At 65.9% G+C, this 46,912-nt stretch carries 42 protein-coding genes and 1 riboswitch (1 of these 43 running past the window's edge); of the genes, 16 read left to right on the forward strand and 26 right to left on the reverse strand.

Going from position 1 to position 46,912, the window contains the following annotated elements:
* The 8 genes from cobT to SPYCW_RS18405 all read right to left on the reverse strand — a co-directional run.
* Positions 1-173 carry the 5' portion of a nicotinate-nucleotide--dimethylbenzimidazole phosphoribosyltransferase gene (cobT, locus tag SPYCW_RS18370; protein WP_120217960.1) on the reverse strand. The gene continues 844 nt to the left of window position 1, outside the view, so the window shows 173 of its 1,017 coding nt (coding positions 1-173); its start codon is at positions 171-173; its stop codon lies beyond the left edge, outside the window.
* Entirely contained in the window at positions 170-577 is a 408-nt protein-coding gene (locus SPYCW_RS18375; RefSeq protein ID WP_120217961.1) for a DUF1636 domain-containing protein, read from the reverse strand. The genes cobT and SPYCW_RS18375 overlap by 4 nt, the downstream gene beginning before the upstream one ends.
* Positions 577-1,125, reverse strand: coding sequence for a hypothetical protein (locus SPYCW_RS18380; RefSeq protein ID WP_120217962.1), 549 nt, complete (start codon positions 1,123-1,125; stop codon positions 577-579). Before SPYCW_RS18380 ends, SPYCW_RS18375 begins: the two co-directional genes overlap by 1 nt.
* A complete protein-coding gene (locus tag SPYCW_RS18385; RefSeq protein ID WP_120217963.1) occupies positions 1,125-3,074 on the reverse strand; it encodes a TonB-dependent receptor plug domain-containing protein in 1,950 nt (649 codons plus the stop codon). Before SPYCW_RS18385 ends, SPYCW_RS18380 begins: the two co-directional genes overlap by 1 nt.
* A 143-nt stretch (positions 3,075-3,217) precedes the next feature.
* Positions 3,218-3,402, reverse strand: a riboswitch (cobalamin riboswitch).
* A 247-nt stretch (positions 3,403-3,649) separates the two neighbouring features.
* Positions 3,650-5,119, reverse strand: a complete 1,470-nt coding sequence (locus tag SPYCW_RS18390; protein WP_120217964.1) for a S41 family peptidase — start codon at positions 5,117-5,119, stop codon at positions 3,650-3,652.
* A 115-nt stretch (positions 5,120-5,234) separates the two neighbouring features.
* The gene (locus SPYCW_RS18395) at positions 5,235-5,960 is read right to left on the reverse strand and encodes an RlmE family RNA methyltransferase (RefSeq protein WP_120217965.1); all 726 of its coding nucleotides are present in this window, start codon (positions 5,958-5,960) and stop codon (positions 5,235-5,237) included.
* The gene (locus SPYCW_RS18400; RefSeq protein ID WP_120217966.1) at positions 5,957-7,060 is read right to left on the reverse strand and encodes a Ppx/GppA phosphatase family protein; all 1,104 of its coding nucleotides are present in this window, start codon (positions 7,058-7,060) and stop codon (positions 5,957-5,959) included. Before SPYCW_RS18400 ends, SPYCW_RS18395 begins: the two co-directional genes overlap by 4 nt.
* A gap of 190 nt (positions 7,061-7,250) precedes the next feature.
* The gene (locus tag SPYCW_RS18405; protein WP_120217967.1) at positions 7,251-7,658 is read right to left on the reverse strand and encodes a glycine zipper 2TM domain-containing protein; all 408 of its coding nucleotides are present in this window, start codon (positions 7,656-7,658) and stop codon (positions 7,251-7,253) included.
* Between the two features lie 162 nt (positions 7,659-7,820).
* Between SPYCW_RS18405 and SPYCW_RS18410 the strand changes: the two genes are divergently transcribed.
* On the forward strand, positions 7,821-8,819 hold the full coding sequence (locus tag SPYCW_RS18410) for an esterase-like activity of phytase family protein (RefSeq protein ID WP_120217968.1): 999 nt from the start codon (positions 7,821-7,823) through the stop codon (positions 8,817-8,819).
* Positions 8,820-8,856: 37 nt separating this feature from the next.
* On the opposite strand, the gene rpmB is transcribed toward SPYCW_RS18410, so the two are convergent.
* Positions 8,857-9,150, reverse strand: a complete 294-nt coding sequence (gene rpmB, locus SPYCW_RS18415; RefSeq protein ID WP_120217969.1) for a 50S ribosomal protein L28 — start codon at positions 9,148-9,150, stop codon at positions 8,857-8,859.
* Between the two features lie 141 nt (positions 9,151-9,291).
* Here rpmB and tadA point away from each other — a divergent pair, with 141 nt between their 5' ends.
* Positions 9,292-9,747: a tRNA adenosine(34) deaminase TadA gene (gene tadA / locus SPYCW_RS18420; RefSeq protein ID WP_120217970.1), complete on the forward strand. Its 456-nt coding sequence runs from the start codon at positions 9,292-9,294 to the stop codon at positions 9,745-9,747.
* A 160-nt stretch (positions 9,748-9,907) separates the two neighbouring features.
* Here tadA and SPYCW_RS18425 read toward each other — a convergent pair whose 3' ends face one another.
* A complete protein-coding gene (locus tag SPYCW_RS18425; RefSeq protein ID WP_120217971.1) occupies positions 9,908-10,612 on the reverse strand; it encodes an NAD-dependent deacylase in 705 nt (234 codons plus the stop codon).
* Positions 10,613-10,778: 166 nt separating this feature from the next.
* Here SPYCW_RS18425 and dapB point away from each other — a divergent pair, with 166 nt between their 5' ends.
* A complete protein-coding gene (gene dapB / locus SPYCW_RS18430; protein WP_120217972.1) occupies positions 10,779-11,504 on the forward strand; it encodes a 4-hydroxy-tetrahydrodipicolinate reductase in 726 nt (241 codons plus the stop codon).
* Positions 11,505-11,567: 63 nt separating this feature from the next.
* Here the strand turns inward: dapB and SPYCW_RS18435 are convergent, their stop codons facing one another.
* Complete coding sequence (locus tag SPYCW_RS18435) at positions 11,568-12,011, reverse strand: hypothetical protein (protein WP_120217973.1); 444 nt, start codon at positions 12,009-12,011, stop codon at positions 11,568-11,570.
* A 224-nt stretch (positions 12,012-12,235) separates the two neighbouring features.
* Between SPYCW_RS18435 and nth the strand changes: the two genes are divergently transcribed.
* Positions 12,236-12,892 carry an endonuclease III gene (gene nth / locus SPYCW_RS18440; protein WP_120217974.1) on the forward strand — a complete coding sequence of 219 codons (657 nt, stop codon included), beginning with the start codon at positions 12,236-12,238 and terminating at the stop codon, positions 12,890-12,892.
* Between the two features lie 172 nt (positions 12,893-13,064).
* The gene (locus SPYCW_RS18445) at positions 13,065-14,438 is read left to right on the forward strand and encodes a M20/M25/M40 family metallo-hydrolase (protein WP_120217975.1); all 1,374 of its coding nucleotides are present in this window, start codon (positions 13,065-13,067) and stop codon (positions 14,436-14,438) included.
* A gap of 107 nt (positions 14,439-14,545) precedes the next feature.
* On the opposite strand, the gene SPYCW_RS18450 is transcribed toward SPYCW_RS18445, so the two are convergent.
* The gene (locus tag SPYCW_RS18450; protein WP_120217976.1) at positions 14,546-15,136 is read right to left on the reverse strand and encodes a TetR/AcrR family transcriptional regulator; all 591 of its coding nucleotides are present in this window, start codon (positions 15,134-15,136) and stop codon (positions 14,546-14,548) included.
* Between the two features lie 33 nt (positions 15,137-15,169).
* Here SPYCW_RS18450 and SPYCW_RS18455 point away from each other — a divergent pair, with 33 nt between their 5' ends.
* Together SPYCW_RS18455 and SPYCW_RS18460 are read left to right on the forward strand one after the other, a co-directional pair.
* The gene (locus SPYCW_RS18455; RefSeq protein ID WP_120217977.1) at positions 15,170-16,336 is read left to right on the forward strand and encodes an aromatic ring-hydroxylating oxygenase subunit alpha; all 1,167 of its coding nucleotides are present in this window, start codon (positions 15,170-15,172) and stop codon (positions 16,334-16,336) included.
* Positions 16,333-17,937, forward strand: coding sequence for a phytoene desaturase family protein (locus SPYCW_RS18460; RefSeq protein ID WP_120218400.1), 1,605 nt, complete (start codon positions 16,333-16,335; stop codon positions 17,935-17,937). Before SPYCW_RS18455 ends, SPYCW_RS18460 begins: the two co-directional genes overlap by 4 nt.
* Here SPYCW_RS18460 and SPYCW_RS18465 read toward each other — a convergent pair.
* The 6 genes from SPYCW_RS18465 to SPYCW_RS18490 form a co-directional block, all read right to left on the reverse strand.
* Positions 17,899-19,245, reverse strand: coding sequence for an APC family permease (locus tag SPYCW_RS18465; protein WP_120217978.1), 1,347 nt, complete (start codon positions 19,243-19,245; stop codon positions 17,899-17,901). The two genes, SPYCW_RS18460 and SPYCW_RS18465, sit on opposite strands and share 39 nt — an antisense overlap.
* Positions 19,246-19,249: 4 nt before the next feature.
* Positions 19,250-21,634, reverse strand: a complete 2,385-nt coding sequence (locus tag SPYCW_RS18470; RefSeq protein WP_120217979.1) for a TonB-dependent receptor — start codon at positions 21,632-21,634, stop codon at positions 19,250-19,252.
* Between the two features lie 141 nt (positions 21,635-21,775).
* Positions 21,776-23,590 (reverse strand): tetratricopeptide repeat-containing sulfotransferase family protein, encoded by a 1,815-nt coding sequence (locus SPYCW_RS18475; protein WP_120217980.1) that lies wholly within the window; start codon positions 23,588-23,590, stop codon positions 21,776-21,778.
* Between the two features lie 11 nt (positions 23,591-23,601).
* Positions 23,602-25,206 carry a DsbA family protein gene (locus SPYCW_RS18480; protein WP_120217981.1) on the reverse strand — a complete coding sequence of 535 codons (1,605 nt, stop codon included), beginning with the start codon at positions 25,204-25,206 and terminating at the stop codon, positions 23,602-23,604.
* A gap of 55 nt (positions 25,207-25,261) precedes the next feature.
* A complete protein-coding gene (locus SPYCW_RS18485) occupies positions 25,262-26,665 on the reverse strand; it encodes a M48 family metalloprotease (protein ID WP_120217982.1) in 1,404 nt (467 codons plus the stop codon).
* Positions 26,666-26,814: 149 nt separating this feature from the next.
* Positions 26,815-29,463, reverse strand: coding sequence for an Rne/Rng family ribonuclease (locus SPYCW_RS18490; protein ID WP_172595553.1), 2,649 nt, complete (start codon positions 29,461-29,463; stop codon positions 26,815-26,817).
* Between the two features lie 607 nt (positions 29,464-30,070).
* Between SPYCW_RS18490 and SPYCW_RS18495 the strand changes: the two genes are divergently transcribed.
* From SPYCW_RS18495 to SPYCW_RS18525, 7 genes are all read left to right on the forward strand, one after another.
* Positions 30,071-31,333 (forward strand): N-acetylmuramoyl-L-alanine amidase, encoded by a 1,263-nt coding sequence (locus SPYCW_RS18495; RefSeq protein WP_120217983.1) that lies wholly within the window; start codon positions 30,071-30,073, stop codon positions 31,331-31,333.
* A 278-nt stretch (positions 31,334-31,611) separates the two neighbouring features.
* Positions 31,612-32,865, forward strand: coding sequence for a D-arabinono-1,4-lactone oxidase (locus tag SPYCW_RS18500; protein WP_120217984.1), 1,254 nt, complete (start codon positions 31,612-31,614; stop codon positions 32,863-32,865).
* Positions 32,862-34,010: a DSD1 family PLP-dependent enzyme gene (locus SPYCW_RS18505; RefSeq protein WP_120217985.1), complete on the forward strand. Its 1,149-nt coding sequence runs from the start codon at positions 32,862-32,864 to the stop codon at positions 34,008-34,010. Before SPYCW_RS18500 ends, SPYCW_RS18505 begins: the two co-directional genes overlap by 4 nt.
* Entirely contained in the window at positions 34,007-34,639 is a 633-nt protein-coding gene (locus tag SPYCW_RS18510; protein WP_120217986.1) for a TetR/AcrR family transcriptional regulator, read from the forward strand. Before SPYCW_RS18505 ends, SPYCW_RS18510 begins: the two co-directional genes overlap by 4 nt.
* Positions 34,640-34,831: 192 nt before the next feature.
* Positions 34,832-37,348 carry a penicillin-binding protein 1A gene (locus tag SPYCW_RS18515; protein ID WP_120217987.1) on the forward strand — a complete coding sequence of 839 codons (2,517 nt, stop codon included), beginning with the start codon at positions 34,832-34,834 and terminating at the stop codon, positions 37,346-37,348.
* Positions 37,349-37,420: 72 nt separating this feature from the next.
* A complete protein-coding gene (gene prfB, locus SPYCW_RS18520; protein ID WP_120217988.1) occupies positions 37,421-38,548 on the forward strand; it encodes a peptide chain release factor 2 in 1,128 nt (375 codons plus the stop codon).
* Positions 38,545-39,264 (forward strand): class I SAM-dependent methyltransferase, encoded by a 720-nt coding sequence (locus SPYCW_RS18525; protein WP_120217989.1) that lies wholly within the window; start codon positions 38,545-38,547, stop codon positions 39,262-39,264. The genes prfB and SPYCW_RS18525 overlap by 4 nt, the downstream gene beginning before the upstream one ends.
* A gap of 150 nt (positions 39,265-39,414) precedes the next feature.
* On the opposite strand, the gene SPYCW_RS18530 is transcribed toward SPYCW_RS18525, so the two are convergent.
* The 8 genes from SPYCW_RS18530 to SPYCW_RS18565 are packed head-to-tail and all read right to left on the reverse strand — an operon-like array spanning position 39,415 to position 45,249.
* Positions 39,415-39,780, reverse strand: a complete 366-nt coding sequence (locus SPYCW_RS18530) for a DsrE family protein (protein WP_120217990.1) — start codon at positions 39,778-39,780, stop codon at positions 39,415-39,417.
* The gene (locus SPYCW_RS18535; protein ID WP_120217991.1) at positions 39,768-40,517 is read right to left on the reverse strand and encodes a HesA/MoeB/ThiF family protein; all 750 of its coding nucleotides are present in this window, start codon (positions 40,515-40,517) and stop codon (positions 39,768-39,770) included. The genes SPYCW_RS18530 and SPYCW_RS18535 overlap by 13 nt, the downstream gene beginning before the upstream one ends.
* Positions 40,518-41,057 carry a dUTP diphosphatase gene (gene dut, locus SPYCW_RS18540; protein ID WP_120217992.1) on the reverse strand — a complete coding sequence of 180 codons (540 nt, stop codon included), beginning with the start codon at positions 41,055-41,057 and terminating at the stop codon, positions 40,518-40,520.
* Positions 41,029-42,393 (reverse strand): bifunctional phosphopantothenoylcysteine decarboxylase/phosphopantothenate synthase, encoded by a 1,365-nt coding sequence (locus SPYCW_RS18545; RefSeq protein WP_120217993.1) that lies wholly within the window; start codon positions 42,391-42,393, stop codon positions 41,029-41,031. Before SPYCW_RS18545 ends, dut begins: the two co-directional genes overlap by 29 nt.
* A gap of 4 nt (positions 42,394-42,397) precedes the next feature.
* Entirely contained in the window at positions 42,398-42,694 is a 297-nt protein-coding gene (locus SPYCW_RS18550) for a CcdB family protein (protein ID WP_120217994.1), read from the reverse strand.
* The gene (locus SPYCW_RS18555) at positions 42,682-42,939 is read right to left on the reverse strand and encodes a type II toxin-antitoxin system CcdA family antitoxin (RefSeq protein ID WP_120217995.1); all 258 of its coding nucleotides are present in this window, start codon (positions 42,937-42,939) and stop codon (positions 42,682-42,684) included. The genes SPYCW_RS18550 and SPYCW_RS18555 overlap by 13 nt, the downstream gene beginning before the upstream one ends.
* Positions 42,940-42,970: 31 nt before the next feature.
* Positions 42,971-44,515: a 2-polyprenylphenol 6-hydroxylase gene (gene ubiB, locus SPYCW_RS18560; RefSeq protein ID WP_120218402.1), complete on the reverse strand. Its 1,545-nt coding sequence runs from the start codon at positions 44,513-44,515 to the stop codon at positions 42,971-42,973.
* Positions 44,512-45,249 (reverse strand): class I SAM-dependent methyltransferase, encoded by a 738-nt coding sequence (locus SPYCW_RS18565; protein ID WP_120218403.1) that lies wholly within the window; start codon positions 45,247-45,249, stop codon positions 44,512-44,514. The genes ubiB and SPYCW_RS18565 overlap by 4 nt, the downstream gene beginning before the upstream one ends.
* A 94-nt stretch (positions 45,250-45,343) precedes the next feature.
* Between SPYCW_RS18565 and mutM the strand changes: the two genes are divergently transcribed.
* Together mutM and rpsT are read left to right on the forward strand one after the other, a co-directional pair.
* Positions 45,344-46,156 carry a bifunctional DNA-formamidopyrimidine glycosylase/DNA-(apurinic or apyrimidinic site) lyase gene (mutM, locus tag SPYCW_RS18570; RefSeq protein WP_120218404.1) on the forward strand — a complete coding sequence of 271 codons (813 nt, stop codon included), beginning with the start codon at positions 45,344-45,346 and terminating at the stop codon, positions 46,154-46,156.
* Between the two features lie 187 nt (positions 46,157-46,343).
* Entirely contained in the window at positions 46,344-46,607 is a 264-nt protein-coding gene (gene rpsT, locus SPYCW_RS18575) for a 30S ribosomal protein S20 (protein WP_120218405.1), read from the forward strand.
* Positions 46,608-46,912: the final 305 nt, after the last annotated feature.

Consider the following 46,912-nt stretch of genomic DNA (forward strand, 5'->3'; position numbering starts at 1 on the left):
TTGCGACGCCATCCGGCAAAAAAGATCGCCAGATCCTCAAGCTTCCCGAGCGAGCCCGCCGGCTTGGTGAGTTCGGCCTGCCGAATCCGCGCGTCAGCCGCGGCGTGTGGATCGGGTTCACTGAGATCGGCAAGCGCCGCGGCAAAGCCCTGGGACGAGGTAAAGCTGGTCATTCGGCGATATATCCTGGCGGCGGCGTGCGGGTGATGAAATGGCCTTTGACGCCCTCGGGCCACAGCGAATAGGGGACGCGGCCATGCTCGCTCGCGGCATAATGGACCGCATAGTCGAGGATCGCGCGCGCCGTATCCTCCCCCGCGGCGAAGCGGCCGAGCACATAGGCGATCTTTCCCGGCGCGCGCAGGTGGACGGTACAAAAGTCCTGACATGCGAACAGACACGCCATCTCCTGCACCGCAATTTCCGCGTAACGCGGGTCGGCGGCCTTCGCATCCCGCAGCGCTGCGACCAGCCGCGCGCCGCCGCGCATGCCGCCCGCGTCGACCTGCGCCCCGCGGCTGTGGCGACAGCTATTGCACACCACCACCGCGGGACCCGGATCGACGCGCGTCAGCATCAGGCCGCGCTCGCTACGGGCTGCGGCGGTGCCGGAACCCCCACCGCGACGAGCAGGCGATAGAGCGCGTACAGCCCGATCAGGATCGCGCCATTGCGGACAAATTGCTCGGCGAGCAGGTCGGGTGCCGTCGCGGTATGCAGCCCGCCGAGCACCAACGCCCAGCCGACGATGATCGCCTTATACGCGGTAAAACCCGCCGCATAAGCCAGGCTCAGCCGCGCCGCGACCGATCGGTAGTTCAGCGCGCGCACCGCGGCGTAACCCGCCAGCGCCGACCCCACCGCCGCGGTGCCGAGCGCGACGCCCCACGCCAGCGTGCTGCCGTCGCGCGGATAACCGAGCAGGAAAAAACCGACGCACTGGCTCGCCAGCCACGCCAGCAGCATCAGCGCCACGCCGCCCGGGCGGCGCATATGCACCGCCGCGAGCGCCGCGAGCGACGGAAAAGGCGTCGCGCAGGCGAGCGCCAGCGTCGTCGCCGTGCTCGCCGCAGTGAGGAGCGCAACCCATAGCGCAGACGCGCCGCGCTGCGACAGCGCCGCCATCAGAACCGCCCCCGGATGCCGGCATAAATGCTGCGTCCGATCGACCCGTATCGGAATGCGGTCATATATTGCTCGTCGAAGATATTTTCGGCGCGCGCGAACAGCTTCACCGCATCCGACAGCGCATACTCGGCGCGCAGATCGACCAATGTATAATCGTCCAGCCGCGTCGCGTTGCTCGCATTGTCATAGCTCTTGCCCGACCAGCGCAGCGCCGCGCCGAGTTCAAGTCCGAAACCGAAGGCATAGCTGACCGACGCATTGGCGGTATGGCGCGGACGGCGCGGCAGCCATTTGCCGAAATTGGCGGTACCCGGCGATCGGTCCTCGCTGGCGATCCAGCTATAATTGCCGTCGAGGACCAGCCCGCCCAGCGTCAGCGCGGCGGTGGCTTCGACGCCCTGCGCCTTGCTGCGCGCGACGTTCGAATAATAGCCGAAGCGCCGCGTCGCCGGATCGCCCGGAACAAAACATAGTGGGTTGGTCGAGGTGCCCGAACAGCTGTTGTAGATGATCTGGTTCGTGGTGGTGCGGTCGAACCAGCTCGCGCCGACAACCAACTTGCGATCGAACAGCGACTGCTCGATCCCCGCTTCCCAACCATCGGCGGCCTCAGGATCGAGCGCCACATTGCCATATTCGCTGAACAGCTGGAACAGCGACGGCGCCCTGAACCCTTCGCCATAGCTGGCGCGGAGCACCGTCCCGGTCGGCAGGCGCCAGACGCCGCCCGCAGCGAACAGTGTCTGACCGCCATAGCGGTCGTGATCGTCGTAACGGACGCCGCCGTTCAGGATCAGCCCGTCCAGCGGTTCGACGCTGAGCTGGCCATAGGCGCTGGTCAGCTCGGCCTTGCCGCGCGCAAAAGCCGGAAGCGGGACCGCGAGCGAGGCCGAAGGCGACCGGCTGCGGAAATCCGAGCTTTCGTTTTCGGCCCCGAAGATCGCGGAGATGCGGTCGGTCAGGTCGAAACTGCCCTGATATTCCCAGCGCCTGTTCTTGCCGTCGGCTTCAAAGCTCTGCGGCCGCGCGCGGTCGGGGTTGAAATTGTCGCGGTTGGTGTCGGTGTGGGCATAAGCGATGCGGTTGCGGAAACGCCCGTCGACGAGGTCGAAATTCAGCCCCGCATATCCGACGAATTCCTTGTTCAGCCCATAATCATTACTGTCGACGTTGAAGCCGTCAAATTCGACGCGGCCGCTGGAATAATAACCGCGCACCTCGGCGCTGACATTGTCGGCGAGTTCCAGTTCGGCGCGGCCCGAAACGCTACGGTTGCGATAACCGTCGCGTTCGACCCCGCCGAACGCCTTTCCGTGCGACGAAATGCCGTCGGTGGTGAAGCGCTGCCCGCCGATGCGCCAGGCGAGCGGTCCGGTGCGACCGCCGATCGCGGCGCGCGCGCTGACGGTGTCGCGCGATCCGGCCTCGAGGTCGAAGCTGCCTTCAAGCCTCTTTTCGGGCGATGCGGTCACGATATTGACGACCCCGCCGATCGCCTGGCTGCCCCACAGGATCGATTGCGGGCCACGCAGCACCTCGATCCGCGAAATGTCTCCAGCGAGCAGGTTGGTGAAGTTGAACCCGCCGCCCGTCGACGACGGATCGTTCAGCTTCACCCCGTCGATGACGGCGACCGTATGTTCGGACTCGGCGCCGCGGATGCGCAGCGACGTCGCGGTGCCATAACCGCCGTTGCGCGAGATGCTGACGCCGGGGGTGCGCAGCAGCAATTCGGTGACGCCGATGTCCTGCGCGCGGTCGATCGCATGCTTGTCGAGCACCGCGATCGCGGCGGGGATCTCATCGAGGGTCAGCGGCGCGCGCGTCGCGGTCACGACGATGCTGTCGCTGTCGGCAGCGACGGCATGCGCCGCTTCCTCGGCAAGCGCGGGGGATGACGCCGCCAGCACGGCGAGCGAAACGGAGTGACGGAAAACGCAATTCATCTGGGTAACCTCATCGACAACACCGCACGCACGCGGGATCGATGTCTGGGCCACCGGGCGCACGACAACGTCCCCGCGCGAACGCGGTCCACTTTGTCGTCATGCGGGTTTACCCCCGTCCGCCCGGTGCACCCTGCCCGCGCGAAAGACGACGGCGACGGGCAGGTCTCCTGGCTTGCGGGTCAGCGCCGTCCGGCCGCCTTCTCGGGACTGAAAGTCCCAATGGCATGTGGCCGATGGCTCGCCGCGTACAGTTGCAGGGGCAGCCGGGGTTTTCCCGTTCCCTCTTAGTCCCCGTCGCCGGGGAACCTGTCGCTTGCCGCCCGTTAGCTTGGTTTCGATCAGATGGTCAATCGCCGTTTGTCGGGCAGATTGCCCTTCCCCCCTTGATGGGGGAAGGATACGTCGCCTTATCGCGAAGCGATTAGGCGAAGTTGGATGGGGGTGACGGCGCGTCCTTGCACCGCCATCTCAGGCCGAGAGCGCACCCCCACCGCTGCGACTAAGCCAGCAAGCTGGCAAGTCTCGCTGCCTCCCCCATCAAGGGGGAGGGCAAAGGGCGCGTCGGCGCGACCCTAAAACAGCCCCGGCAATTCGCGCTGCGCAACGCTCGGTCGCGCGGGGACCAGCATCTCGGGTTCCACCTGCACCCGCGCACTGCTGCGCTGTGCGGCCGCCCCGACGCTCGCGTCGGCGATCCGCGTCGTGCAGCTGCCGGTGGCGAGGAAGTCGATCGCCGCGCGCACCGACGCTTCGCGTGCATCGCCCAGCGGCAGGTTCAAATCGTCGCCCGCGGCGCAGCTGTTCGAAATCTGGGGTGCCAGGCCGTTGTAATAATTGCCTGCCCCGGTCGAATTGGCGGTCGCAAAGGCAACGACGCGCATCCGGTCGTCGCATTCGGCCTTGTCGAGCGCGATCTGGCCGACCGGCTTGCCGAAGGTATTGCTGCCAACCAGCGTCATGTTGGTGCCGAGGTACGGCAGCATCGAATTGATCACCAGCTCGCTCGCTGATGCGGTCGATCCGGTGCCGATAAAGGCGATGCGCGTCGGGGCGATCGATTCGGCGGTGGGGGCAAAACGATGCTCGTCATTCTCCACCGCTTTCGACGGGCGGAACACCGTCTGCGAAAACAGCAACCCGCTGCGCCCCTCGCCCATCAGATCGCCCATCAGTTCGGCGGTCGAAACCAGCCCGCCGCCGTTGTAGCGGAAATCGATGATGATGTCGGTTACCCCCTGATTGCGGAAATTCAGGAAGGCGGTGCGGAGTTGCGGGTTCGCCGACGAGATGAAGCTGCGCAGGTTCAGATAGCCGTAATTGCGACCGCCCTCGCTGATGATCTTCGCGCCATAACGATCCGAAATCGGGTCGAGCGAATAATCGGCCTTGGCGACGGTGACGTCGCGGGTGCCGGCGCTGTCCTGAATGCGCAGGATGCGGGTGACGCCAGGGTCGCTGGGGCCCAGCGCATTTGTGATTCCCTGTGTGCCTTCGGCGGCGACGATGCTTGCGATCGTGCGCATGTTGCTGGCCGTGGTGCCGATCGCCACGATGCGCGTGCCGCGGTCGATGCCCGCGGCGATCGCGGGCGCGCCTTCATAGGCTTCGGCGATCACGACGACATTGGCGCTCGGGTCATAGGTCAGGCGGACGCCGAACCCCGCGCTCGATCCGCTGGCAAAGAACGCATTCTCTTCGGCGATCGAGGTGATGTAGGTGAAGAAACGATCCTTGCCGAGCGCGCGCGCCGGCGCGACCAGCGCGTCGATATAGGCGTCGACATTGCCGAAGCTCGCGGGATTGACCCCGGTCGCGACGTCGCCGGGGAACAGATACCATTCGTCGATCACCGCCTTGGCAAAGCCTTGCCGCGCAGCAAGGCCGCAGCCTCCGGTCGGGGTCGGGGTCGGCGAGGGGGTCGGGGTAACGGTCACCGGCCCGCCATTGCTCCCCGTACTCGAACCGCCGCCGCCCCCGCACGACGCCAGCACAAAGGCGGAAAGGGTAAGCAGGGCAATGGATTTGCGCGACCGATGCGTCATGGATCGTCCTTGGGAATGGCTATGCGACCGGCGCCGGATCCCGAAAGATCCGATCGCCACCGTCGTATCTATGCGCGATTGAATGACCCGGCAATGAACTTGGCGCAAGGCGCGCTCAGTCGTCTTGCTCGCCCGGGTTTTCTGCCGTTTTCGGATCGCCGCGGCCTTTGAACCCCTGCGCGATCACATACAGCTCGGGCGATCCCTTGCGGCTCGCCGGAGGCTTGGCGTGCTTGACCGTTGTGAAATATTTCTTGAGCAGCGTCAGCAGCGTGTGATCGGCCCCCCCGGCGAACACCTTGGCCACGAACGCACCGCCGGGCAGCAGGTTCTGCACCGCGAAATCGGCGGCGGTTTCGGCCAGCGCGATCGTGCGCAGATGGTCGGTTTGCTGATGGCCGACGGTGTTCGCCGCCATGTCCGAAATCACCAGATCGGGCGCGCTGCCCAGCGCTTCGATCAGCGCGTCGGGGGCGGCATCGTCCATGAAGTCCATCTCGAGGATCGCGACGCCCTCGATCGGCTCGCACGCGAGCAGGTCGATCCCCGCGACGCGCGCGCGCGGGTTGGCCTTGCGCACGACCTGCGACCAGCCCCCCGGGGTAATGCCCAGATCGACGACGGCGCGGGCTTTCTTGATGAAGCCGAATTTGTCGTCGAGCTCGATCAGCTTGTAGGCGGCGCGCGACCGATAGCCCTCGGCCTGCGCGCGGCGGACATAGGGATCGTTGAGCTGGCGCTGCAGCCAGCGCGTCGATGAGGTGCTGCGCCTTTTCGCGGTCTTGACGCGGACGTGCAGCCCGCCGCGACCGCTCGAACCCTTGCCGCTGCCGCCGCTCATTTGCGATACTCGCGGCGCGTCACCGGGACGTCGCGCCCCTGCATCGCCAGCGTCCGCAAAATTCCCTCGCGGATGCCGCGGTCGGCGACCCCGACGCGTGCGGCGGGCCACAGGTCGATGATGCTTTCCAGGATCGCGCAGCCGGCGACGACCAGGTCAGCGCGCTCGCGGCCGATGCAGGCAATCTCGGCGCGGTCGGCGATGCTGGCGTCGGCCAGGCGGCGGCTGATGCCGCGCATCGCATCGGCCGGCACGACCAACCCGTCAACCGCGCGGCGATCATATCGCGGCAGGTTCAGGAACACGCTGGCCAGCGTCGTCACCGTCCCGCTGGTGCCCAGCAAGCGCAGCTTTTGCCCGGCGAACTGTTCGGCGCGCCCGGCAAAGGCCGCAAAGGCGGTGCGGGTCACCTCGCGCATATGGGCATAGGCGGCCTGGCGTCCGGCCAGGCTGTCGTCGGGCAGCGGCGCATGTTCGGTCAGCGACACCACGCCCCACGGCACGCTGATCCAGTCGCGAATCGTGACGTCATGGTCGGATACGTCGACGCGCATCAGCTCGGTCGAGCCGCCGCCAATGTCGAAAATCAGCGCCGGACCATCGCCGGGTTCCATGAGGTTGTGACAGCCGAGCACCGCGAGTCGCGCCTCTTCGGCGGCGGAAATAATGTCGAGAACGATGCCCGTTTCGCGCCGCACCCGCTCGGCCAGTTCGGCGCCGTTCGCGGCGCGGCGGCACGCTTCGGTGGCGACCGCGCGCGACAGCGACACATGGCGGCGGCGCAGCTTGTCGGCGCAGATCGCCAGCGCCGCGACGGTGCGATCCATCGCTGCATCGCTGATCCGCCCGCTGCCGTGCAACCCTTCGCCCAGCCGGACGATGCGCGAAAAAGCGTCGATGACGACCAGCTCGCCGTCCTGCGGACGGGCAATCAGCAACCGGCAATTGTTGGTGCCAAGGTCGATCGCGGCATAGCTGCGCGGTCGTACGAAATTTGCGGGACGCGTGGCGGCTTCCGCCTTGGTTCGCGTCTTTGCCGTCGGCCCCGTCCTCGAACTTGGCCGCGGCGGTCGCCCGGATGGCGCTGCCATTTGCCGCATGGCTAGTATTACCTGTCTCTCTCACGCATCCGTCACCTGCGGATGTGCACTTGGATGAGAACCTAGGCTTTGGCGGCGTGCAAGGCAACCCCGCCCCCTTTGCGCGCCGATCGGACAAAGAAAACCCCGCCCGGCGGGGGCCGGACGGGGTAAGGGAGGGAAGGAAATTTATTGGAGGTCGGGACTACCCTTAACGGCAGCCGTCATTCCCCTTGTCGATGGCGCGGCCCGCGATGGCGCCGACAGCGCCGCCGATGATCGTGCCGACGGTGCGGTCACCGCGACCGGCGATTTCATGGCCGGCGAGGCCACCGGCGATTGCGCCGATGATCGTGCCGCCGGTGCCGTTGTCGCACTGGCGATAATTGCGGTTGTTGTACCGCTGGTTGTAATAGCGGCGGTCCTGACGGTAGTCGCGGCGATCGGCGCGGCGATCGTAACGACGGTCATAGCGGCGGTCGTCGCGGTCGTAGCCGCTGTAATAGCTCGAATAGCCGTCACGGTCATAATAACCGTTCTGTGCTGCGGCGGGAGCCGCCATCCCCAGCGTCGCGGTGGACATCAGGGCGGCGATCGAGAGGGTCACCATCTTTTTCATCGTCGTTCTCCTTCTTTCGTCGTTGGGCCCTTCTGGGCGTTGTCGATGAAGGGGTTATGGGCGATTCGCATTGAGCCGACCCTGAACGCGCCTGTTGGCTGGCGTTCAGCTTCGCCGCCCGTAATGCTTCCCTTTCGCGCGCCGCCCCCCTAACCCGCGCCGATGCGCCGCCTGTTTTTTGCCGCCCTGATCTTTGTTGCGCTCGGCCCGGTGCCGGGAACGGTGCAGCGCTTTCCCGTCGACAACCTCACCCAGCGCGCCAGCGCGCGGTCGCTGGCGTCGGAGCCGGAGAAAAGCGGCAGCATTCGCTTCCGGCGCGGCTGGCATCTCGTCAGCCCGCACAGCTATTTCGGCGGATTTTCGGGGCTCGCGCGAACCGGCCCCGGCACGTTTCGGTTGATCGGCGACAATGGCTATACGACGCGGCTGGTCATCGATGCGCGCGGCCGCGTCACTGCCGTTGATATCCGCCCGCTGCCGACCCCCGACGGTCGCCGTGCGAGCAAGGCGATGGCGGATACCGAGGCGCTGTTCATCGATCCAGTGAACGGCAAGGCGTGGATCGCGCTCGAAGGGATCAACCAGATCTGGCGGCTCAACGCCGACCTGACCGCCATCGAATCGCGCCGCCGGTTGCCCGAACCGCGCTGGCCCGCGAATCGCGGCGCAGAGGCGTTGGCGCGCCTCGGCGATGGGCGGACGGTGATTTTCTCCGAAAATGCCGACGACGACCCGCGCGGCACCGAGGCGCTATTGTACACGGGCGATCCTGCGGTGCCTGGGCCACCACCGATTCGCTTCTTTTACGATTCGCGCGGCAAGGGGCTGGTCAGCGATGCCGTTGCCCTGCCCGACGGTCGTATCCTGCTTGTCCATCGTCGGCTTGGCTTCAACCCCGTGTTCACGACGATCGTGGCCGTGCTTGATCCGGCCGCGATCGCCAAGGATGCCGTGCTGCGTTCACAGACGATCGGAATCGTGCCGCGCCGCCTGGCCGAAAATTACGAGGGCGCCGAGGTGATGGTCGAAGGCGGCCGCACCTGGCTCTGGCTCGTCTCGGACAATAATTTCAACCGCTGGCAGCGCAGCCTGCTGCTGCAATTCGAGCTGGTCGACCTGCCGCCCACCCCGACGCCGGACAGCAAAAAGGCGGCTCGGTAAACCCGGCCGCCCTCATGCGTCAGCGATGGAAATGCGCTTATGCGGCCTTTTCGGCCAGCTTCTTCGCGACTTCCTTCTTCACCTTGCGGGCGCCCGCCGAAAGCTGGTCGTCGCCGGCCTTCAGCAGCCAGTTGTCGAGACCGCCATTATGCTCGACGGTGCGCAGGCCGTGGGTCGACACGCGCAGCTTGACGCCCTTGCCCAGCGCATCCGACAGCAACGTCACATTCTGCAAATTGGGCAGAAAGGTGCGCTTGGTCTTGTTGTTGGCGTGGCTGACATTGTTGCCAACCATACGACCCTTGCCGGTCAGTTCGCAGATGCGCGACATGCTGTTTGTCCTCGTACAAAATTTCGGTTCGGCGTCCGGATGCGTCCCGCAAAATCGGGGGCGGCAGGACCGGAGTGAGCCGGGAAAGGCGCGCGCTTATCGGCTTGCCGCAGATTCGTCAAGGGACTAGCGGGAAAAGCGATGCCACAATTTCCGCTCCCCGAACCGATGCGCGCCGCGCTGAATCTCGCGAAAAGCGCCGCCGCGGCGGGCGAAGTGCCGGTCGGGGCGGTCGTCGTCAAGGACGGGATGATCGTCGGCGAAGGCCATAATGCGCCGCGCACCGCGCATGATCCCACCGCGCACGCCGAAATCGTCGCGATTCGCGCCGCGGCGCGGGCGCTCGGCAATGAACGGCTCGACGGCTGCGATCTGTACGTGACGCTCGAACCCTGCGCGATGTGCGCCGGCGCGATCGCCCACGCCCGCATCGCGCGGCTTTATTACGGCGCCGACGACCCGAAAGGCGGCGCGGTGGTCCACGGGCCGCGGGTCTTCGCCCAGCCCACGGTGCATCACCGGCCCGAGGTGTATGACGGCATCGGGGCAGGGGAGGCGGCGACGCTGCTCCGGGACTTTTTTGCGGCGCGGCGGTAAAGGCGGAGGTCTGTTTTGCGGTGAGGGGCGGACATACCTAAACCGTCGCCCCCGCGAAGGCGGGGGCCGCCGTCGGCCTTTTCCCGCGTCGCTGTGCAAACCAACAGCGGCCCCCGCCTTCGCGGGGGCGACGTCCTACTTCAGTCGTTACCTACCGCAGTTACCTCCCCAAAACCTCCTCCACCCACGCCGGCACCAGCACCCCCGCCGGGCCGTGCCGGGCTTCGGCGAACCAGTAGCTCCCCTGGCTCGGTTCCATATTGAGTTCCAGCGTCCGCGCGCCCGACTGGCGCGCCTCGCGCACAAATCCCGCCGCCGGATAGACCGCCCCCGAGGTGCCGATCGACACGAACAGGTCGGCTTGGGTAAGCGCATGGTATATCTCGTCCATCCGGTACGGCATCTCGCCGAACCACACGATGTCGGGGCGCAGCGTGCCTCCTGCGCCGCACGCCGGACAGGCGGGCCGGTCGAGCAGCGGCCCGGTCCACGGCATCCGCGCGTCGCACGCGGTGCACCAGGCGTTCAGATGGTCGCCATGCATATGGATCAGCCGCTTCGCCCCGGCGCGCTCGTGCAAATCGTCGACATTCTGCGTGACGATCAGCAGTTCGCCGGGCCATTCGGCGTCGAGGCGCGCGAGCGCTTCATGCGCGGGGTTCGGCACCTTGGTCTGGATCGCCTCGCGACGCATGTCGTAAAAGCGCAGCACCAGATCGGGATCACGCGCAAAAGCTTCGGGCGTCGCGACATCCTCGACGCGGTGCTGTTCCCACAATCCGCCCGCATCGCGAAACGTGTCGATGCCGCTTTCGGCCGATACGCCGGCGCCGGTCAGGATGACGATGTTTCGAATTTCTTCCATGTCCAACCCTATCCGTTCGCCTCGAGCCCTTCGACTGCCTTAGCAGGCGCTCAGGATAAACTTCCACCACCGGTGGAAGTCGAGAGGCGTTTAGCGCCGGGCCAACGTGTCTCGACTTCGCTCGACACGAGCGGCTAAAGGAAGGCCGCGTATCAGGGGACGGCATATGACCAGCATCGGTATTATCGGCAGCGAAGGGCGGATGGGCGTCGCGCTCGCCGCGGCGATTTCCGAAGCGGGGCAGCGGCGCTGCGGCATCGACAAGGGCGGTGATGTGGTGAAGCTCGCGGGCGACGCCGACGTCCTCGTCGACTTTTCGTCCCCCGCGGCGCTCGAAGCGACGCTCGATGCCTGCGTCGCGGCCAAAAAGCCGATCGTCATCGGCACCACCGGGCTCGAGGAACGCCATCATTATCTGATCGACGATGCCGCCGCCGATATCGCGGTGCTCCAGACCGGCAATACGTCGCTCGGCGTCACCCTGCTTGCGCATCTGGTGCGCGAGGCGGCGGCGCGGCTCGATCCCGAATATGACATCGAGATTGTCGAGATGCACCACCGGATGAAACTCGACGCGCCCAGCGGCACCGCGCTCCTGCTCGGACAAGCCGCCGCTGCCGGGCGCGGCATCGACCTCGCCACCTGTTCCGAACGCGGCCGCGACGGGCTGACCGGCGCGCGCGGGCATGGCAAGATCGGCTTTGCGTCGTTGCGCGGCGGCACCGTTGCGGGCGATCACGACGTAATCTTCGCCGGGCCGGAAGAGATGCTCACCCTGTCGCACCGCGCCGAAAACCGCATGATCTTTGCACGCGGCGCCGTACGCGCGGCGCTGTGGCTGACCGGGCAAAAGCCGGGGCGCTACACGATGCCGCAGGTGCTGGGGCTCTAACGTTCGACACGCGCCGAGCGTGGCGGACCGACCCGGCCCGCCACACGCGACGACCTCATTCGGCTATTTGAACTTCAGTTCGCGCAGCAAAAAGCTGCCCAATACGGTGCGGAATTTCGCTCGGTCGCCCGATTCGGCGATCATTTGCGTGTCGGTGCGCTTCATGAAATCGCGATAGGCCTGATCGCGTTTTTCATCCTCAGCCGCGTCGGGAAAGCTCGGGAAGGTGACCGACAGATACAGGTCGGGTTCGCCCGGGCGCGAATTGACATTATTGAACACCGCGTAACTGACGATCCAGCCTTTCGATTTGGCGAATTCCTGCGCCTTGCGCCATTCGTTCGCCAGATAGGTCGCATATTGCATGCCGCCGCCATCGGCGACGTCGATCATCGCCACTTCGCTATAATTGCCCGGGGCCAGCGGATAATTTTGCGCAGACGCGGGCGCGGCGACGGCGCACGACATCGCGACGGCCAAAGCGGCCGTTTTCAACAAATTGGACATGGTCTGGTCCTCCAATGCCGGAACGAGAACCCCCCTGGCTCTCTTGTCCGGTCCCCGGTGTCGACGCCCCGCCAACGCCTGTCGCAGCGCGACTCGGCATCGGGAGCGCGGAGGCTGCGCTTCTCCTTGACCCGAGTCAAATTTCCCGACTTGGAGTTGCCCCTCTGGCCGCGCTAGGGCAGGCGCGGCGCCGCATCGTTCGGGCGCGCTTTGGGGTTCACCGGATGAAACGCGCCGACATCTTCGAATTCTACCGTCGGCTTGCCGAACTGAACCCCAGTCCGGAAACCGAGCTCGAATTTGGCAACATCTACCAGCTGCTCGTCGCGGTTGTGTTGTCGGCGCAGGCGACCGACGTCGGGGTGAACAAGGCGACGCGGCGCTTGTTTCAGGACGTGACGACGCCGCAGGCGATGATCGACCTCGGCGAGGAGGGGCTGAAACAGCATATCAAGACGATCGGGCTGTTCAACGGCAAGGCGAAGAATGTCATCGCGCTCTCCGAAATCTTGGTCCGCGACCATGGCGGCGAAGTCCCCGCCGACCGCGACATCTTGACCAGCCTGCCGGGGGTCGGACGCAAGACCGCCAATGTCGTGATGAACTGCGCGTTCGGCGCCGAAACCTTTGCCGTCGACACCCATATCTTCCGCGTCGGCAACCGCACGGGGCTCGCGCCCGGCAAGACGGTGCTGGCGGTGGAAAAGGCGCTGGAAAAAACCACCCCAGCGCCGTTTCGCGTCGGCGCCCACCACTGGCTGATCCTCCACGGTCGCTACATCTGCAAGGCACGGACGCCCGAATGCTGGCGTTGTCCGGTCGCTGACCTGTGCCGGTTCAAGCCGAAGACGGCGGCGCCGAAGGGGTGGCAGAGGGGCTGAGCTGTCCCTGTTTCGCGGATGTCCACTTTGGGGTGGGGAGCGGACAGCTCATTCCGCGTTCGCGGGGGCGACGTCTTGATTCGGTCGTATCTTGCCGTACGGCATCCGGTCGCGGTGCGGCACTGGCGATTGCCACTTGCCGTCTGCCCATGACCCGCCATAACCCGTTGCCATGCGCAACTTTACCGCCCCGCTCGCCCTCGCCGCCGCCCTGCTCGCCGCCGCGCCCGTCCACGCCAAACCCGCCGATGCCGACGCCGCGAAGCAGATCCTGAAGGACAGCATCGCGATCCCGACGGTCGAGGGGCGCGGCAAGGTGCCCGAACTGGCGGCCTATTATGCCGGGGTGCTGAAGGCCGCGGGCTATGCCGACAGCGACATCGAAATCACCCCGATGGGCGAAACCGCAACCCTCTCCGCGACGCTGACCGGCACGACGAAGAAGAAGCCGATCCTGCTGCTCGGCCATATGGATGTTGTTGAAGCTGACCCAAAGGACTGGACGCGCGATCCGTTCGTGCCGGTCGAGGAAAATGGCTATATTTTCGGTCGCGGGTCGGAGGACAACAAGTTCGACATCGCGATGATGGTTGCGACGATGGCGCAGCTGAAAAAGGACGGCTTCAAGCCGCAACGCTCGATCATCCTGTTGCTGACGGGGGACGAAGAAACCCAGATGCTGACGACCCGCGCGCTCGCCGCCAAATATAAGGACGCCGAATTTGCCTTGAACGGCGACGGCGGTGGCGGGACGCTCGGCGAGGATGGCAAGCCGCAATATTACGGGCTTCAGGCGGGCGAAAAAACCTACGCCGACTTCACGCTCGAAGTCACCAACCCCGGCGGTCACAGCTCGCGCCCGTCGCCGGTCAATGCGATCGTCCAGCTCGCAGCGGCGCTCGAAAAGGTTGGCGCCTATAAATTCGCCGCGCAGCAGAACGAGCTGACCAAGATCGGCCTGCCGATCATCGCCGACCAGGTCGGCGGCAATATGGGTACCGCGCTGAAAGCCTTCGCCGCCAATCCGGAGGATGCGGACGCGATCACCAAGATCCGCGCCGACCCCGAATATGTCGGCCAGATCGGCACCACCTGCGTGCCGACGCTGGTCAAGGGCGGCCACGCCGAAAACGCGCTGCCGCAGCGCGCGACCGCGAACATCAACTGCCGCATCTTCCCCGGTGTGCCGGTCGAAAGCGTACGCGCCGAACTCGAACGCGTGATCGCCGATCCGGCGGTCAAGGTGAACACCGATCCCGACGCCAGCGCCAGCGACGCCTCGCCGCTGCGCCCCGACGTCATGGCGGCGGTCAAGAAAGCGGTCCACGCCCGCGCGCCCGGCCTGCCGATCATCCCGTCGATGAGCGCAGGCGCGACCGACAGCTATCATTTCCGGATGCAGGGCGTGCCGAGCTATGGCGTCGCCGGACTGTTCTCGAAAGCCAGCGACAGCTTCGCGCACGGCCTCAACGAACGCGTCCCCGTCGACGCGATCGCTCCCGCGCTGGCGCATTGGGACAGTTTGCTCCGCGATTTGTCGCAGTAGGCGTGCTAATCAGGTCGTCGCCCCCGCGCAGGCGGGGGCCGCCATCGGCGTTTCACGGCGGTGTGGATTAATGTGGTCAGCGGCCCCCGCCTGCGCGGGGACGACGTTTATGCCAACGCCGCCACCGCCCGCTCGATCATCGCCACCGCCGCCTCGGCGCCGAAACTCTCCGCATCGAGCGACAGCTCGAGCCACAGCCCGTCGACCATCGCGGTCAGTGTGATCGCCAGCCGCTCGGCATCGCGCGCGCCGCATGCGGTCAGCAGCTCGCCCAGCCGCGCGCGGTACCCGGCGTAGCTTTCCGCGTGAATTTCCGCCATCCGCGCATCGCTGCGCGCCAGCGCCCAGAAGGCTGTCCACGCCCCGAGCAGTTCGGGATCGGTCACCGGCGGGCGAAAGCTGGCGGTGAGGTACGCGGTCAGCCGTGCGTGCGGATCGGCACCGGCGCCCGCGACCGCCGCCGCGAAAATCGCGTCCATCCGGTCGCTCGTCGCCTGATAGGTCGCCGCGACCAGATCGTCGATGCCATCGAAATAATGGCGCAGCAGCCCCGGCGACACCCCCGCTTTCGCGCAGATCGCTCGCACATTGGTTCCCGCCAGCCCATGCTCCGCCAACACCGCCGCGGTCGCCTCGATCAGGTCAGCCCGGCGGGCATCGGCGCTTTCGCGCGTAAAGGCTTGGCGAGCGGGTTGCATCTTGTTATACGTTTGTACAATAAGGATCGATTCATGGCAACGCTGCGCGACACTTTGGACAACATCGACGACCTCAACGGCTGGTCGCTCCCGGCCTGGACCTACAGCGACCCCGATTTCTACGCCGCCGAAATGGAGCGAATCTTCCGCCCCAGCTGGCAGGTCGTGTGCCACGATAGCGACATTCCGAACCCCGGCGACTGGCACAGCATCGATTATTGCGGCGAAAGCGTGATCGTCGTGCGCGGCGCCGACCGCATCGTCCGCGCCTTCACCAACGTCTGCCGCCACCGCGGCTCGCGCTTGGTCGACGGCAGCGCGGGCTGCGCAAAAAAGCTCGTCTGCCCCTATCACGCTTGGACCTACGACCTCGACGGACGCCTGACCGGGGTGCCCGACAGCGCGAGCTATCCGACGCTCGACAAGGCAAAGGCATCGCTAGTCCCGGTCGGCCTCGAGCAATGGCGCGGCTTCTGGTTCGTGCGCCTGACCGACGATGGCGGACCCTCGGTCGCCGCGATGATGGCGCCGTATGAGGAACAGGTCGCACCCTACCGCTTCGAGGAACTCGGCGCGCTCGGTCGCGTCACCCTCCGTCCGCGCGATGTGAACTGGAAAAATGTCGGCGACAATTATTCCGACGGCCTCCACATCCCAGTCGCGCACCCCGGCCTGACCCGGCTGTTTGGCAAAAGCTATGGGGTCGAGGCGACGGATCATGTTGATCGGATGTGGGGCGATTTGATCGACCGGCCATCGGTCAACTGGTCCGAACGCATGTACCAGCGGCTGTTGCCGCCGGTCCCGCATCTGCCGCAAGCGAACCAGCGCCACTGGCTCTATTTCAAGCTGTGGCCCAACGTCGCCTTCGACATCTACCCCGACCAGGTCGATTTCATGCAATGGCTGCCGACCGGCCCGACCAGCTGCCTGATCCGCGAAATCAGCTACGTCCTCCCCGATGATCGCCGCGAGATGCGCGCCGCGCGCTACCTCAACTGGCGCATCAACCGCCAGGTCAATGCCGAGGACACGTTGCTCATCACCCGCGTGCAGCAGGGGATGGCGTCGCAAAGTTTCAACATGGGCCCGCTCAGCGACAAGGAAGTGTGCCTCAAGCATTTCTGCGCCCGGATGCGCGACCTGATTCCTGAATCCCGCCTCGAACAAGCCCCGCGTGCGGGATGGAGCAAAGCATGACCAAGCATTACGACGCCCTCATCATCGGCGCCGGCCACAACGGCCTTGTCTGTGCCTTCTATCTCGCGCGGGCAGGGCTTAAGGTGCGGATTGTCGAGGCGCGCGACGTCGTCGGCGGCGCCGCGGTGACCGAGGAGTTCGCCCCGGGCTTCCGCAATTCGGTCGCCAGCTACACGGTCAGCCTGCTCCAGCCCAAGGTGATCGCCGACATGAAGCTCGCTGATCATGGCTATCGCGTCATCGAGCGGCCGATCAGCAATTTCCTGCCGCAGGAGGATGGCGGTTATCTGAAACTCGGCGGCGGGCTGGAGCGCACGCAAAAGGAATTCGCGCGTTTCTCGGCGCACGACGCGGCGCGGCTGCCCGAATATTATGACATGCTGGAGGGGGTTGCCGATGTCCTCCGCGACCTCGCGCTCAAATCGCCTCCCAATGTCGGCGACGGCTTCAAGACCCTGATCGATGCAGCGCGGCAGGGGCGCGGGCTGACCAAGCTCAACCTGTCGCAGCAGCGCGACGTGCTCGAACTGTTCACCAAATCGGCGCGTACCTTCCTCGACAGCTGGTTCGAAAGCGAAGCGGTTAAGGCAGCCTTCGGTTTCGACGCGGTGGTCGGCAACTATGCCAGCCCCGATACGCCGGGCAGCGCTTATGTCCTGCTCCACCACGTCTTCGGCGAAGTGAACGGCAAGAAGGGCGCGTGGGGACACAGCGTCGGCGGGATGGGCGCGATCACCCAGATGATGGCAAAGGTCTGCACCCAGCTGGGCGTCGAGATCAGCCTCGAAAGCCCCGTATCGCGGGTGCTTGTCGACGGCGGCAAGGCGGTCGGCGTGAAATTGGCGGGCGGCGAGGAAATCGCCGCGGCACGCGTCATCGCCAATGTGGGCCCGAAACTCCTCTACGAACGCCTGTTCGACGAAGCCGACATCGCCCCCGAATTCCGCCGCCGGATCAAGGCGTTCAAGGCGGGCAGCGGGACGTTCCGGATGAATGTCGCGCTCAGCGAGCTACCCAGATTCACCTGTCTCCCCGAACCGGGCGAGCATCATCAGTCGGGGATCATCATCGCCCCGACGCTCGACTATATGGACAAGGCGTTCCTCGACGCGAAGGAACATGGCTGGTCCAAGAAACCGATCGTCGAAATGCTCATTCCTTCGACCGTCGATGACAGCCTTGCCCCTCCCGGCCAGCATGTCGCCAGCCTGTTCTGCCAGCAATTTGCGCCCGAGCTGCCCGATGGTCGCGATTGGGACGCCGAAGAGGGTGCCGCCGCCGACTGCATCATCGATACCGTCGAAGCGCACGCCCCCGGATTCCGCGCCTCGATCGTCGGCCGCCAGATCCTCAGCCCCAAGGGGCTCGAACGCAAGTTCGGCCTCGTCGGCGGCGACATCATGCACGGCAATATGAGCCTCGACCAGCTATGGTCGGCGCGCCCGGTGCTCGGCAACGGCGCCTATCGCGGGCCGGTGAAGAACCTCTACATGTGTGGCGCGGGCACCCACCCCGGCGGCGGCGTTACCGGCGCGCCGGGGCACAATGCGGCGCAGGTGATCCTACGCGATCGCGGCTGGTTCGCGCCCCGCTGGGCCTGATCGTCGCATCGCGAGATAGATCGGCAGCCCGGCGGCAGTCAGCCCGATGCTCCACAGGCTCGCGTCCAATCCGGCGCCGTAAAAGGCCCAGCAGCTATAAAGGAAGCCCAGGAGGGTGAGCGTCACAAAGGTCGGTGACGCCTTGATCGCGCCTTCATGCTCGAGCTTCAGCGCGGCGAGCGCGCCGACGATGTAAAAGATGATCGCGGTCGAGGTGGTCACCAGCACCATGAATTTGAACAGTTCGGCCAGACCGCGCGAATAATTGGCATAGACGACAATGCTCGCGAGTGTGCTCGACACGATCTGCGTTACCCAAGGCACCGCGAAACGATTGTCCTTGGCAAAGGCGGCGGGCAGCAGTCCGCGATGCGCGAGGTCGCGCGGGATTTCGCCTTGCAGCAGCACGAAGCCATTGAGCGCTCCGAGCGCTGCAACCGCGGCGAACAGCGCGACGGCTTGCCCCGCCGACGGGCTGACGAGCGCACTGAAAAAGGTCGCATAGGCGGCGTTCGACCCCTCGAGCGTCGCGAGCGGCAACAGCAAGGTCACCGTCGTACATGACAGCAGATAAAGCAGCCCCGTCGCCGCCGCAGCGATCAGCGTTGCGCGCGGCACCGTTCGTTCGGGGTCGCGGACGCGGTCGCCGACGATGCAGGCGCTCTCGAACCCGAGCAGCGCGAACAGCGTCAGCGTTGCGGCGGTACCGATATTGCCGATATTGACGGGCTTGGTGCCGACCATCGTCGCGGTCGGCGCGTCGCCGGTGCCGAGCAGCCACAGCGCGACGATAACTGCGCCGACCACCGGAATCAGTTTGAGCCCGAGGGTCAGCAACTGTGCTCCGCCGGCGCGGCGCACCCCCATCAAATTGATCAGCGTGAAAATCCAGATGAACGCGATTGCGATCACCGCCGTCCCCGCTCCGGCGTTGCCCAGGGATGGCATCAGGATCGACAAGTTGCTGATCGCTGCCACGGCGAGCGTCGCGACGACGGTCCAGCAACTGATCCAATAACTCCATGCGACGATGAAGCCGGTGCCGGGACCAAAGGCGGCGGCGGCGTAGGTGTAAGTCGCGCAGCCCCGCGGCAGCCTTTTTGCGAGCCGCGCGAACGCGACCGCCAAGCAGAGCGTCCCCGCAATCGACACCCCCCAGCCGATGACCGCGTTCCAGCCGAGCGGCGCCAGATCGCGGGGCAGGAGGAACACCCCCGCTCCGATCATATTGCCCATGCCGAGCGCGACGCACATCAAAAGGCCGAGCTTTTGGCTCGGCCTTTCGTCGTTGGTCACGCTGGCGGTCACCCGGTCAGAAATCCTTGCTGACCTTGATCCCGATCAGGCGCGGACGCACGATATTGTCGTAAAAGACGCCGCCGGTGCTGCTGACCCCGCCGGGGTCGCCGCAGATCGACTCGCCGCACTGGACCGCGCTGTTGATCACGCCATTGCTGTTGAACAAGTTGGTCGCGAACAGCTCGGCATCCCAGCCTTCGCCCTTGACGCCAAAGCTGATGTCGGCGGTGGTATAGGCCTTGAAATTGCCGACGATGTCGTTTTCGAACGGACGCAGGTCGGACCGGCGTTTGCCGATATGGTTGACCGCGAACTGGAAATGCCCGTCCATGCCGCCGATCGGGAATTCGTACCGCGCGATGGCATTACCCTTGAATTTGGCGGTAACGGGCAGGCGCGAACCGGCCGGGGCGAGCAGCGCGTTGGTCTGACCCGGCGGGTTGATCGTGCAATCGAACGTCGCATTGGCGATGCGGCAAAAATCGCGGCGGATCGTCGCGTCGTTGTAACTGGCGCCGAGGTTCAGCGTAAAGCCGCCGGCACGATAGTTGAGGTCGGCTTCGATACCGCGGATCCGGGCGATGCCGGCGTTGCGGATTTCGGTGAGGCCGTTGGCGCCCAGGAACGACAGCTGGATGTTGTTCCAATCCTCCTGATACACGGCGCCGTTGAAACGGACCGGGCCGAACGACGTTTTCCAACCGAATTCATAATTGTCGAGCGTGTCAGGCCCGTAGGGATCGAGCGTCCCGCGGCGATTGATCCCGCCCGGGCGGAAACCGCGCGACCAGGTGCCGTACAGCATCACGTCGTCGTTGACCTTGTAGTTCAGGCTCAGCTTGTGGATGAAGTCGGTGTCGCTCGTGCTCTTGTCGAGGTTGGTGCAGGGCGAACCCGTGATGATCGTCGGGGCAAAGCACGCCGCTTCGCCCGTGCGGCTGCTGTACCCTGCCGAATAGCCGAAAAAGCCGACGAGGCTGTTATCGAACTTATAGACGCGGCCGCCGCCGGTCAGCGTCAACTGGTCGGTGATGTCGAAGCTGATCTCGCCGAACGCGGCATAGTCGCGGTCGATGCGCAGCTGTTTGGTCAGCCAGATATTGCTGTCGGTGCCGGTGACGGTGATCGCGTCGCCAATGTTGTCGATGATGTAATTCTGCTCGATATTGTGCGACTGGCGCTGCCAGAACAAGCCGCCGATAAAGCGGATGCGCGCATCGGCGGGCGAGGCGACGCGGATTTCGGCGAAGCTGCGCCTATAGCGGTCGATGCCCTGAATATATTGGTTCGGGTTGACCGGATCGCCGTTATTGTCGGTGAAATAGGCGCCATAACCATAGAGCGCGTCATAGAAATAGGCGTAGTCCGAATAGTCGCTTTCGGTCTCGGTCTTGCGGCGCATATGCCCGCCGGTGACGGTGAGGTCCCAGCTGCCGATCTTGCCCTCGATCGTCATCGCGGCCTGGATCCATTTGTCGTCGCCGCGCTCGGGGTTATATTGCACCGTCTGCAGCTTGCCGGTGACCGCGCTCGACCGTTCCTGCGCAAAGCTGCCGTTCGCCTTCTGGATCTGGCCCATCAGGTTCGGGCGGATCGTCCAGTCGTCGTCGAGTTCGATGCCCAGCGCCAGACGCGCGCCATAGGTATCGACGTCGTTATAGTCTTTTTCCACCAGATTGGCGTTCGACTGGGTGATACCGCTCGTCGCATAGGTGCGGCTGCCCGCGATATTGTCGATATAGCCCGCGTCATGGCGGTACCAGCCGACAAGGCGCAGCGCCGCCTTTTCGCTGAGCGCGGCGTTGACGAAGCCTTCGGCGACCCCGCCGATACCGCCCTTGGACACCGTGTTGAGCTCAAGGCCCATCGAGCCATAGGTGCCGCTGGTATCGGGCTGGTTGGTGATCAGGCGGATCGTGCCCGCCATCGAACTGGCGCCATAGAGCGTGCCCTGTGGCCCGGCGAGCGCCTCGACACGCGCCAGGTCATAGGCGTGGATGTCGAGCGCGCCCTGGATCGTGGTGATCGGCATTTCGTCGAGATAGGTGCCGACCGTCGGCAGCGAGGCCGAGTGGTTGGCGTTCTCGCCCGAGGCGACGCCGCGGAAATAGACCTGCGCAAAACCCGGACCCGCGGTTTGGATGGTCACCGACGGCAGGAATTTGACGACATCCTGGAATTCCTTGACCTGCAGCTCGTCGAGCCGCTCGGTGCCGATCGCGGTGATCGCCAGCGGCACATCCTGCAGATTCTGCTCGCGTTTCGACGCGGTGACGACAATGTCGCGATCGTCGTCTATTGCCGCTTCCTGCGCCAGCGCCGCGCCCGACGTGCACAGGATGGTCCCGGTGAGCAGCAGCGCGCTGCTCCGTACCAGACCGGCTGAGAACTTGACCATGAGACCCCCCTCAAATGACAGCTGTATGACGCGAACATGACGCAGCGCAGCAAGAGCGCAAGCCTTGTTCGCTGACCCGGTACGTCGTTGGTCGAAAATGTCGCCTGCTGTTGCCAAAAGGCAACGAATTTGCTCGCGCGCTCAGTCGAAGCCGAGCGGCGGTGCGGGGTAGGCGCCGAGGACCGGCCCGAGGGCGGCCTTTAGCGGGGCGAGCCAGCCGTCATAGGGGCGCCACTGATCGACCCCGTCGCGATTGATCGGGCGGCGAACCTGCTCGCTCGATGCGGTGCGGACCGCGCGCGCATTGGCGTGGAACGCCATGCAGGCGTCTTCGAACGGCAGGCCGAGATAGCCCAGCATCGCGCGGACTTCGGCCTCCGGGTCGTCGAGCAACGCTTCGTGGATCACCCGGTGGACACAGCCCGGCTGAACGGCGTCGATATGCGCCATCAGCCGGACATAATCGCGGTAATAGGCGCCCATGTCGGCGAGGCCGTAACTGAACGCCTGTCCCTTGGCATAATGCTGGCGGAAATTGGACCAGCAACAGTCGAGCGGGTGCCGCCGCGCATCGATGATCTTTGCACGCGGCAGGATCAGGCGGATCAGCGGGACATAGCGCCAGTTGTTCGGCAATTTGTCGATATAGAAGGGCTTGCCGGTCTTGCGCTGCACCGCGGTGCGGCGAAGGAAGGCCGCGCCCATTTCGGCCAGCCGCTCGGGCGGCGCGTCGGCGAGCGCGGCAACCCAATGCCGCCCTTCGCCCTGCGTCTCGCGCCCCAGCCCCAGCGCCAGTGCGGGAATGTCGGGCAGCTCCATCGTGCCCTCGATCGCCGAATGGCTGGCCAATATCTGCTCGATCAGCGTCGATCCGGCGCGCGGCATGCCAAGGATGAAGATCGGGTCGGGCGCGGGATCGCCCATATCGGCGCGGGCGGCGAAAAAATCGGCGGTGCAGGTCGCGATCGCGGCATCGACGATCGCGCTGGTGTCGGCGGCGTCATAGCCCAGCTGGGCGGCGCGGATCGCATTGCCCGCGGCATAGTGGCGAAAAGCGGGGTCCGCCTCGCCCGCGTCGTCATAGGCTTTGCCGAGCGCGAAGTGCAGGTGCAGCCGGTCGTCGTCGCGCCCGGCGTCGCGCGTATCGATCGCGGCGAGCGCCACCTCCATCGCGGTCCGATCATCGGCGCCGAAGCGGATCGTCTTGAGATTGGCGAGGCTCCACCAGAGCTCGCCCAGCCCCGGATCGATCGCCAGTGCGTGGCGATAGGCGGCGATGCTGTCGTCCTGCCGCCCGACGGTCTTGAGCATATGGCCATAGCTCATCCACAGCTTGGCATGATCCGGAAAGCGCCGGGTCAGTTGTTCGTAAAGTGCGATCGCTTCGTCATAGCCGCCGATCCGGCCCAGCGCCGCGGCCTTCAGATTGACGTGTGCCGGATTGTCGGGATCCTCGCCCAGCACCGCATCGAGCGTCTCGGCGGCCTCGGCATAACGGTTCTGCTTGTAATAGACGGTGGCGAGATTGGCGCGGGCGGCGCCGAAACCGGGAGCCAGCTCCAGCGCCCGGTTGAGCAATTTTTCGGCATCGCCATAGCGCCCGATCCGCCCCGCGACCTCGGCCAGCATCCGGATTGCGGCGACATCGGTCGCATCCTCGCGCAGCCGCTGGCGGAGCGCCGCCTCGGCATCGGGCAGGCGGTTGTCGGCAAGCGCCAGCGCCGCATCGACCATCGCTTCATCGTGGATTGTGGCGCCGACCGCCGCAAGCGACGCGGCTTGGGCTTCGCTGACGCGGTTCAGCGCGCGCAGTGCCTGGGCGGCCAGCCGGTGCGCGGCCGCGGATGTCGGCACCGCCTCGATGATCGCCTGCGCCTGCGCCAGCGCGCTTGCGGGTTCGGCGACCAGCAGACGGCGCGCATTGGCGATCGCGGCATCATGGGTGACCGTCGCCATGCCCGTCGTCGTCAGCTCTGGGCCGCGCGGGCCTTGGCGACCGCCTGTTTCAATGCGTCGTAACCGATCTGCCCCTGAAACAGCTGGTCGCCGACGATCCACGTCGGGGTGGCGTTCAGTTGCAGCTGGGTGGCGATCGCGAGGTTGCTGTCGATCTCGCGCTGGAACAAAGCCTCGTTCGCGGTCGCGTCGGCGGTGCCGTCGGTAACGACCCCGACCTTGGCGGCGGCGGCGGCAATCGCGGACTTGTCGAGCGAGCTCGCCGCAAACATCGCGTGGTGGAACGCGTCATATTTGCCCTGGCGCGCCGCGGCGAGCGCCATGATCGCGGCATCGCGGCTCTGCGGCGCGATGATCGGCAGTTCGCGGAACACGACTTTCAGCCTTTTGTCTTCGCGGATCAGCCGGTCGACGTCGGGCACGCTCGCACGGCAGAAACCGCAGGCATAATCGGTGAACACGACCAGCGTCACATCGCCGTCGGCATTGCCCGCCCACGCCCCGGCATAGGGTTTTTCCAGCGCCGGACGGACGGCGTCGATCGCCTTGGCGATTTCGCTGTTGCGCTGTGCTTCCAATGCCTCGGGAATGATCTGCGGGTTCGCCTTGATGTAATCGGCGACTACGCCCTCGACCTCGCTCTTGCTCATCCCGCCGCCGAAGCGGCCGCCGAGCCAGAATGTGGCGGCAAGCAGTAACAGCCCGCCAAGCGCGATGCCCCAGATCCGTGTCGATCCGCCGTCCATCCCCATCCCCCCGATTTGTGGCAAGCGCGGCGCGGCCATCGGCCTGGTCGCCGTCGGCTTCCTTGCTGGCGGCGCGACCATTGGCGATCGATCGTCGCCTTCGGCCATCGCCGTCGCCACCGATACGGGCGCGCGTGCCGCTTCGCCCGCGAACAGCGGCAGGTCGGGTGCCGACTGGTCTTTGGCGCGCGCCGCGGCTTCCTCGCGGGCGAGCAATTGCTCCAGGCCCGAGGGCGGCGGCGTCAGCTCTTCGCGCGGGCTCGGGCGCAGCTTTGTCGCGGCTTCGCCGATGCTGCCCCGGATGCTTTCGCTTCCCGCCTTGGCGATCTGGCCGACGCCGGCCTTCGTCCGGTCCGCGACCTCGCCGAGCCCGCGGCCCGCGTCGCTCGACAGCTTCCGGGCCTTGTCGCCGAGCGCCAACTTGTCCCACGCTGCGCCGCTGGCCCGCGCGGTGGCGCGGCCCGCCTGCGCCGACCCGCGCCCGATCGCGCGCGCCGCCCTGGCCGTCAGCGCGCCGGTCCTGGCGGTGAGGTCGCGCGTGCGCCGGGGAATCTCCATCGCTTCGACGCGCGCCGGAATGTCGGCGCGGTCGCCGACGCGGATCGTCCAGTCGGCAAAGGCGTCGGCACCGTCGCGCAGCGCCTGCCAGACACCTGCGGCACCGGCCTTGACCTGGGCCGAGGTAACGACGGGTTTGCGCGGGGCGGGTGCGTCGGCGGCGTAGCGCGAAAGGTCGATGCCGACCGGCGGGATGTCGCGCGGCTTCGCCAGCCCGTCGTCTGTGCCGACCGGCGGCCGCGGCGCGGCCGTCGGGGTCGGCTCCGCATCGCGCAGCCACGGCTGGTAATATTCGTCTTTATTGTCAGTCACTTGTTGCCCTTATGCATCGATTTTGGCGATGCGTCCCCGCAAATTGCTGGCGAATCTAGCGTCGTTTGCGCTCTTGTTCCACCTCGGCGCGCGCAACCAGCGCAATATCCTGTGCACGGATCCAGTCGGGCGTATTCTGCGCCAAACCCTGCATCGCCATTTCGGCATTACGCAGCGCCAGCGACGCCTGTCCACCCTGCAACGTATAGCGTTCCGCCGAGGCGAGCGCGGCGCGCGCCTGATCGCCCTTGTTCGCGTAAACAATCCCCAGCTGATACCAGGCAAAGGGGTTCTGGTTGTCGAGCGCGACCGCAGTTTTCAGCACCTGTTCGGCCTCGGCAAAATTGGCCGGGTCTTCGGTCGCGATCAACGCATGTCCCAGCGTGGCGCTGATCAGCGGCTGCGACCGCGACAGCGTCACTGCCTTGCGCAGCGCCGGAATGGCCTCCTTCGGACGCCCGGATTCGAGCAGCACCTGCCCTTCGAGTTCGAGGAAATAGGGGTCGTTCGGATCGGTCTTGAGCAATGCGTCGACCTCTGACAGCGCCTTTTGCGGATAGGCGCTGCGGTGCCAGGCATAGGCGCGGGCGTAGCGTGCCGGAATGGTCGTATTTGTTTCGGGGAATTTGCGCAGCGTCCGGTCGGGATCGGTCATATAGCCCGACAGCTTGGCCTTGATGCGCTGGAATCGTTTTTCGATCACCGGGTCGGCGGGCTTCGCCCACGCCGGATCGATGACATAGACCTCGCGCAGCGTCTGGATGCGGTCGCCCGACATCGGGTGGGTGCGGCCATAGGCCTGATCGTCGTCCTGCTTGACCGCATAGCGAAATTCCAGGTTCTGCAATTTCTTGAAGAATGCCAGGCTGCCGCGCCCGCTGATCCCTGCCTTGGATAGATATTGCGCGCCGGCAGCGTCAGCGGTCGATTCCTGGACGCGGCTGAACGCCAGGAACTTGCCGAGCGCGGCCTGCTGCCCCGCCATCATCACCCCCATGCCGGCCTCGCCCGCGCCCGCCGCGATCGCCGCGGCGCCGAGCAGCAGGCTGAGCAGCGAAATCCCGGTTGCCGCCTTCGCGCCTTCGTTGACGCGAATCGCATGGCCGCCGATGACATGGCCGAGCTCGTGCGCGAGCACGCCCTGCACCTCTTCGGCGGTGTCGGCGGCCTCGATCAGACCCGCAAAGACATAGACATCCTGGCTGCCCGCAACGAAGGCATTGATGCTGCGATCGCCGAGCAGGTGGACGCGCACCTGCCCCGGTTGCAGCCCTGCCGCGACGAGCAGCGGGTCCATCATGTCCTGAAACAGCGCCTCGGTTTCGGCGTCGCGCAGGATCGACTGCGCCATCGCCGGGCGCATCGCGACCGCCAGCATGGCGAGCAGGGTCAGGAGGATGCGGAAAAGCGGGCGCGATCGATGCGCCCGCAGCGCGGTTCGCGGCGGGGGGACTGTCATCGCCGACTGTCTTGCGTTGTACGCCTGAACCGCAACTGAAGCCATGCGATGACTATTGGGGGGCAGCGCGCGAGATGCAAGCTGCATGGCGTTTAATCGTCATCCCTGCCGGTACCGGGATGACGATCTCACGAGATGCGTTGGCGCAATCAGTTGCCGAAGGTGCGCTGCCACCAGCCGCGGCGCGGTTCGCCGTCGGGGCCGACACCATTGTCTTCGGCATCGGCCGCGACCGGTTCAGCCTCGCGCGTTGCCGCGGCCTCGGGCGCCGCTTCGGCGGCGACCGCCTTTTTCGCGCGGCTGGCGCGCTTCTTCGGCGCGGGCTTGGCGGGTTCGGCTTCGGTTTCGGTTTCGGCGACAGGCTCCGGTTCAACCGCTTCGGGCGCCGCTTCGGCAGCCTCGGCGGCCTCCGCGGCTGCGGCGGCCTTGGTCTTGCGCGGTGCGCGCTTGCGCTTCGGCTTTTCCTCGGCTGCCGGCGCTTCCTCGGCGACCGGTTCGGTTACCTCGGCTTCGACCGGCGCAGCGGGTTCGTCCGCAACTGCCGCTTCGTCGGTGGCATCGACCGCGTCGGCCTTTTTGCGTCCGCGTCCGCCCCGGCGGCGGCGCGGCTTGGCGTCGGCCGTGTCGGCGTCGGTTTCGGCGGTCGCCTCTGCGGGTGCCGCGTCGCTCTCGCTCTCGGCTTCACCATTGTCCTCGCCCTCGGCGTCGCCATCACGGGCTTCGCCGTCGTCGCTGCCGTCGGCAATTTCATTGCCTTCCTCGTCGCGGCGACCGCGGCGGCCACGGCGACGCCGACGGCGACGCTTGCGGCCTTCACCGTCGCCTTCGCCTTCCTTGCGATCGCGCGAGCGCGCGGGGCGTTCGTCCGCGGCCTCGTCCTCGGCTTCGTCATCCTCGTCCTCGGGGATGTCGTCGTCGTCATCCTCGATCGGCGCGATCGGGGCAAAGCTGCGGCGGGCGACCGGCGGCGGGCCGCTGACCTCGACCGCCATCCGCGCGCCCTCGGTCTCGCCGTCGGGCAGGATTTCGACGGTGACGCCGTAAAGTTCTTCGATGTCGCGCAGTTCGCGGCGCTTTTCGTTGAGCAGGTAGAAGGTCGCTTCCTGGCTGGCGCGCAGGGTGATGCGGCTGCCCTTGCCGCGCGCGGCCTCCTCTTCGATCAGGCGCAGCGCGCTGAGGCCCGCCGACGAGGCGGTGCGAACGAGGCCGGTGCCTTCGCAATGCGGGCAGGGGCGCGTCGATGCTTCGAGCACGCCGGTGCGCAGTCGCTGGCGGCTCATTTCCATCAGGCCGAAACCCGAAATACGCCCGACCTGGATGCGCGCGCGATCGTTTTTCAGCGCGTCCTTCATCGCGCGCTCGACCTTGCGGACGTTCGAGCCATGATCCATGTCGATGAAGTCGATCACGACGAGCCCGGCCATGTCGCGCAGGCGCAGCTGGCGTGCGATTTCATGCGCGGCTTCGAGGTTGGTGTTGAGCGCGGTCTGCTCGATATTATGCTCGCGCGTCGACCGGCCCGAGTTGATGTCGATCGACACCAGCGCCTCGGTCGGGTTGATCACCAGGTAACCGCCGGATTTCAGCTGCACGACGGGATTGAGCATCCCCGCGAGCTGATCCTCGACGCCGTAACGCTGATAGAGCGACACCGGATCGGCATATTGTTTCACGCGCCGGGCGTGGCTCGGCATCAGCAGCTTCATGAACTGCTTGGCGGCCTTATAGCCCTCGTCGCCTTCGACGAGCACTTCCTCGATGTCCTTGTGATAGATGTCGCGGATCGCGCGCTTGACGAGGTCGCTGTCCGAATGGACCAGCGCGGGCGCGCTCGATGCCAGCGTCTTTTCGCGAATTTCGTCCCACAGGCGGGCGAGATAATCAAAGTCGCGCTTGATCTCGACCTTGGTGCGGCTCATCCCGGCGGTGCGGACGATGCAGCCCATCGTCGGCGGCAGGTTGAGCTCGTCGATCATCGCCTTCAGCTTGCGGCGATCGGCGCCGTTCGAAATCTTGCGGCTGATCCCGCCGCCGTGCATCGTGTTCGGCATCAGCACGCAATAGCGGCCGGCGAGCGACAAATAGGTGGTGAGCGCGGCGCCCTTGTTGCCGCGTTCTTCCTTGACGACCTGCACCAGCATCACCTGACGGCGACGGATGACGTCCTGGATCTTGTAGCGGCGGCGCAGCGACATCCGGCTTTCGCCTTCCTCGTCGTCGTTGCGGCGGCCACGCCCGCGGCCGCGACCGCCCTTGCGCCCGTCGCGCCCACGGCGCTTGCGGTCGCCGCGGCCATCCTTGCCCTCGGTGTCGTCTGCGGCATCGCCGCCTTCGTCGCCCTCTTCGCCGTCGCCATTTTCCGCGCCGTCGTCGCTATCGTCATCGGCCCCTTCGCCGATGGTTTCCGGCGCGGGGGCGTCGCCATTTTCGTCGTCATGATATTCGACGTCGGCAACATCGCCTTCCAGCTCATCGAGGTCGTCCTCGGCGCGCTGCGCGGCGGCGGCGGCATGTTCGGCCTCTTCGCGCAGCAGCGCGTCGCGGTCTTCCTTCGGAATCTGGTAATAATCGGGGTGGATTTCGCTGAAGGCAAGGAAGCCGTGGCGATTGCCGCCATATTCGACGAACGCCGCCTGCAGCGACGGTTCGACACGGGTTACCTTGGCCAGATAGATATTGCCCTTGAGCTGCTTGTGCTCGGCGGACTCGAAATCAAACTCCTCGATGCGGTTTCCCTTGGTGACGGCGACCCGGGTTTCTTCCCGGTGCCGCGCGTCGATCAACATGCGCGTGGTCATTAGTTACACTCCAAGCGCGCCTCGGCGCGCCATCAAAAATTCCCGCGGCCCTCCTCGAGGGACGGTCGCGGCGGAAAAGGGTGGAAAGACAAAAGACGTTATTGCTGCGCGTGGCCTGCGTCCGATCGTGGACGCGCATGCAGTCGTTCCATCCGGCGACGACCGGGGCGCAAAGGCCCGCGTCGGGATAGAAAGAGGGCATGGCAAGCCTCATGCGGCATCAACCTGTTTACGGTGTTGAGCGGGCGGGCAGGGCGTGCGTGTGGCGATCGCCCCGACTGTCCGGTCAACCGGGTGGACTGACGGCAGGTCGCCGATCCCCGCATATCCGGCGCCAAGGCGGCCATGTTCCGCAGTTTTTGCGGAGCAGGCCTTCCCCTCAAAAGGCCGGACGGCACCGGGAACGACACCGTCAGTGGCGCTGTGCTAGCATCGGCACGGGCCGACGGCAACAGCGGCCGGGCAGAAAGATGGGACGCCGGCGCGCGCGTGCAAGTCCCGCGGAGGCCCAACATATGCTGAATTGCTGGTTAACCCTGCCGGTTGACGGGGGTTTGACCCCCAATGGCTAATGCCGGGTTCACGACATTCCATGGCTGGGGGCCACATGTTTTCGAATAAGCACTGGACCAGCGCGCGCGGGCGGCGGCATAAAAGCGTCATGAGCCTGCTGTTCGTCCTGATCGCGATGATGATGAACCCGGCAGCGGCGCTGGCGGGGTCGGTCGGTGCGGTCGAAATCGGCGATTCGGACGTGACGCTGCGCTTCGATGATCTGGTGGCGGGTGCCTCGACCTTTCTGCTGGCCGGTCCCGACCGCATCGCGCTCGACATCGCGGGCGCGCAGCCAGGTCGTTCGACGCAAGGCGCGGGGCTGGTCCGCGCGGTGCGACAGGGCCAGAAGGACGCCGGGACCGCCCGCATCGTGCTCGACCTTGCGCGTCCCGCGGTGGTGACGGGCGCGCGCTTCGCTGCCGACGGCCGCAGCCTGACCTTTCACCTCCGCCCGGTGTCCGCCGACGAATTCGCACGCGTATCGCGCGGCCCACGCACCGAATTGCAACCGCCGGCCGGATTTCGGGCCAAGCCGCCCGAAAAGCGCTACAGCGTCAGCGTCCCGATCGGCAAACCCAAGCCCAGCGTGGCGTTGCCGCGGATCGAGGGACCGAATAACAGCCGCCTGCCGCTGGTGGTGATCGACGCCGGTCATGGCGGGCATGATCCCGGCGCGATCAGCCCGCACAGCGGCAAGCGCGAAAAGGACATCACGCTGGCGCTGGCGCGCGCGATCCGTGACGATCTGCTCGCGTCGGGCCGCGTTCGCGTGGCGCTGACGCGCGGCGACGACCGGTATCTGGTGCTCGAGGAACGCTTTGGTATTGCGCGGCGGCTGAAAGCCGATCTGTTCATCTCGATCCACGCCGATGCCGCCGAAAATCAGGCCGCCAATGGCGCGTCGATCTACACCTTGTCCGAAGTCGCCTCCGACCGCGAGGCCGCGCGGCTAGCGGCGCGCGAGAACAAGGCGAATGTCATCAACGGCGTCGATCTTGGCGCGCACAGCGGCGACGTATCGTCGATCCTGATCGACCTGACCCAGCGCGAGACGATGAATGTCGCCTCCGATTTCGCCCGCCTGCTTCAGCGCGAAGCGGGCGAAGCGATCAAATTTCGCACCAACGCGCACCGCTTCGCCTCGTTCGTGGTGCTGAAAGCGCCCGACACGCCGTCGGTGCTGTTCGAAACCGGCTTCATCTCGAACAAGGAGGACGCCGAGTTTCTGGCGTCGGCGGCGGGACAGAAGAAGGTCGCGCGCGGGGTGCGCGATGCGGTCCAGATCCATTTCGCGCGGCAGATCGCGGCGCGCTGAGGGCCGGACGTTGCGTTTGGGTCGGCGCGCGGACGTTCGCATCGTGAACTAATTTTCCCTCCCGCCTGCGGGAGGGGCAGCGAGACTTACGAACTTGTTCGTTAGTCGCAGCGGGGTGGGCTTTCTCACCGTCGCTGCCCACCCCCGACCCCTCCCGCCTGCGGGAGGGGAGAAGAAATGTCCGCTATCCGTTCGCAAGCGGCCGTCGGGCTGATAAATATAGTCTTGACTAACTTTTCTCCCGAATCCAGCTTCCGCGCCGATGGCGGGAGAGAGTTATGGGCTGGAGCAACTGGTCGGGTAGCGTCACCGCACCCGCGCAAATTGCCCGTCCGCATAGCGAGGACGAACTCGCCGCGCTGATCCGCAGCGCGCACAAGCTGCGCGTCACTGGGGCCGGGCACAGTTTCATGCCGCTTTGCGAATCGGGCGAACTGATTGTCAGTCTGGACGATATGGCGGGCGAGCTGCAGGTCGCAGCCGACCGTCAGACGGCGCGCATCCCGGCGGGCTGGAGCATCCGGCGCCTGACCGCGGCCTTGTGGGATGAAGGGCTGGCGCTCGCCAACCAGGGCGACGTCAATCCGCAGTCGCTCGCGGGGGCGATGGCGACCGGGACGCACGGGACCGGGGTCGAACTCGGATCGCTCGCCACCTTTGCGCGCGGCTTCCGGCTGATCAGCGCCGATGGCGCGGCGCATTGGTGCGATGCGACCATCAATCCCGACCTCTTTCAGGCACAGCGGCTGTCGCTCGGGCTGTTCGGCGTGGCGACCGAGATCGAGGTCGCGGTCGTCCCGGCCTTCCATCTGTCGGAGCGGATCGAAAAGCGCCGTTGGGCCGAAATCCGCGAAAGCTACGACGATCTGGCGCAGCAACACCGCCACGTCGAATTCTGGTTCTTTCCGCACAGCGACGATGTGATCCTGAAAACGCTCGATCCGTGCGATCCATGCGACCCGCCGCCGACGACGACCGATATGGAGGAGGCGAGTTTTCGCCGTATCCTGAACATCGCGGCGCGGCTGCCCTTCCTGACCCCCTCGCTCCAGCGTCTGATGATGAAAAGCGGCATTTCGGGGCGCCGCCGCGGGCCCGCGCACCTGGTCTTTCCATCCGACCGCACGATCCGCTTCGAGGAAATGGAATATGAAATGCCGCGCGCGGCGGGGCTCGACACGCTCTTTGAAGTCGTCGGGTGGATTCGCCGCAAGCGCCTGCCGGTCACCTTTCCGTTCGAATTTCGCACCGTCGCCGCCGACGACATCTGGATGAGCCCGATGAACGCGGGGCCGGTCGCGGCGATCTCGATGCATCAATATGCCAAAATGCCGTGGCGAAACCTGTTCGCCGAGGCCGAGAAGATCTTTCGCGGCCATGGCGGGCGTCCCCATTGGGCCAAACGCCACACGCTGACCCGCGCCGATGTCGCGGCGCTCTATCCGATGGCGGGGCGCTATGCCGCGGTCCGCCGCGCCGCCGACCCCGGCGGAAAATTCCTCAACCCGCATCTGGAAAGCCTGTTCGCATGACAACCGACCGCGATCTCCACGCGCATCTGATCGGCCAGCAAGGGTCTCGCGCCGACCTCAACACCCCGGTGCTGGTGCTCGATGCCGATGCGCTCGACCGCAATATCGCGGCGATGGCGGCGCTGACCGCAGACAAGGGTGTTGCCTTGCGCCCCCACGCCAAGACCCACAAGAGCGTTGAAATCGCCAAGCGGCAGATCGGTGCGGGGGCGGTCGGCATCTGCTGCGCCAAGATCGGCGAGGCCGAGGCCTTGAGCGACGGCGGGGTGACGGGCATCCTCATCACCTCACCGGTTGCGGCGCCGCGCGCGATCGACCGGCTCGCGGCGCTCGCGAGCCGCACCGAAGGGCTGATGGCGGTAGTCGACCATCCGGGCGTCGCGACGCGCATCGATGCCGCGCTCGCCGCGGCAGGCGCGCGGCTCGACGTGATCATCGACATCGACCCTGGCATCGCGCGCACCGGCGTCGCGTCGGCCGATGCCGCCGTCGCCCTGGCGCGGATCATCGCCGCCGCACCGAACCTCGCCTATCGCGGGGTACAATTTTATTGCGGGTCGCAGCAGCATATCGAAAGCTATGCCGACCGCCGCGCCGCGATCGTCGAGCGCACCGCCTATCTGCAGACGGTGATCGCGGCCTTGACCGATGCGGGCTTTGCGCCGGCCATCGTCACCGGATCGGGGACTGGAACCCACCGCATCGACCTGGAACTTGGTGTGTTCACCGAACTCCAGGCGGGCAGCTATGTGTTTATGGACAAACAATATCTCGACTGCGACCTGACCGGCGCGGGCGGCGAATCGCCATTCGCGGTTTCGCTGTCGGTCGATGCCCGGGTGGTCAGCGCCAACCATGACGGGCTGGTGACCATCGATGCCGGGTATAAATCGCTTTCGACCGACGGCGGCGTCGCGGTGGTTCAGCGCGGCGCGCCCGAAACCGCCTTCTTTGCCTTCATGGGCGACGAGCATGCGGCGCTGATCGCGCCGGGCATCGGTGCTGAGCTCGCCCCCGGCGATCCGGTCAGCCTGACCGTGCCGCACTGCGATCCCACGGTGAATCTCTACGACAGCTACCATGTCGTCGCGGGCGATACGCTGACCGACATCTGGCCGGTCAGCGCGCGCGGCCGGGCGCGATGATCGCTGCCCCGCCGCGACAGGATCGTGCGCACCTGACCCGCGCCCGCCTGCTCGACGTCGCGGGCGAATTGCTGGCCGAGGTCGGGATCGAACGGATTTCGACCAATATGATCGCCGCGCGCGCCGGGCTGACGCCGCCCGCGCTCTACCGCTATTTCAGCGACAAATATGCGGTGCTCGAGGCGCTCGGGCGCCGCTTGATGGAGCGGCAGAACGCGGTGCTGGAGACCTGGCTGGCGCGGCACGCGCCCGCCGGGATCGCGGCGATGGCTGACCATATCGGCGACCTGCTCGCGGACAATGCCGCCGTGACGCGCGCCGAGCCGGGCGCGGTGTGGATCTTGCGCGCGCTCCACGCCTCGCCGCGGCTCGTCCATGTCCGGCTCGAATCGCACCGGCATGTGACCGACCGGCTGGCCGACGCCTGCGCTGCGCATCTGGCGGCCCCCGACCGACAGCGGCTGTGGTCGCGGCTCCGGCTGGCGGTCGAGCTCGGCTTTGCCGCCGACGAAATGCTGTATGAAGAAGACAAGGTTTCGGAGGACGCCGTAATGGCCGATGTCGCGGCGATGCTGCGCTTCGCCATGCTCGATTTGGCGAATTCCCCTCCCGCTTGCGGGAGGGGTTAGGGGTGGGCGCGAGTAACGCGAGCCCCCGGCATCGCCATCACCCACCCCGCTGCAACTAGCGAACAAGTTCGCAAGTTTCGCTGCCCCTCCCGCTTGCGGGAGGGGATCGTCGCACTCTACCGGCACCCGCTTTGCCACTCCGCCGCAAGCATGCTTCCCTTTCGGCGATCCACGCTTTAGAGGCTTGGCCCTATGGTCGCCGACAGCACGTCCCATTTCCGCTTGCGTCTTCACCGCGATAGTAACGCGGTGATTGGCTGGTTTCGCGACATGTGGACGCGGCGCTGGTTCCGCTGGCTTGGCTATCTGGCGCTCGCCGGTTTGCTGGGGATCGCGCTGATCTGGGCGATCTTCGCGCGCGATCTGCCGTCGGTCGACCAGCTGCGCGACTATGAACCGGCGCTGCCGACGATGGTCCGCGACGGCGAAGGCAAGCCGGTGCATGCCTATGCCCGCGACCGGCGGGTGCAGCTGGAATATAGCGAATATCCGCAGCTTTTGGTGCGCTCCTTCCTGGCCGCCGAGGACAAGACCTTCTTCAGCCACGGCGGCATCGACTATCCGGGCATCGCTTCGGCGATCGTCACCAACCTCACCAACAGCGGTCGCCCGGTCGGCGCTTCGACGATCACCCAGCAGGTGGCGAAGAATCTGCTGCTCACCAACGAACTCAGCTATCGCCGCAAGGTGCGCGAGGCGATCCTCGCGATGCGGATCGAGGATGCGCTGACCAAGGAACAGATCCTCGAACTGTACCTCAACGAAATCCCGCTCGGTCGCCGCAGCTTCGGGGTGCAGGCGGCAAGCCGCGCCTATTTCGACAAGGATGTCGATCAGCTCCAGCTCCACGAAATGGCCTTCCTTGCCATCCTGCCCAAGGCGCCCGAAAAATATGGGCGCACCCGCTTTGAGCGCGAGGCGCTGGCGCGGCGCAATTTCGTGCTGGGGTCGATGGAGGACAATGGCTGGATCACCGCGGCGCAGCGCGACGCCGCGCGCGCGATGCCGCTGGGCCTGACCAACAGCGGCAACACCGCGATCGCGCAGGTCGGCGGCTATTATATGGAAGAGGTGCGGCGCCAGCTGATCGCCCAGTTCGGCGAAACCGCCGACGACGGCCCGCTCAGCGTCTATGCCGGCGGTCTCTGGGTCCGCACGCCTTATGACGGCAAGATGCAGGCAGGCGCCACGATGGCGCTGCGCAAGGGGCTTCAGCGGTATGATGCGGGCAAGGGCTGGTCGGGGCCGATCGCCCGGATCGAGGCCGACGATCAATGGCAGAGCCGCCTCGCATCGAGCTTTATCGGGATCGATTACGACAATTGGCGCGTCGCGGCGGTGCTGTCGAAATCGGCGGCGGCGGCACAGATCGGCTTTGCCAATGGCGACACCGGCACGCTGCCCGCCAGCGCCGCGACCATGGGCTATCGCAAAACGGGCGGCAGCGCTTTTTCGGCGATGCGCCCCGGCGACCTGATCGTCGTCAAGTCGACCGGCGGGTCGAGCTACGCGCTGCGCAACATTCCCGAAGTGTCAGGCGGGATGATCGTCGAAAGCCCGCATTCGGGCCGCATCTATGCGATGCAGGGCGGTTTCGACGTCAAGCTGTCGCCATTCAACCGGGCGACGCAGGCCGAACGCCAGCCGGGTTCGACGATCAAGCCGTTCGTCTATGCCGCCGCGCTCGACAATGGCATGACCCCCGCGACGATGATCGTCGATGGGCCGTTCTGCGTCTATCAGGGCGCGCGTTTCGGCAATAAATGCTTCCGCAACTTCGGCGGCTCGGGCGGCAGCGGCGAACATACGATGCGCTGGGGTCTGGAACAGTCGCGCAACCTGATGACCGTCAAGGCCGCGAGCCAGATCGGCATGGAGCCGATCGTCGAGACGATCCAGACGATGGGGATCGGCAAGCACGAACCCTATCTGTCGACCGCGCTCGGCGCCGGATCGACGACGGTGGAAAAGATCACCAACGCCTATGCGATGCTCGCCAACCATGGCCGCGAACTCAAGCCGCGGGTGATCGACTATGCGCAGGACCGCCGCGGCAAGGTGATTTTCCCGGCCAATTGGAAGCCGTGCGAAGGCTGTAACAAGAAGGATTGGGACGGGCGTCCGATGCCGCGCTTCGCCAAATCGGGCAAGCAGCTGATGGACCCGATGACCGCCTACCAGGTCGTCCACATGCTCGAGGGTGTTGTCCAGCGCGGGACCGCGGTGCGGCTGCGCGACCTCAACGTGCCCTTGTTCGGCAAGACCGGCACGACGACGGGGCCGAACGACGTGTGGTTCGTCGGCGGCACCCCCGATGTGATCGCGGGCATGTATATCGGCTTTGACCAGCCGCGCAGCATGGGCGGCTATGCGCAGGGCGGCAGTTATGCGGCGCCGATCTTCAAGGATTTTGCGCTTGCGGCGCTCGCCGACCGCCAGCCGATTCCGTTCGCCGCGCCCAAGGGCGTGCGGATGGTGCGCATCGATCGCCAGTCGGGGCGCCGCGTCTATGGCAGCTGGCCGGGCACCGACCCCAAGGCATCGATCATCTGGGAAGCGTTCAAACCCGAAAGCGAACCGCGCCGGACGATCCGCGAAGAAGAAATCAAGCCGGTCAAGACTCCCAGGCGGCAGGACGCGCCGGTACGGCAAGGCCCGGCGGGACGCACCGACAATGATTTCCTCGACGATCGCGGCGGCATTATCTGACGCTGCGGGCCCGCTTCCCCTTCGGCCTTTGAGGCCGTAAGGGCGAAACCAACATATTTCAGGAGCAAGGACATGCGCGCCGAAGCGCAGGATCATATCGACAAGATTGGCGCCGCATTGGCGCTGCTACGCCGTTTTCTCGACTGGGACCGCGCGGTGCGGCGGCTCGACGAGCTCAATGCCAAGGTCGAGGACCCGACGCTGTGGAACGATGCCAAGGCGGCGCAGGATGTGATGCGCGAACGCCGCCGGCTCGACGAGGCAATCACCGCGACGCGCGCGATCGAGACCGAATGCGCCGATACCGCCGAGCTGATCGAGCTTGCCGAGATGGAAGGCGACGAGGCGATGGTCGACGAGGCGGTGGCGTCGCTCGCCGCGCTTGCCGAACGGGCTGAAGAGGACAAGATCAAGGCGCTGCTTGCGGGCGAGGCCGACGGCAACGACTGCTATATCGAAGTCCATGCCGGCGCGGGCGGGACCGAGAGCCAGGACTGGGCCGAGATGCTCCAGCGCATGTACAGCCGCTGGGCCGAAAAGCGCCGGATGAAGGTCGAGCTCGTCGAATATCAGGCGGGCGAACAGGCGGGGATCAAGTCGGCGACGATGCTGGTCAAGGGCGAGAATGCCTATGGCTATGCGAAGACCGAAAGCGGCGTCCACCGCCTCGTCCGCATTTCGCCCTACGACAGTTCGGCGCGGCGCCATACCAGCTTTTCGAGCGTCTGGGTCTATCCGGTGATCGACGACAATATCGACATCGAGATCAACGAGAGTGACCTCAAGATCGATACCTACCGCGCCTCGGGCGCGGGCGGCCAGCACGTCAACACCACCGATTCGGCGGTGCGCATCACGCATATTCCGACGGGCATCGTCGTTGCGAGCCAGAACGACCGCTCGCAGCACAAGAACCGCGCGACCGCGATGGGGATGCTGAAAGCGCGGATGTACGAGGCCGAGCTGCAAAAGCGCGAGGCGGCGGCGTCGGGCGAATATCAGGCGAAGACCGAAATCGGCTGGGGCCACCAGATCCGCTCCTATGTCCTCCAGCCCTATCAGCTGGTCAAGGATCTGCGCACCGGGGTCACCTCGACCGCGCCCGGCGACGTGCTCGACGGGGCGCTCGACCCGTTCATGGCGGCGGCGCTGTCGCAAAAGGTCACGGGCGAAAAGGTCGAGGTGGAGGACATCGATTGATCCGCCGCGCTGTCGTCCTGCTTGCACTCTTGCCGCTGCTCGGCGGCTGCGATGCGCCATGGGACGATAGCGGCGACCGCGCCATGACCGCGCGCGAATTTCCGCCCGCCGACCGCCCGGTAGCGCCGACGGTATCGACCAAATGGTCGACCGAGGAAGCGCGCGACCGCGTCAATGAAGCCGAGGATGTCATGGACTCGGCCGATGTCCGTCCCGGGATGACCGTGGCCGACATCGGCGCGGGCGATGGCTATTATACCGTGCGCCTCGCGCAGCGCGTCGGCGCGGGCGGGCGCGTGCTGGCGCAGGACATCATTCCCGAGGTGATCGAACGGCTTGCCGACCGCGTCGCGCGCGAACGGCTCGACAATGTCTCGCTCAAACTCGGCGCGGTCGACGACCCGCGGCTGCCCGCCGCCAGCTTCGACCGCGTGTTCATGGTCCATATGTATCATGAGATTGGCGAGCCCTACGCCTTTCTCTGGCGGCTACGCCCGGCATTGCGCGCGGGCGGGCAGGTGATCGTCGTCGACGGCGACCGCCCGATCGCAGACCATGGCACGCCGTTCCGCCTGCTCGTCTGCGAGTTCGAGGCGGTCGGGTACAAGCTGGTGTCCTATGACGACAAGCAGCATGCCGGGGGCTATCTGGCGCGCTTCGTACCTGAAGGGAAACGGCCTGAACCGGACGCGATTACCGTGTGCGATAATCCGTGACCGCTTGATCCTCCCTGCGCCAAAGGCGTGGGGAGGTGGCAGCGCGAAGCGCTGACGGAGGGGCATTTGCGCTGTCGTTGCTGCCCCTCCACCACTTGCTTCGCAAGCGGTCCCCCTCCCCATGGCTTCGCCACAGGGAGGATCAGTTATTCAATAAACCACCAACTGATCGTCCGGTCCCGCCTCCGCCATGAAGCTCACCAGCCCGCCCGTGCGCACCTGCGGCACCAGCTCGCTCGCGGTCATGCCGGTCAGCGCCATGCCCGACTGACAGACGACCAGCCGCACGTCCATCGCCATCGCCTCGGCGATCAGCGACACCAGATCGGGCTGCCCTGCCGCGCGCCGCGCCGCATCGCCGGCAAAGGCGACGGGGGTGCGCAGCAGCGCCGCGGCTGGTCCTTGCAGGAAGATGCGCGCCGGTCGCCCGAGCGCGGCCGCGGCCGCCGCCGCCTCGAGCGCGGCGTAAAAGCGCTCGCCATCGGCCGATGCGACGATGATGTTCAGCCCCCGCATATCGGACACTCCGGATCCTTGGGCACCGCCACCTCGCGCCAGCGCCGGTCGAGCATGTCGATGATTGCCAGCCGCCCCGTCAAGGCCGAGCCCCAGCCGGTCAGCGCGCGCACTGCCTCCAGCGCCGCCATCGTCCCGATCATGCCCGCCAGCGCGCCCATAACCCCGGTTTCGGCGCAGTTGATCCCGGGCCGGTCGGGATCGTCGCCGACCAGGCAGGCGTAGCACGGGCTGTCGGCGCGCCAGCCCTGGTACAGCGCGACCTGCCCCTCGAACGCCCCGATCGCGGCGCTGAGCAGCGAGGTCTGCAAGGTAACCGCGGCACGGTTGACCGTCAGCCGGGTCGCGAAATTGTCGCACCCATCGAGGATCAGGTCGGTGTTCGTCAGCAGCGTGGTGGCGTTCGCCTCGTCCAGCCGATTGGACACTGCGGCCGCCTCGACATGCGGGTTGATCCGCCGCGCCGCGTCCGCCGCGACCTCGGCCTTGCCCGCGCCGATGTCGGCATCGGTGAAGAGCGGCTGGCGCTGGAGGTTCGACAATTCGACCACATCGTCGTCGATGATCGTCAGCCTGCCGACGCCCGCCGCCGCGAGATAGGTGATCGCCGGACAGCCGATGCCGCCCGCGCCGATCACCGCGACATGCGCCGCCTTCAGCTTCGCCTGCCCCGCGCCGCCGAACGCGGGCAGGATGATCTGGCGCGCATAGCGGTCGAGTTCGGCGTCGCTGAGCAATTACTCGCTCGATCGCCGGGTCTTGATCCCCGATAGCGAGGCCAGTCCTGCGGCGTCGGCGGTTTCGTCGACGGGCTCGCTTTCGACCCCGGTCGATCCAAAACCGCCCGCCCCGCGCGCGGTCTCGTCGAGCGTCGTTACCTCGGCAAAGGTCGCCCGCTGGACGGGCGCGGGAACCAACTGCGCGATGCGATCGCCGCGCTTGATGTCGAAATTGTCCTCGCCCAGATTGGCCAGGATTACCTTCACTTCACCGCGATAATCGCTGTCGATCGTCCCCGGTGTGTTGAGGCAGGTGATGCCATGTTTGAGCGCCAGCCCCGAGCGCGGGCGCACCTGTACTTCATAGCCGGGCGGAATTGCCATCGCGAACCCGGTGGCCACTGCATGGCGGGTGCCGGGGCGGATCGTCAGCGATTCGGCGGCGACGACATCCATCCCCGCCGCGCCGTCGCTGGCATAGGCGGGCAGGGGCAGGCCGCCACCATTGGGCAGGCGCTGGATGCGGATTTCAATTGGGCTGGCGGGGGCTACGCGCATCGAGCTCATCGGCGATCTTTTCCATCAATTTGCGGGCGACGACGGCTTTCGGCAGTCGGTCCCAGCTGTCTATCCCGTTTTTGCTAACGATATGCACCCGGTTGCTTTCGCCGCCCATCGGGTCGGCGGCGACGTCGTTGGCGACGATCCAGTCGCACCCCTTTTTCGCCAGCTTCGCCTCGGCATGCGCGATGACGTCGTTGGTCTCTGCGGCAAAGCCGATCAGCAGCGGTGGCCGGTCGGGCGATCGGGCGACGCCGGCAAGGATGTCGGGATTTTCGGCTAGCGCGAGCGGCGGCACGGCGCCGCTGCCGTCCTTCTTGAGCTTCTGCGTGGCGGTATCGGCGGCCCGCCAGTCGGCGACGGCGGCGACCATGATCGCCGCATCGACGGGCAGCCCTTGCCGCACCTCTTCGGCCATATCGACCGCGGTTTCGACGTCGACGCGGATCACCCCCGGCGGGGTCGGCAGCTCGACCGGACCGGCGATCAGCAGCACCTCGGCCCCCGCTTCCGCGGCGGCAGCGGCGATCGCAAAACCCTGTTTGCCGCTCGACCGGTTGGCGATGTAGCGCACCGGGTCGATCGGCTCATGCGTCGGTCCCGCAGTGATCAGGATGCGGCGGCCGTAAAGCGGGCGATGGTTTTCGGGCGCAAAGTCGGGTTGGCCCCTCAAGTCCCCCTCCCGCTCGCGGGAGGGGCTAGGGGAGGGCATGTCTGAAGGGCCGGAATCGTCTAATGGCAAGACTGACGACGCAACAGGCCCTCCCCCAACCCCTCCCGCAAGCGGGAGGGGAGAAGAGAGCGCCGCCTCGATCGCCGCAAAAATCGCCGCCGTCTCGGGCAGCCGTCCCGGCCCGAACTCGCCGCACGCCATCTCGCCCTCGTCCGGGTCCAGCACCGTCACTCCGTCGCCACGCAGTGTCACTACATTGCGCTGCGTTGCCGGATGCAGCCACATGCGGACATTCATCGCGGGCGCCGCGAGCACCGGCTTGTCGGTGGCGAGCAGCAGCGTGGTGGCGAGGTCATCGGCGATGCCCGCCGCCATCTTCGCCAGCAAATCAGCGGTCGCGGGCGCTACGACGACCAGGTCGGCCTCGCGCGAGAGCTGGATATGCCCCATCTCGACCTCGTCCTTGAGGTCGAACAAATTGGTGTAAACCTTGTTCTCGGACAGCGCCGCGAGCGTCAGCGGCGTCACAAACTGCTCGCCCGCGCGGGTAAGGACACAGCGCACAACATAGCCCGATTTGCAGAGCAGGCGGACAAGCTCGATGCTCTTGTAAGCAGCGATGCCGCCGCCGATGATGAGCAGGATGCGGGGGGTGTTCATAATCTCAATAGCCCGTGATCAGCATGTCGATCGCCGACATCACGAGATAATGCTGATCCGACAGAGATGTCACAAAATTCTTCAACTCGCTCACTGGCACCGTCAACGCAAATTGCGTGTAGAGCGCCATGGGTTCCCCATCGATGGAAAAGATCGGATTAAGCCGTTCGGCAAGCTTGGGGCCGTCGTCCGGACGGACGAGCGGGATCACGAACCGCGTGTTCAAATGGTCGAGCGTGTTCGACTGGAAGTCGAGCAGATATTCACCCTGATCGGTTTGGAACACATCTAGCTGCGCCACAAGCGATCCCGATATCGCGCCAGCGGCAGGCCATGTTTGCGCACATATTCATTGGACGATTCCATGGCTTCCCGATTTTCGCGCTTCCATTCCTCGCCCAGCATTTTCCGAACTTCATCGGCCAGCCCGACTTCGCACGCCTGCGAAACATTGATGCCGAGCCGCTTTGCTTCGGACACGAGGTCGGCGGGCAGCGTGACGTTGGTCGGCTTTCGGCTGGCAGCGAAACGATGGACCTTATTCATGCGCAAAAAATATGCGCATAGTGTCTGCGTGTCAACCGAGCCACTGGAGCACGCCCGCACCCGCTGCCGCCCCGACCACCGCCGTCAGCACATAACGCCACCACACCCGCCGCTCGCCTCGTTCCCACATCAGCGGAATGTCGGGCAGCGGCGGCGCGGGGGGCGCGGCGCCCTTGCGCGGCAATTGTTCGTCGAGGCGGCGGATGATGTCGGGGATCAGCGCCAGCGTCTTGCCCTGTTCGCGCAGCCCATCGGCGAGCGCGGCCTCGGGGCCGAGTTCATCGCGGATCCATTCCTTCACGAACGGGCCTGACACGTCCCACATATTGATCTGCGGGTTCAGCATCGTCGCGACGCCTTCGACCATCACCATCGTCTTTTGCAGCAACAGCAGGTGCGGCTGGGTCTGCATGTCGAAATCGCGGGTGATTGCGAACAGGCCGTCGAGCATCTGCCCGACGCTGAGCTCGCTCACCGGCTTGCCGCGCATCGGTTCGCCGACCGCGCGCAGCGCCGTCGCGAATTCCTCGACATTATGATAATCAGGTACATATTGCGCCTCGAAATGGATCTCGGCGACGCGGCGATAATTGCCGGTGGTCAGGCCATAGAGGATTTCGGCGAGCCAGTAGCGCGCCTGCCGGTTGATCCGCCCCATGATCCCGAAATCGACCGCGGCGATCGTGCCGTCGGCCTTCACGAACAAATTGCCCTGGTGCATGTCGGCGTGGAAAAACCCCTCGGCGATCGCCTGGCGCAGGAAGGCGTGGACGAGGTTGCGGGCGAGTGCCTCCATGTCGTGACCCGCCGCGATCAGCGCATCGCGGCGCGAAATCTTGATGCCGTCGATCCAGCTCAGCGTCATCACGCGGCTGGTCGTGCGGTCCCAGTCGATTGCCGGGACTTCATAGGTCGGCACCCCGACCATCGCGTCGGCGAGCTCGGACGCCGAGGCGGCTTCGCGGCGCAGGTCGAGTTCGCGCAAGGTCCAGCGGCGGAAATTGGCGATCACCTGCCGCGGGCGCAGCCGCGATGCTTCGCCGCCCAGCGCCTCCAGATGCGCCGCCGCCCATTCATAGGTTTCGATATCGCGCGCGAACTGCTTGTCGATGCCGGGGCGGCGCACCTTCACTGCGACCTGGCGACCGTCGGTGGTCACCGCGCGGTGAACCTGTGCGATCGACGCCGATCCGACGGGGTCGGGGTCGAATTCGCGGTACAGGCTCTCCAGCGGCGCTTCGAACACAAACTCGATTTCTTGCCGGATCCGCTCGAACGGCACCGGAGCCAGCGCGTCCTGCAGGCTCAGCAGGTTGCGCGCCGCTTCCTCGCCGACCAGGTCGGGCCGCGTCGCGAGCGTCTGGCCCAGCTTGACCGCGGCGGGGCCGATCGCCTGAAACGCCGCGGCGTAATCGGGGATTGTCGGCTGCACCGTGCCGAAGCGCGCGATGCGGCACAGCCGCTTGACCCCCGGCGGGGTCTGCGGCGCGGTCTCGATCCCGCGCAGCGCGCCATGACGCGCGAGGATGCGGCCCCATTTCAGCAGGCGCAGGATATGGGTGACGGGACGGGTCAAGCCTTCCACCCGCTGTGGATCGCGACCAGCCCGCCCAGGATCGGTTCGACCTTCACCGCGGTGAAGCCTGCTTTGCGGATCATCTGCGCAAATTCGGGCATCGGCGGGAAGCGGCGGATCGATTCGATCAGATAGCGATAGCTGTCCTCGTCGTCGGCGATCAGCTTGCCAAGCTTGGGTACGAGGTGGTGCGAATAGGCGTCATAGGCCTGCGCGAAGCCCGGCCATTCGTTGGTCGAAAATTCGAGGCAGAAGAAGCGCCCGCCGTAGCGCAGCACGCGGTGGGCTTCCTTCAGCGCGGCGGGAATATCGGTGACGTTGCGGATGCCGAAAGCGATCGTATAGGCGTCGAAAAACTGGTCGGGAAACGACAGCGTCTCGGCATTCTGCTCGGACCAGACCAGCGTGTCGATCCCGCGCTCCGCCGCGCGCTCCATCCCGACCCCCAGCATGTCGGGGTTGATATCGGCGACGGTGATGCTCGCGCCCGACGGCTCCATCCGGAACGCGATGTCGCCGGTGCCGCCCGCCATGTCGAGGATCGCCTCGCCCTCGCGCGGCTTCACCCGGCGGACGAAGCGGTCTTTCCACAGCCGGTGCATGCCGCCCGACATTGCGTCGTTCATGATGTCATATTTGCGCGCGACGCGGCTGAACACCTCGCCGACCTTGGCGGTCTTTTCGGTCGCGGGAACCTGTTCATAGCCAAAGCTGACGGTATCGGTGGTGGTCATCGTGGCGGCGCCTTTGCGGGGGAGAAGCGAAGTCTGATCGGCCTTTAGCCAAGGGTTGAAGCGCAAGCAAATGGCGCGTAGCACGATGCGCGATATGCCCGAACTTCCCGAGGTTGAAACCACCGTGCGCGGCCTCACGCCGCACCTCAGCGGCCAGCGGCTGGTGCGCGTGTCGACGCTGCGTCCGGACCTCCGCCGCCCGTTCCCCGTCGATCTCGCGCAGCGGCTGACCGGCTCGATCGTCACCGGCCTGTCGCGCCGCGCCAAATATGGCATCATCGCGACCGACCGCGGCGACCATATGATCTTTCACCTTGGCATGTCGGGGAGCTGGCGGATCGGCGCGGGCGAACCCGGCAAGCACGATCATCTGCTGATCGACACCGCGGCGGGGCAGCGGCTGATGCTCCACGATCCGCGCCGCTTCGGATCGGTCGATCTGGTCGCAGGCGATCCGCTCACCGGTTTCCCGGCCTTCGTCACCCTCGGCCCCGAACCCTTGTCTGACGCCTTCGACGTCGCCTATCTGGCGCGGGTGCTCGCGGGGCGGCGCGCCCCGATCAAGGCGATGCTGCTCGACCAGACGATCGTCGCGGGGCTCGGCAATATCTATGTGTGCGAGGCGCTCAACATGGCGCGCATCCATCCAGCCAAGCCCGCCGCCGAGGTGTCGCGCGCCAAACTCGCGGCGTTGGTCCCCGCGATCAAGGCGGTGCTCGAGGCGTCGATCGCTGCGGGCGGATCGACGCTGCGCGATTACAAGCAGCCCGATGGCGAACTCGGCTATTTCGCCAAGGATTGGCGCGTCTATGGCCGCGAGGGCGAAGGCTGCGAATGCGGCGGCACGATCGCGCGCTTCGTCCAGAGCGGGCGATCGACCTTCTACTGCCCCAAATGCCAGCGTTGATGCGGGAAATCGGCGCAATATGCATTGACCAAAGCGGCCTTGCTGGCTATGGGCGCACCCTTCGAGCAGGGTCCGGTGTTCCGGAACCGGCCGTATCCGGACATTGATTCGCACGTTACGCGCGATTCGGCTGCTCCGGTGACGCTGTGCTCCGACCGACTTAGACCGTTTGAAAACCGAGGAATTTATGGCCAATACGCCCCAGGCAAAAAAGCGCATCCGCCGCAACACCGCGCGCACCATCGTGAACAAGAATCGCGTTTCGCGCATTCGCACGCTGGTGAAGAAGGTCGAGAATGCGATCATCGCCGGTGACAAGGATGCCGCGGCGACCGCGCTGAAGGCGGCGCAGCCCGAAATGGCGCGCGGCGTTGCCAAGGGTGTGCTGCACAAGAACACCGTGGCGCGCAAATTCTCGCGCCTGACCAAGAGCGTCAACGCGATCGCCTGATTGCGCTGTCCCGAAAGGGAACAAAAAAGACCCGTCGGCATCCTGCCAACGGGTCTTTTTTTGTGCCCGATATTGTGACCGGACGATGGCAAATGTGTTGCAGCGCGGTAAGTGACGGATTTACGGCGATTCGTTGATCTGCAACGCGAATGTCACATTTAAGTATCTAATAAATAGGCTAAAAATGTGACTTTGACGTGATTCTGGCGCCCCTGCCGAGTCAAGATTTTTATTTCAGTATTTTTACACCACCGCCCCTTGCTCGACTCGCTTTGCCCTGACTAGACAGGTGCGTCGTCGGCCTT

The sequence above is a fragment of the Sphingopyxis sp. EG6 genome, assembly GCF_003609815.1.
GTDB lineage: Bacteria > Pseudomonadota > Alphaproteobacteria > Sphingomonadales > Sphingomonadaceae > Sphingopyxis.

Bases quoted from the DNA above. Each gene is read 5' to 3' on its own strand.
- SPYCW_RS18375 (WP_120217961.1), bottom strand. From the start codon at position 577: ATGCTGACGCGCGTCGATCCGGGTCCCGCGGTGGTGGTGTGCAATAGC.
- SPYCW_RS18380 (WP_120217962.1), bottom strand. From the start codon at position 1,125: ATGGCGGCGCTGTCGCAGCGCGGCGCGTCTGCGCTATGGGTTGCGCTC.
- SPYCW_RS18385 (WP_120217963.1), bottom strand. From the start codon at position 3,074: ATGAATTGCGTTTTCCGTCACTCCGTTTCGCTCGCCGTGCTGGCGGCG.
- SPYCW_RS18390 (WP_120217964.1), bottom strand. From the start codon at position 5,119: ATGACGCATCGGTCGCGCAAATCCATTGCCCTGCTTACCCTTTCCGCC.
- SPYCW_RS18395 (WP_120217965.1), bottom strand. From the start codon at position 5,960: ATGAGCGGCGGCAGCGGCAAGGGTTCGAGCGGTCGCGGCGGGCTGCAC.
- SPYCW_RS18400 (WP_120217966.1), bottom strand. From the start codon at position 7,060: ATGCGGCAAATGGCAGCGCCATCCGGGCGACCGCCGCGGCCAAGTTCG.
- SPYCW_RS18405 (WP_120217967.1), bottom strand. From the start codon at position 7,658: ATGAAAAAGATGGTGACCCTCTCGATCGCCGCCCTGATGTCCACCGCG.
- SPYCW_RS18410 (WP_120217968.1), top strand. From the start codon at position 7,821: ATGCGCCGCCTGTTTTTTGCCGCCCTGATCTTTGTTGCGCTCGGCCCG.
- rpmB (WP_120217969.1), bottom strand. From the start codon at position 9,150: ATGTCGCGCATCTGCGAACTGACCGGCAAGGGTCGTATGGTTGGCAAC.
- tadA (WP_120217970.1), top strand. From the start codon at position 9,292: ATGCCACAATTTCCGCTCCCCGAACCGATGCGCGCCGCGCTGAATCTC.
- SPYCW_RS18425 (WP_120217971.1), bottom strand. From the start codon at position 10,612: ATGGAAGAAATTCGAAACATCGTCATCCTGACCGGCGCCGGCGTATCG.
- dapB (WP_120217972.1), top strand. From the start codon at position 10,779: ATGACCAGCATCGGTATTATCGGCAGCGAAGGGCGGATGGGCGTCGCG.
- SPYCW_RS18435 (WP_120217973.1), bottom strand. From the start codon at position 12,011: ATGTCCAATTTGTTGAAAACGGCCGCTTTGGCCGTCGCGATGTCGTGC.
- nth (WP_120217974.1), top strand. From the start codon at position 12,236: ATGAAACGCGCCGACATCTTCGAATTCTACCGTCGGCTTGCCGAACTG.
- SPYCW_RS18445 (WP_120217975.1), top strand. From the start codon at position 13,065: ATGCGCAACTTTACCGCCCCGCTCGCCCTCGCCGCCGCCCTGCTCGCC.
- SPYCW_RS18450 (WP_120217976.1), bottom strand. From the start codon at position 15,136: ATGCAACCCGCTCGCCAAGCCTTTACGCGCGAAAGCGCCGATGCCCGC.
- SPYCW_RS18455 (WP_120217977.1), top strand. From the start codon at position 15,170: ATGGCAACGCTGCGCGACACTTTGGACAACATCGACGACCTCAACGGC.
- SPYCW_RS18460 (WP_120218400.1), top strand. From the start codon at position 16,333: ATGACCAAGCATTACGACGCCCTCATCATCGGCGCCGGCCACAACGGC.
- SPYCW_RS18470 (WP_120217979.1), bottom strand. From the start codon at position 21,634: ATGGTCAAGTTCTCAGCCGGTCTGGTACGGAGCAGCGCGCTGCTGCTC.
- SPYCW_RS18475 (WP_120217980.1), bottom strand. From the start codon at position 23,590: ATGGCGACGGTCACCCATGATGCCGCGATCGCCAATGCGCGCCGTCTG.
- SPYCW_RS18485 (WP_120217982.1), bottom strand. From the start codon at position 26,665: ATGACAGTCCCCCCGCCGCGAACCGCGCTGCGGGCGCATCGATCGCGC.
- SPYCW_RS18490 (WP_172595553.1), bottom strand. From the start codon at position 29,463: ATGACCACGCGCATGTTGATCGACGCGCGGCACCGGGAAGAAACCCGG.
- SPYCW_RS18495 (WP_120217983.1), top strand. From the start codon at position 30,071: ATGTTTTCGAATAAGCACTGGACCAGCGCGCGCGGGCGGCGGCATAAA.
- SPYCW_RS18500 (WP_120217984.1), top strand. From the start codon at position 31,612: ATGGGCTGGAGCAACTGGTCGGGTAGCGTCACCGCACCCGCGCAAATT.
- SPYCW_RS18505 (WP_120217985.1), top strand. From the start codon at position 32,862: ATGACAACCGACCGCGATCTCCACGCGCATCTGATCGGCCAGCAAGGG.
- SPYCW_RS18510 (WP_120217986.1), top strand. From the start codon at position 34,007: ATGATCGCTGCCCCGCCGCGACAGGATCGTGCGCACCTGACCCGCGCC.
- SPYCW_RS18515 (WP_120217987.1), top strand. From the start codon at position 34,832: ATGGTCGCCGACAGCACGTCCCATTTCCGCTTGCGTCTTCACCGCGAT.
- prfB (WP_120217988.1), top strand. From the start codon at position 37,421: ATGCGCGCCGAAGCGCAGGATCATATCGACAAGATTGGCGCCGCATTG.
- SPYCW_RS18530 (WP_120217990.1), bottom strand. From the start codon at position 39,780: ATGCGGGGGCTGAACATCATCGTCGCATCGGCCGATGGCGAGCGCTTT.
- dut (WP_120217992.1), bottom strand. From the start codon at position 41,057: ATGCGCGTAGCCCCCGCCAGCCCAATTGAAATCCGCATCCAGCGCCTG.
- SPYCW_RS18545 (WP_120217993.1), bottom strand. From the start codon at position 42,393: ATGAACACCCCCCGCATCCTGCTCATCATCGGCGGCGGCATCGCTGCT.
- SPYCW_RS18555 (WP_120217995.1), bottom strand. From the start codon at position 42,939: ATGAATAAGGTCCATCGTTTCGCTGCCAGCCGAAAGCCGACCAACGTC.
- SPYCW_RS18565 (WP_120218403.1), bottom strand. From the start codon at position 45,249: ATGACCACCACCGATACCGTCAGCTTTGGCTATGAACAGGTTCCCGCG.
- mutM (WP_120218404.1), top strand. From the start codon at position 45,344: ATGCCCGAACTTCCCGAGGTTGAAACCACCGTGCGCGGCCTCACGCCG.
- rpsT (WP_120218405.1), top strand. From the start codon at position 46,344: ATGGCCAATACGCCCCAGGCAAAAAAGCGCATCCGCCGCAACACCGCG.